Raw genomic sequence first — 56797 nt, 5'->3', positions numbered from 1 at the left:
TGTCGAGCATCGCCTGCGCATCCTGGTACAGCCCGCGCGCGCTCTCGCCGACCACCTCGTCGTCGAGGATCGCGGGGAAGTTGCCCGCCAGCTCCCAGGCGCGGAAGAACGGTGTCCAGTCGATATAGTGGCGCAGGTCCTCGAGGTTCCAGTCGTCGAACACATGGGTGCCCGGCTGCACCGGCGCCGGCGCCTTCAGCATCATGTCCGCGGCAAAGCCACGCTCGCGCGCGGTGGCGATCGGCAGCAGGTCGTTCTGCCCCTTGTTGGCGCGCGCCACCCGCACCGCCTCATAATCCGCGGCGATCCCCGCGACATAGCCGTCGCGCTGGGTGTCGCTGACCAGCGTCGTCGCTACCCCGACCGCGCGCGAGGCGTCGAGCACATGGACGATCGGGCCATCATAGGCGGGCGAGATGCGCAGCGCGGTGTGGACCTTGGAGGTGGTCGCGCCGCCGATCAGCAGCGGCATGGTCATGCCCGCGCGCTTCATCTCCTCGGCGACGGTCACCATCTCGTCGAGGCTCGGCGTGATCAGGCCCGACAGCCCGATCATGTCGGCGTCGCTGTCGTTCGCCGCCTCGATGATCCTGGTCCAGGGCACCATCACGCCGAGATCGACCACGTCGAAGCCGTTGCACTGCAGCACCACGCCGACGATGTTCTTGCCGATGTCGTGGACGTCGCCCTTGACGGTCGCCATCACGATCTTGCCCTTGCCCTTGGCACCGGGCTCCTTGGCGGCCTCGATGAACGGCAGCAGGTGCGCCACCGCCTTCTTCATCACCCGCGCGCTCTTCACCACCTGCGGCAGGAACATCTTGCCCGAGCCGAACAGGTCGCCGACCACGTTCATCCCGTCCATCAGCGGGCCTTCGATCACCTCGATCGGCCGCGCGAACTGCTGGCGGCATTCCTCGGTATCGTCGACGACATGCGCGTCAATGCCCTTCACCAGCGCATATTCGAGCCGCTTCGTCACCGGCAGCGAACGCCATTCCGCCGCCGCCTTCTCGGCCACCGCATCGGTGCCGCGAAACTTCTCGGCGAGCGCGACCAGCCGGTCGCCGGCCTCGGGATCACGGTTGAGGATGACGTCCTCCACCGCGACGCGCAGCTCGGGCTCGATCTGGTCGTAGACGTCGAGCTGGCCGGCGTTGACGATCGCCATGTCCATCCCGGCGGGGATCGCATGGTGGAGGAACACCGAGTGCATCGCCTTGCGCACCGGCTCGTTGCCGCGGAACGAGAAGCTGAGGTTGGACAGCCCGCCCGAGATGTGGACGTGCGGGCAGCGCGCCTTGATCTCGCGGCATGCCTCGATGAAGTCGACGCCGTAGTTGTTATGCTCCTCGATCCCCGTTGCCACCGCGAACACATTGGGATCGAAGATGATGTCCTCGGGCGGGAAACCGATGCCGACGAGCAGGTCATAGGCGCGCGAGCAGATCTCGACCTTGCGCGCCTTGGTATCGGCCTGGCCGACCTCATCGAACGCCATCACCACCACCGCGGCGCCATAGGCCATGCATTTGCGGGCATAGTGGAGAAACGATTCCTCGCCCTCCTTCATGCTGATCGAATTGACGATCGGCTTGCCGGAAACGCACTTCAGCCCCGCCTCGATCACGTCCCACTTCGAGCTGTCCACCATCACCGGGATTCGCGCGATGTCGGGCTCGGCCTGGATCAGCTTGAGAAAGGTGGTCATCGCCTCGTGCGCGTCGAGCAGGCCCTCGTCCATGTTGACGTCGAGCACCTGCGCACCGGCCTCTACCTGCTGCAGCGCCACCGCGACGGCGGCGGGGTAATCGCCCGCCATCACCAGCTTCTTGAACCGCGCCGAGCCGGTGACATTGGTGCGCTCGCCGATGTTGACGAAGCTGGTGGAAAGGTTGGTCATCATCTTCTTCTTTAGATCCTCCCCTGGAGGGGAGGGGAACCGCCGAAGGCGGTGGAGGGGTAGTCGCCGCAAATACCAAGGCTCGTGCTCGCGGAGACTACCCCTCCACCAGCTTCGCTGGTCCCCCTCCCCTCCGGGAAGGATCCGAAACTACGCCGCCATCGTAAACGGCTCCAGCCCGGCGAGCCGGGTCCGCACAGGCGCCTTGGGCACCGCGCGCGGCGCCACCCCGGCGACGCCATCGGCGATCGCCTTGATATGCGCCGGGGTCGAGCCGCAGCAGCCGCCGAGCACGTTGACCTGCCCGGCCTCGGCCCATTCGCCGACGAGCCCGGCGGTCGTCACCGGCAATTCGTCATAGGCGCCAAGCTCGTTCGGCAACCCGGCGTTGGGATAGACCATGATCAGCGTGTCGCAGATTTCCGACAGAGTCTTCACGTGCGGCCGCAATTGCTCGGCGCCGAACGAGCAGTTGAGCCCGATCGTCACCGGCCGCGCATGGCGCACCGCATGCCAGAATGCCTCGACGGTGTGGCCGGACAGATTGCGCCCGGACAGGTCGGTCAGCGTCATCGACATCATGATCGGCAGGTCGCGGCCCAGGTCATGCGCCGCGTCGAGCGCCGCCATGATCCCGGCCTTGGCGTTGAGCGTGTCGAACACCGTCTCGATCAGGATGAAATCGACGCCGCCCTCCACCAGCGCGTCGATCTGCTCGCGGTACACGCCCTTGAGGTAATCGAAGTCGATCTCGCGATAGCCCGGGTCGTTGACGTCGGGCGACAGCGACAAGGTCTTGTTGGTCGGCCCCAGCGCGCCCGCCACGAACCGCGGGCGGCCATCCTTGGCCTCGAACTCGTCGGCGATCCGCCGCGCGAGCCGGGCGCTCTCGACGTTGATCTCGCGCACCAGATGCTCGGCGCCGTAATCGGCCTGGCTGATCCGGTTCGCGGAGAAGGTGTTGGTTTCGGCGATGTCCGCCCCGGCCTCGAAATAGGCGCGGTGGATCGACTCCGGCACCGCCGGCTTGGTCAGCGCGAGGATGTCGTTGTTGCCCTTCTGGTCATGGCCGAGCCCGAGGCTGCCGGCATAATCCTCTTCCGAGAGCTTCCAGTTCTGGATCTCGGTCCCGAACGCGCCGTCGGTGATCAGGATGCGCTTGGCCGCCTCGGCCAGGAAGGTATCGCGAACGCTCATCAAACCCACTCCGTCATCCCCAAACCCATTCCGTCACCCCAGACCCACTCGGTCATCCCAGCGAAAGCTGGGATCTCGTGCCAAAGGGCCTGCTTCATTGCCGAAGATCCCAGCGTTCGCCGGAATGCCCCCCTGGCTCACGCCGCCGCCACGTTCGCCACCGGCTTGGATCGCACGCCGAGCAGGTGGCAGATCGCGAACGCCAGCTCGGCGCGGTTGAGCGTGTAGAAGTGCAGCGACTTCACCCCGCCCGCGTAGAGCTTGCGGCTGAGTTCGGCGGCGAGCGTCGCGGCGATCAGCTGGCGCGAGGCGGGATGGTCGTCCAGCCCCTCGAACAAGCGCGCCATCCACTCGGGCACCTTGGTCCCGCACATGTTGCTCATCCGCACCACGCTGGCGAAATTGGTCACCGGCATGATCCCGGGGACTATCTCGGCATCGATTCCCGCTGCGGCGAGCTTGTCGCGATAGCGGAAGAAGGTCTCGGGCTCGTGGAAGAACTGCGTGATCGCGCGGGTCGCGCCGGCATCGAGCTTCGCCTTGAGATTGTCGATGTCGGAACGGTCGTCGGGCGAATCCGGATGGCATTCGGGATAGGCCGCCACCGACACCTCGAACGGGTGCAGCCGCTTCAGCCCCGCCACCAGCGCCGCGGCATTGTCATAGCCGCCGGGATGGCTGACGAACTTCGCGCCCGCCGCGGGCGGATCGCCGCGCAGCGCAACGATGTGGCGGACGCCGGCGGCCCAATATTCCTCGGCGACCTGGTCGATCTCCTCGCGGGTCGCTTCCACGCAGGTAAGGTGCGCAGCGGCGGCAAGGCTGGTCTCGCGCTGGATCCGCGCCACCGTCTGGTGGGTCCGCTCGCGGGTCGAGCCGCCGGCGCCATAGGTCACCGAGACGAAGCTCGGCCCGAGCGGCTCCAGCGTGCGCACCGCGCCCCACAATTGCTCTTCCATCTTCTCGTTCTTGGGCGGGAAGAATTCGAAGCTGACGTCGAGGTCGCCCGCGACATCCGCATAGAGCGGCGCCTTGAGCGCGATCTGCGCCTCCTCGAGCTGGTTCACCGAGATCGTCGTCATGCCGCCTTCACCTCACGCAAGCGCGCACCGGGCTTGGCGCCCAGCCACAAAGTCACCGTCAATTCCCCACCCTTCAATGTCTCGGTCCGTGCCAGCTGCAGCCCGGCATTGGCAAACCAGGCCGCGATCTGCTCGTCGGCGAAGCCAAGCCGCGTGTGCGCATCCTTGGCGCGCAACTCCTCGCGATCATGCGGCGCAAAATCCGCGATCAGCAGCCGCCCGCCCGGCCCCAGCACTCGCGCCGCCTCGGCGATCGCCGCGCCCGGCTGCTGCGCGAAATGCAGCACATGGTGGAGGATCGCGACATCGGCGGCGCCATCGCCCATCGGCAGCGCATAGAGATCCGCCTGGCGCAGCTCGGTGTTGGCGCGATCGTGCAGCTTGGCACGCGCCAGCCGCAGCATCTCCGACGAGCGATCGATGCCGAGCGCGGTCTCCGCCTGGTCGCCGAACAGCTCGAGCATCCGCCCGGTGCCGGTGCCGATGTCGATCAGCTGGCCGATCGGCCCCTCTCCGAGCACCGCCGCCATCGCATGCTCCACCTGCTCCTCGGCGACATGGAGCGAGCGGATCGCGTCCCACTCGTCGGCATGGCCCTCGAACCAGCTCGCCGCGCTCGCCGCGCGATCGGCGCGCACCGCTGCCAGCCGCGCCGCGTCGGCCACCGCCCAATGGTCGGGCTGCGCCGCATGCCATTGATCGAGCGCCGCGGCGACCGGTGCGGTCGCCGCCTGCTTGCCCAGCGCCACGAACACCCAGCTGCCTTCCTTGCGCCGCTCGGCCAGCCCCGCGTCGCACAGGATCTTGACGTGGCGGCTCACCCGCGGCTGGCTCTGGCCGAGCACCTGCGCGAGCTCGCCCACCGACAGCTCCATCGAGCGCAGCAGCGAGAAGATACGCAATCTCGTGGCATCGGCCAGAGCGCGAAAGATATCCAAAGCAAGCGTCATCGTCGGGTCCAGCTTAGCGGGATAAACATATAAAGATATCTTTATATGAGGTCAACGCGGACCCGAGGGCCTTGCCTCGCGTTGCATATGCGCGAAGTTAGACAGATTAGGGAGTACCCACATGAAGCGTCTCATGATCCTCGCCGCGCCGGCGCTGCTGCTCGGCGCCTGCAGCCAGAACACCCAGGACCAGACCGCCAACGCCGCCGATGCGGTCGCCGGTGACGCCAATGCGACCCTCCAGAACGCGGTCGGCGATGTCGGTGCCGCCACCGACGACGCCTTCGGCTCTGCCGAGCGCTCGATGGACAATGCCGGCGCCCATGCCGATGCCGCCGGCGATCGCCTCAGCAACAGCGCCGACCGTGTCGGCGACCGGCTGAGCGACCACGCCGATCGCGCCGGCGACGACATCGCCAATGCCGCCGACCGCGCCGGCGATGCCACCGGCAACGCGCTCGTCCGCGCCGGCAACGCCATCCGCCACTGATGAGCGCCCCGGCTCGCCTCCCTCTCCTCGGCCCGGCTAGAGCCGGGACTTACCGGAGGCGAGCCCTCGCGCTCGTCGCGGCGACGCTGGCGCTCGCCGCCTGCTCGCGCCACCACGACGATCAGCCCGGCGCGGTCAGTGCCGAAGAAGCCGCGCAGCTCAACGACGCCGCCGCGATGCTCGACGCCAACAGCGTCGACCTCAACGCCGCCACCGCCAACGACCAGGATCAGCCATGACCATTGCCAAGCGCCGCCTCGGTGCCACCGACCTCCAGATCGCGCCGCTCGTGCTCGGCGGCAACGTGTTCGGCTGGACCGCCGATCGCGCCGCCAGCTTCGCCGTGCTCGACGCCTTCGTCGCTGGCGGCGGCACCATGATCGACACCGCCGACGTCTATTCGGCGTGGGTCGACGGCCATCAGGGCGGCGAGTCCGAGAGCATGATCGGGGCATGGCTCAAGGCGAGCGGCAAGCGCGATGACGTGCTGATCGCCACCAAGGTCGGCATGCTGCCCGGCGAGGGCGGCGAGAAGCTCGCGCCTGCCCGCATCGCTGCCGCCGCTGACGCGTCCCTCAAGCGGCTCGGCACCGATCGCATCGATCTCTACTACGCCCATCAGGACGATGAGGGCGTGCCCCAGGACGCGGTAGCGGAAGCCTTCGCCAAGCTGATCGAGGCCGGCAAGGTCCGCGTGATCGGCGCGTCCAACTTCCACGCCGCGCGGCTCAAGTCGGCAGTCGATGCCGCCAAGGCCGCCGGCCTGCCGCGCTACCACGTGCTCCAGCCCGAATATAACCTCGTCAGCCGCCACAAGTTCGAAGGCGAGCTGCAGGACTATTGTGTCACCGAGAACATCGGCGTGCTGCCTTATTACGGCCTCGCCTCGGGCTTCCTCACCGGCAAGTACCGCTCGGCCGACGATCTCAAGAAGAGCGTGCGCGGCGGCCGCATGACCGAGTTGCTCGACGGCAAGGGCAAGGCGGTGCTCGCGGCGATGGACGGCGTCGCCGAGGAGACCGGCGCCACCCTTGCGCAGATCGCGCTCGCCTGGCTGATCGCCCAGCCCGGCGTCACCGCGCCGATCGCCAGCGCCACCCGCGTCGAGCAGCTCGAGGATCTGCTCCCGGCGCTGACGCTCGAGCTGAGCCAGGACCAGCTCGAGCGGCTCACCACCGCGGGCGCCTGACAGATCAGGCGGCGAACTGGTTCATCGTGTTCGCCGCCCCACCCGCTTTCAGCGCCGCCTCGCCGGCGAAATAGCCCTTGTGGTCGTCGCCGATGTCGCTGCCGGACATGTTCTGGTGCTTCACGCAGGCGATGCCCCGGCGGATCTCCTCGCGCTGCACGCCGCGGACATAGCCGAGCATCGCCGCTTCGCCGAAATAGTCGCGGGCGAGCGTGTCCGTGCTCAGCGCCGCGGTGTGGTAGGTGGGCAGCGTGATCAGATGGTGGAACACGCCTGCGCGGGCCGCAGCGTCGCGCTGGAAGGTCCTGATCCGCTCGTCGGCCTCGCGCCCCAGCGCGCAATCGTCATAGTCGGCGCTCATCAGCCGTGCGCGGTCATAGGCCGAAACGTCGCGGCCTTCTGCAGCCCAGGCGTCGAACACCTGCTGGCGGAAGTTGAGCGTCCAGTTGAACGAGGGCGAGTTGTTGTAGACCAGCTTGGCGTCGGGCACGACCGCGCGGATCCGATCGACCATCCGCGCGATCTGCGCGATGTGCGGCTTCTCGGTCTCGATCCACAGCAGATCGGCGCCGTGCTGGAGCGAGGTGATGCCGTCGAGCACGCAGCGGTCTTCACCACTACCCTCGCGGAACTGGAACAGGTTGGAGCGCAGCCGCTTGGGCCGCACCAGCCTGCCATCGCGCTCGATCACGACGTCGCCACGCAGGGATGCCAGGTTGCTGACCGGCTCGGCATCGAGGAAGGCGTTATACTGGTCGGCGAGGTCGCCCGGCGCCTGGCTATAGGCGATCTGCTTGGTGAGACCGGCGCCGAGCGAGTCGGTGCGGGCGACGATGATGCCATCCTCGACGCCGAGTTCGAGGAAGGCGTAGCGGCAGGCGCGGATCTTGGCGAGGAAGTCCTCGTGCGGCACCGTCACCTTGCCGTCCTGATGGCCGCACTGCTTCTCGTCGGAGACCTGGTTCTCGATCTGGAGCGCGCAGGCGCCGGCCTCGATCATCTTGCGGGCGAGCAGATAGGTCGCCTCGGCATTGCCGAAGCCGGCATCGATGTCGGCGATGATCGGCACAACATGAGTCTGGTGGCCGTCGATGGCGTGGAGCAGCCGCTGTTCCTCGAGCTGGTTGCCGGCCTCGCGCGCGGCATCGAGGTCGCGGAACAGCAGGCCCAGCTCGCGCGCGTCGGCCTGGCGGAGGAAGGTGTAGATCTCGGCGATCAGCGCGGGCACGCTGGTCTTCTCGTGCATCGACTGATCGGGCAGCGGGCCGAATTCGCTACGCAGCGCCGCGACCATCCAGCCCGAGAGGTACAGATAGCGCCGCTCGGTGGTGCCGAAGTGCTTCTTGATGCTGATCATCTGCTGCTGGGCGATGAAGCCGTGCCAGCAGCCGAGCGACTGGGTGTAGGCGGTGGGATCGGCGTCATAGGCGGCCATGTCGCGGCGCATGATCGCCGCGGTGTAGCGGGCGATGTCGAGCCCGGTGGCGAACCGGTTCTGCCGGCGCATCCGCGCCACCGCTTGCGCATCGATCCCGGGCCAGCTGCGCTGTTGGTGATAGGTCATGATCCCTCCTCGCCTTGTTATCGGCGCGACTGTATCAATCTTGACCGGCTATTCTGTCTAACTTCGCGCATAAACGCGGTTCAGCTGTCATCATCGGCCAACAACAGCTGTGTTGATGTGAATTCGCGACTCAATCACCGACGAAGCTGAAGCCCGATACGCCGCGCTCGCGCTCGTCGATCGACAGCGTGCGGCCGGCGGGGGGCGCCGAGCGCTGGGGGCAGTCGACGCGCAGGCAGGCGCGGCAGCCGAGGCCGATTGGAGTGGCGTCGCCGCGCAGATCCACGCCGCGCGCGATCGCCAGCGTACCGCCGAGGTCGGCAGCCACCCCGAGCCCGACGGTGAACTCGGCCGGCACCCCGCCATAGCGGCGGCGCTGCGGCGTCACGGTGCGCGCGACGGTGAGCCAGCGGCCGCCATCCTCCAGCTCGACCAGCTGGATCGCGAGGCTGCCGGGGCGATCGAAGGCGTGGTGGAGCCGCCATAACGGGCACCGCCCCTCGGCCTCGGCAAGCGGCGACCCGCTCGCCCCCGAGAAAAGTTTGGACGACTGCCCGGCGCGATCGACCCGGACGAGAAAGAAGGGCAACCCGCGCGCGCCGACCCGCTGCAGCGTCGTCAGCCGATGCGCGACCTGCTCGAACCCGGCGCCGAAGCGACGCTGAAGCAACTCGAGATCGTAGCCGGTGCTCTCGCAGGCGCGCAGGAAGCGGGCATAGGGCATCATCACCGCGGCGGCGAAATAGCTGGCGAGATGGCGGCGGAACAGCTTCTCCGCCGAGCGATCGGCAAAGCCCGCCCCGGTGGCGAGACCGTCGATCTCGCCACGCGCCTCGATCTGCGCGAGCTGATAGGCGGCGGCAAAGGTACGCGACGCCGAATCGAGCGTTTCGCTGAGCTGCAACTGGCGCGCGTGGAGATCGAGCCGACGGAGCAGATCGGGCATGACGTCGACCGGCAGGATGCGGATGGTCAGCTGGTGCTTGACCCGCAGCCGCTCGGCGATCGCGCCATAAAGATCGCCGGCGCCGAGCCGCAGCTCGTCCGCCAGCGCCTCGGCCGCACCATCGAGATCGGCGAAATAGCCGCGCCAGCGCTCGATCTCGCGGCGCACCTCGGCGACCGGGTCGCTGCCGTTGTCGGCACCGCTGCCACCACCCGCGACCAGCCGGTCATAGACGCGCGCAAAGGCCTCGGCACCGCCGGGCGCGCCGGCGAGCCACTCCGCGATCTCGTTGCGATCAACCTCCAGATCCGCGAACAGCGGATCGGCCAGCCGCCGGCGGATCGCCGCCTCGCCACCGCCGGGCTCGCCCGCGCTCAACGCGCGCGGATCGAAATCGTACGATTCGGCGAGCCTGACCAGCAACGTCGCCGACAGCGGCCGCTGGTTGCGCTCGACCAGATTGAGGTAGCTCGGCGAGATCGCCAGCGCCTCGGCCATCGCTGCCTGGGTCAGCCCGGCCTGCCGCCGCAGCCGGCGCACCGCATGCCCGGCGAACAGTTTGCGTTCTGCCATGTCCGTCTCCTGGCTGCGTTGATCGATCAGTCGGGCCAACCTGTCAATTAGTTACAACAAGACTGACACTGAGTCGCTTACGTGCACAGCAACACCACGCTCCATCACCGCCGCCCCTGCCCCGCGCCCGGCAGTGCCGCTAGCGCGGGCCCACGGGTTTCCTGGGGAGGAAAGGTGCCCGCCGGTGGCCCCCACTGGCGGGCATTCCTCCGCCACCGCGTGTCAATCACGCGCCCTTCTTCCGCACCGCGCGTTTCCGGGCCATAGCCCGAGGCTATAGGGAGAAGGCATGACCCACGGTTTCACCGCGCGGATCCGCGAGAATCTAGTTCTCTACGGCGCGCTCGCCGCCAACCTTGGCATCGGCGTGGCCAAGTTCATCGCCGCGGCGATCACGGGTTCGTCGTCAATGCTCACCGAAGGCGTGCATTCGTGCGTCGACAGCGGCAACCAGCTGCTGCTGCTCTACGGCCAGCACAAGGCCAAGCGCCCCGCCGACACCGCCCACCCGTTCGGCTATGGTCGCGAACTGTATTTCTGGGCGTTCGTAGTCGCGATCCTGATCTTCGCGGTCGGCGCGGGCGTATCGATTTACGAGGGCTATCGCCACATCATCGAGCCCGAACCGCTCAGCAACCCGCTGATCAACTATATCGTGCTCGCCGTCTCGGCGCTGCTCGAGGGATCATCCTGGTTCCTGGCGATGCGCGAGTTCGCGGCCAAGAAAGGCGACACCGCCTGGTGGAGCGCGATCCGCCGCTCGAAGGATCCAGCCGGCTTTATCGTGTTGTTCGAGGATTCGGCGGCGCTCGCCGGCTTGGCGATCGCCGCGGCCGGCGTGTTCGCCAGCCATGCGCTGAACGACCCGCGGATCGACGGCGTCGCCTCAATCCTGATCGGCATCATCCTCGCCGCGGTGGCAGGGCTGCTGGCGCGCGAATCCAAGGGGCTGCTAATTGGCGAGCGCGCCGACCCGCGGGTGGTGGCAACCGTGCGCGCGATCATCGAGGCGCATCCGGCGATCTCCTCGGTCAACCACGTCCGCACCATCCACACCGCGCCCGATTCGATCTTCGCTGCGGTCAGCGCCGATTTCGTCGATTCGGTGACGATGGGTGAAGGCGAAACCATGATCGAGGAACTGGAGGACCGGCTACGCGAGGCGGTGCCGATGCTGAGCTCGATCTACATCCGCCCGGAAAAGCGCGAGAATGCGGCGGTGTTCAGCGGCGTCGCCCCCTGAAACAGGTGGTTGCCGATCGTCACGCGATGGATACACTCGCGAGCCATGCACCGCTCGCTTCTTCGGCCGCTGCTCGGCCTGCTGCTGACGCTCTCCGCGCTGCTCGGCGCGGTGCCGGCGTTCGCGGCGGTGACGATCACCTTCTGGAGCCATGAACTCGGCAACAGCTTTCCCCACGCCTTCTTCACCCTGCGCGGCGTACCCGATGCCGGCGGGCCACCGGTGGACGCCAATTACGGCTTCACCGCCAAGGCGATCACCCCCAAGCTGCTGATGGGCACGGTGGGCGGGCGGCTCGACATCGCCAAGCCGGGCTATATCAACGGCAGCGACGCGCAATTCTCGGTGATGCTGAGCGATGCGCAATACAGTCAGGTGCTGGCGCTGATCGCGGCCTGGGACGACAAGACCGGCGACGGCCATTACAATCTGACCAACCGCAATTGCATTCACTTCGTCAAGGAAGCGGCGCGGATCGCGGGGCTGACGGGGCTGGACCAACCCGGGCTGATGAAGAAGCCGCGCTCCTATCTGCAGGCGGTGGAGGCGGCCAATATCGGGGTGGTCACGCCGGTGCGGCGGCACGGCAAGGATTATCTCGCCTCGCTGCCGCCGCTGGCGGTGGTGGCGGCGCCCGCCGCGGTGGCGGTGGCTGCCCACTGAACCGTCGTCATGCCGTACCCGGTCCGGCATCCACTCCTCCCATGCGACGAACGTCCTGGTCGAGCCGCGGGCTGCGGAGCGAGTCCGGAGTGCGAAGAGCCGGGTGGCAGTGGTTTTCAGTCAGCCGGGATATGATGGCGTCGTTGTGATCCGTTCGTGCTGAGCTTGCCGAAGCACCTTGAGACTGAGGCCTCTCGACAAGCTCAGAGCGAACGGCGCGGGGACGGTCGCGGCGGACGTCCATGGGGCGGTCGCGGGGCGGACCTAGCGACGGCGATCAGCCCGCCGGCGCGATCTCGACCAGGTCGAGCATCGATTCGAACGCGGGATAGGGCACCACCAGCCGCCAGCGGCGCTCGCCGATGCGCTCCAGCACGCCGGCGACGTCGCGCTTGCTGTCGCCGCCATAGACCATCGCGCGCGGTTCGTCGCCGAGCACCAGCGTGCCGAGGAAGACCTCGCGGGCGTCGGTACGGTCGAACAGATGGCCCACCAGCCGCTGGGTGCCGCCGGTGCGCAGGGTGAGCACACCCTCTTCCGGTGCGATCGTGCACGGGTTCCACCGGCCCGGGACCAGCGGCCGCGTGGCATCGTGATGGCGGCCGAGCTTGACGGTGCGGCAATGGTAGGTGCCGGGCGGTAGCGCGACGCCTTCAACGCTGCGATCAGGATCGAACAACGGATCCGCGGCGAGAACCGCGGCGTGGCCGGCGGCGCGCTCGATCGCGAGCGCCGCCACCCAGGCGTTGCGCCAGTCGCGCAGCCGTGCGCGGTCCGCGCCAGTCGCCACCCGTTGCCAATCGACGTCCACCGGATCCTCGGCCGAGGCGAGGCTGCCGGCCGCGATCGATGCGACCAGCGCGGCCGCCGCGAGCCCCTGACGCCACCGTCTCGCGGCACCACCTGCCCGTCGGTGGCTCAGCCGTGTGCGTGTCATGGTCGTGCCGTCTCCCGCCGATGTCGTGCGCGCCAATCTCCTGGCATCAATCTCCTGCCCGGCGCACCGCCCGGTTGCAACCACCAGCCTCGCCAAGCATTTCGTGACGGAACAGCAACGGAGCCTGGCATGCGCCTCGACGATTTCGATCCCAACATCAACGTCGAGGACCAGGGCAACCGGGGCGGCGGCTTTGGTGGCCTGGGCGGCGGTGGTGGCGGCGGCGGCGGGCTGCTGTTCGGCTTGCTGCCATTGATCGGCAGCCGGTTCGGCTGCGGCGGTATCGTCGTGGTGCTGATCCTGCTCGCCGTGTTCGGCGGGCTCGGCAACATCGGCGGGATGCTGGGTGGTGGCGGCAGCCAGACCGGCACGCAGATCTCGCGCCCTGCCAGCGGCACCGCGGGCGACGGCACCAGCGCTACCAGCGTCTGCACGTCGGATCCCGCCAAGCATGCCGCGTGCAACGCGTTCAGCTCGGCGCAGAAGACCTGGGCGGCGATCTTCGCGCAACAAGGCCAGCAGTTCGAAGCGCCGGGCCTGCGCTTCTTCAGCAACAACGGCGAGTCCGGCTGCGGCGCGGCGCAATCGGCGATGGGTCCCTTCTACTGCCCGACCGACCACGACATCTATCTCGACACCGCCTTCTTCGACGAACTAGCCAACCGCTTCCAGGCTAAGGGCGATTTCGCGCAGGATTATGTGATCGCGCATGAGTTCGGCCATCACATCCAGAATCTGCTCGGCACCTCGGACAAGGTGCAGCAGATCCAGCGCGGTGGCAGCGAGACCCAGGGCAATGCCGCCTCGGTTCGCCTCGAACTGCAGGCCGATTGCTTCGCCGGCGTGTGGGCCGCGAAGAACCGCGACCGCATGGATCCGGGCGATCTCGAGGAAGGGCTGACCGCCGCGCATGCGATCGGCGACGATACGCTTCAGCAACAGTCGCAGGGCCGCGTGGTGCCCGACAGCTTCACTCATGGCACCTCGGCGGAGCGGATGAAGTGGCTGCGCCGCGGCATCGAGACGGGCGATCCTGCCCAGTGCGACACCTTCTCGGGAGCGATCTGATGGCACGCGCCTGGAGCCTGGTGTCCCGCCCAGAGGGGTTGCCGACCGCCGACAATTTCCGCTTGCTCGATCTCGGCCGCCCAGAGCTCGCCGACGGCGAGGTGCGGATCGCCAACGAGTGGCTGTCGGTCGACCCATATATGCGCGGGCGGATGAACGACGTGAAGAGCTACACGCCGCCGTTCGGGCTCGGCGAGCCGATGACAGGCGGCGCGATCGGGCGGGTGACCGAGAGCCGCTCCGACCAGTTCAAGCCGGGCGAGATCGTCCAGCATTTCGCCGGCTGGCGCGACGAGGCGGTGCTGCCCGCAGATCAGGTCAAGCCGCTGCCCCAGCTCGAAGTCGAGCCACAGGCGTATCTCGGCCAATTGGGCGTGCCGGGGATGACGGCCTATTTCGGGTTGCTCGATATCGCCGCGGCGCAGGAGGGCGAGACGGTGTTTGTGTCGGCCGCCGCGGGCGCAGTCGGCTCGACAGTGGTGCAGATCGCCAAGGCCAAAGGCATGCATGTCATCGCCTCGGCCGGAGGCCCGGAGAAATGCGCCTGGGTGCAGTCGCTCGGCGCCGATTCGGTGATCGACTACAAGGCCGGCACGCCGATCGTGCAGGCGCTCGGCGAGCAGGCGCGCAACGGCATCGACGTCTATTTCGACAATGTCGGCGGCGATCACCTCGATGCGGCGTTCGCCCACGCCAAGCTTCACGCGCGCTTCGCCGTCTGTGGCATGATCGACGGCTATAACGCCGCCGATCCGGTGCAGCTGCGCTACATCGCGCGGATGATCGGCATGCGGGTGCGGCTGCAAGGCTTCATCGTCACCGACTTCGCCGACCGCGCCGCCGAATTCTACCGCGACATGGGCGGCTGGCTGAAGGACGGCAAGCTCACCCGAGAGGAGACGGTGGTCGACGGGCTCGAGCGGATGCCCGAGGCGTTCCTCGGGCTGTTCTCCGGGCAGAACAAGGGCAAGATGCTGGTGCGGGTGTGATCCGCCAACCTCGTCCCGTCATCCCGGCTGACGCCGGCATGACGGGGCGGGATGATAGGCGTTAGCGCGCCACCTTCACCGGCTTACGGCTGGCGTACAGCCCGTAGGCGCCGATCACGGCGTAGCAGAGCGCCGGCAGCAGCAGCGAGAAGTGGAGCGAACCGCTCTTGTCGGCGAGATAGCCGGTGAGCGGCGGCACCACGGCGCCGCCGACGATCGCGGTGGCGATCACGCCCGAGCCTTCGGCCGCGCGGCGACCAAGACCGGCGCTGGCGAGGCTGAAGATCGTCGGGAACATGATCGAGTTCATCAGCCCGATCGCGAGCAGCGTCCAGCCCGAGACGTCGCCGACGGTGTTGGCCGAGATCAGGATCAGCGCGATCGAGCCGGTGGCGACGCAGGCGAGCACCTTGCCTGGCGACACCAGCCGCAGCACGCCCGAGCCGATGAAGCGGCCGACCAGCGCGCCGCCCCAATAATAGAACACATGGTTGCCGGCGATCTGGTCGCTGACGCCCCACACGTCGCTCTGGGTGAGATAGGAGACGATCAGCGAACCGATCGAGACTTCGGCGCCGACGTAGAGGAAGATGCACAGCGCGCCCATCGCGAAGCGCGGGCTGGACAGCAGGGTGAGCGGGTGGAAGATGCTGCCGCCCTTTTCCTGCTCCTCCTGGAGCCGGTTGCGGCGGGTCCAGACCACCGCGGCGATCACCAGCAGCGCGACGGCGAGGCCGAGATAGGTGTGGACGATCGCGCGCGACGATTCGACGCGGTAGGCCTCGAGCGCGGCGCCGGTGAGCGATGCTGCCGACAGCGAGGCGAGCCCGCCGAGGATCAGCGCCGAGCCGACCCGCGGGAAGATGGTGGTGCCGAGCGAGTTGAACGCCTGGGCGAAGGTCAGCCGGCTCGGCGCGGTCTCGGGCTTGCCGAGCAGCGAGATCAGCGGGTTGGAGACGACCTGGACCACCGTGATGCCGGCGCCGAGCACGAACAAGGCGAGCAGGAACATGCCGAAGGTGGCCGAGGAGGAGGCCGGAATGAACAGCAGGCAGCCCGCGGTCATCGTGACGAGGCCGATCGAGGCGGTGCGCATGTAGCCGAAGCGGCGCACGATTGCCGCGGCGGGCAGCGAGAACAGCGCATAAGCGAAGAAGAACGCTGAATTCACCAGCTGCGAGGTGAAGTGATCGAGCGTGAACAGCTCTTTCAGCTTGGGGATGATCACGTCGTTGAGGCTGGTGATCCCGCCGAAGATGAAGAACAGCGCGAACACGAAGACGCGCAGGTCCGGTGCGTCATAGCCGTGGGCGGCGTCGCCGGCGGCGGCCGGATCGCTGCTGCTGGTGGTATCGAAGTGCATTGCCATGGACGAACGCGGCCCCTCTCTAGGATCTTTGGCGAGGGCATAGGCCGCGCGCGCGGGCGCTGGCAAGCGGATCAGCCGAGGCGGAATCCCGAGACGACCCACCCCATCACCGTATCGCGATAGTCGCGCACCGCCCGGTCACCGCCGCCGGCGCCGACCGTGACCATCAGCGGCAGCAGATGCTCGGCCTCGGGATGAGCGAAGCGCGCGTGCGGCAATGATGCCCAGTCGGCGAGCCGCGCGGCGCGGCGGTCTGGATCGGGGTCGGTCACCGCGGCGGCCAGCGCATCGTCCCATTCGGCCGCCACCGGCGTCACCTGGGGCCCGCGGGCGCGCAGATTGTGGAAGCTCATCCCCGAGCCGACGATCAGCACGCCCTCGTCGCGCAGCGGCGCGAGCGCGGCGCCGATCGCGAGGTGCGCGGCAGGATCGAGATCGGCGCGCAGCGACAGCTGCACCAGCGGGATATCAGCCTCTGGCACCGCGACCATCATCGGGATGAACACGCCATGGTCCCAGCCCCGGTTCGCCTCTTCGCCGACCTCATGGCCCGCCGCCGCCAGCAGCGCCGCGGCCCGGCGGGCGACATCGGGCGCGCCCGGCGCATCCCAGCGCAGCTGATAGGTGTGCGGCGGGAAGCCGTGGTAGTCGAACAGCAACGGCTTGCCGTCGCCGACATGCACCGTCACCCCGGCCGTTTCCCAATGGCCCGAGACCATCAGAATAGCGCGCGGCCGCTCCGGCAGCGAGGCGATCAGCCCGGCGAGATAGGCTTGCATCGGCTGCCACATCGGGTCCGCCGGGCCGCCGTGCGGGTCCATGAAGAAGCACGGGCCGCCGCCGTGTGGGATGAACAGGGTAGGAAGCGTCATGCCGGCAAGATCGGCAGCCAGCGACGTCGCCGCAATCGCCTGGATCGAAACGCACTGTTCGTGCTTGGGGGGCGAGGCTAGGAGGCGGCATGACGCGCCTTACCGTCAACAACCAGCCGGTCGAATACCGGCTCGACCCCGCGACGCCGCTACTGTGGGCGCTGCGCGACGCGTCCAACCTCACCGGTACCAAATATGGCTGCGGCACCGGCGAGTGTGGCGCCTGCACCGTCGATGTCGACGGTCGCGCGGTGCGCGCCTGTCAGGCGCCGATCGGCACGGTGGAGGGCACCTACGTTACCACGATCGAAGGCCTCAGCCACGAGCGCAACCACCCGCTCCAGCTCGCTTTTATTGCCGCGAACGTGCCGCAATGCGGCTTCTGCATCCCGGGCATGATCATGGCCGCCGCCGTGCTGCTCAAGAAGGACGCCGATCCCGATGAGGCGGCGATCCGCGCAGGCATCGACAATCTGTGCCGTTGCGGCGTCTATCCGCGGCTGATCGAGGCAATCCAGCGCGCCGGGCGGGCGCTGCGCGGCGAGGAGACGATCACCGCCGGTGCCCGCCCGGGGATCGACGCCGCCGATGCCGCGCGGGTGGTGCCGGCGCTGGTGCCGCACCGCGACTGAGCCCCGCGAAGCTTTCGCAATGCTGACGAACCAGTTCAGCCTTCGATCAACGCGCCGGGCGTAATCGCCGATCATCGGAGCCGGCCCGGGTGCCGGCGGGAGTAAGGACGACCATGAATATCGTGATCAAGGCATTGCTGGCCGCCACCGCGCTGATGCCGATCGCCGCGCAGGCGCAGGAGGCCCAGCAGCCGGACCGCCAGGGCCGCGCCGAGCATCAGGGCGGCCGCGGCGAGCGCGGTGACCGCGGCAATCGCAACTACCAGCGGCCGCAGGGTGCGGTGCAGCCGGTCAACGGCCAGCGCGGCCAGCCGCAGCCGTTCCAGGCCGATCGCGGCCCGGATCGCCAGACCTTCGCCGCCGACCGTGCACCGGATCGCGGCGGGCGCGATCTTGCGGCCGGTCGCCAGGATTACGGCGGCGACCGCGGTGACGCGCGCCGCCAGGGTCAGGGTCGCCCGGTTCAGTTCCAGGATGGTCGCGGGAGCCAGGGTCGCCCGGTGCAGTTTCAGGGTGGCCAGGACGCGCGCGGCGATCGCGGCAACGTGATCCAGGCCGGCCAGCGCGGTCGCGACGACCGCGGCCGCGGTGGCGATCGCGGTAACTATGGCGGCGGTTATGGCGGCGGTGCGGGCCGCGGCTATGCGGACAATCGCGCCGGGGCGTGGAACCGCGGCTGGCGCGGCGACAATCGGTACAATTGGAACAGCTACCGCCAGGTGAACCGCGGCGCCTATCGCCTGCCGCATTATTATGCGCCCGGCGGCTGGGGCTATGGCTATCGCCGCTTCTCGATCGGGTCTGTGCTGTCGTCGGTGCTGTGGAGCGACAATTACTGGATCGACGATCCCTACGACTATCGCCTGCCGGAGGCATACGGCCCCTATCGCTGGGTGCGCTACTATGACGATGCGATGCTCGTCGACCTGCGATCGGGCCGGGTGGTGGACGTCGTCTACGACATCTTCTGGTAAGCGGCGGTCGATCCGACGCTTGATCTCTCAAGAGGGCTCGGCCGGTCGGCCGGGCCCTTGCCTTTGCCGGTCGCGGGCGGCACCGTCGGGCTCATGTTCTTCCGCAAATCCTTCTCCGCCAACAAGCCGAGCAAGACCCGCCAGCTGGTCGGCCGCCGCGTCGCCGAGCGGCTCGATGCCAATCCGCTGGTCACCAAGGCCGAGATCGAGGCCGCGCAGGTCTTCTACCATCTCGACTTCCTCGACGCCGCGCAATGCGACGCGCTGATCGCGCTGATCGATGGCAATCGCCGCCCCTCCACCTTGCTGTCGGACACCGTCAAGGACGACTTCCGCACCAGCGAGAGCTGCGACATGGATCGCTGGTCGCCAGCGGTGCAGCCGATCGATGAATCGATCGCGCAACTGCTCGGCATCGAGCCCGACCACGGCGAAACCATGCAGGGCCAGCGCTACGCCCCCGGCCAGCATTTCCGCGCCCACCATGACTTCTTCCACGAGGCCGAAAGCTATTGGCCGGCGATGAAGGCGTCGGGCGGCCAGCGCACCTGGACCGCGATGATCTACCTCAACGACGTCGCCGACGGCGGCGCCACGTGGTTTCCCCAGGCCGGGTTCAAGATCGCGCCGCGGCGCGGCCTGCTGTTGTGCTGGAACAACATGAACCCGGACGGCAGCCCCAATCTGCTGACGCTGCACGAGGGGACGGACGTGGTGGTGGGGACCAAGTACATCGTCACCAAATGGTTTCGCGAGGGAGCCTGGGTGAAGCGCTGAGCGGCGCGCGCTGGCGTTGATCGCTGGTGATCCGGGGACGGCTTTGGGGCCGCGTAGGTTATCAATGACGTATCATTGGTGGTACGGTGGACGCCGAAACAAGCTCGGAGTGACGCAGGATAGAGAGGAGCCCGCTCGCTCCGCCGCCTCATACCGTCACCCCAGCGCAAGCTGGGGTCTCCCGCGGCTCCGTTCCCGCGCTATCGCAAAAGACCCCAGCTTGCGCTGGGGTGAAGATTTGAATCGGCGGTGACGACTTGAGTTAGCGGCGACTAGACATGGCAAAGCACCGTTAGCCTCGGCGTTACCCACATCCGCCCGTGCGATCCGCACGCGGCGGTGGTAACGGCGACTATGGTCTCCACTTTTCAGTCGCTGTCACACCGCGCATGACCCCTGTCCTCGGCGTCACCACCTCGATCCTCGGCCAGCCGTGGCGCTGGCGCGCGCTGTCCGCCGATACCCGTGACGGCGTCGACGGCTTCGGCGGCGACGATCTCGTCACCCAGTTGCTGCTCGCCCGCGGCTGCCCGCGCGAGGCGCTCGACGAGCATCGCGCGCCCTCGATCCGCGCGTTCATGCCCGATCCCTCGATCTTCCGCGACATGGACCGCGCCGCCGCCCGCCTCGCCGATGCGGTGGCAGCCGGCGAGCAGATCGCGGTGTTCGGCGATTATGACGTCGATGGCGCAACCTCGGCGGCGGTGATGATCCTGGTGCTGCGCGATCTCGGGCTGGAGGCGCGCGCCTACATCCCCGATCGGCTGACCGAGGGCTATGGCCCGTCCGGCACCGCGATGGTGCGGCTCAAGAACGAAGGCGCGTCGCTGATCGTCACCGTCGATTGCGGCGCGCAGGCATTCGAGGCGCTGGCGATCGCGCGCGACGCCGGGGTCGACGTGCTGGTGGTCGACCATCACAAATGCGCCGCCACCCTCCCCCACGCCCATGCGGTGGTGAACCCCAACCGGCTCGACGAGGATGAGGGCGCCGCGCACGGCCATCTCGCCGCGGTCGGCGTCTGCTTCCTGCTCGCCGCGGCGCTGATCCGCACCCTGCGCGCGCGCGGCTTCTTCGCCGACCGGGCCGAGCCCAAGCTGATCGACCTGCTCGATCTGGTCGCGCTCGGCACCGTCGCCGATGTCGCCCAGCTCAGGGGGCTCAACCGCGCCTTCGTCGCGCAGGGGCTCAAGGTGATGGCGCAGCGCCGCAACATCGGCGTCGCCGCGCTGATCGAGGCCTCGCGGCTCACCCGCGCGCCGACCTGCAGCGACCTCGGCTTCGCACTCGGGCCGCGGATCAACGCCGGCGGCCGGGTCGGCCGGGCCGATCTCGGCGTCCGCCTGCTCACCACCCGCGATCCCGAGGAGGCACGGGCCATCGCAGAGGAGCTCGACCGGCTCAACGACGAGCGCCGCACCATCGAGGCCGGCGTCCAGGAAGCCGCCGAGCTGCTCGCCGCCGAGGATCGCCGCGTCGCGGTGGTCGCCGGGCTCGGCTGGCACCCCGGGGTGATCGGCATCGTCGCCGGGCGGCTCAAGGAGAAGCTCGGCCGCCCGGTAATCGTGATCGCGCTCGACGAGCATGGCCTCGGCAAGGGATCGGGGCGCTCGATCCCCGGGGTCGATCTCGGCGCCGCGGTGCTCGCCGCCAAGGAGCATGGCCTGCTCGTCGCCGGCGGTGGCCATGCGATGGCGGCCGGGCTGACGATCGCCGCCGGCGAGCTCGTCGCCTTTGCCGATTTTCTCGAGCAGCGGCTGGCGGGCGCGGTCGACCGTGCCCGCGAGGATCGTTCGCTATTGCTCGATGCGGTGCTCGCCGCCGGCGGGGTCAATCCCGCGCTGGTCGAGGCGCTGGAAGTGGGCGGCCCCTATGGCATGGGCTGGCCGGCGCCGCGGGTGGCGATGGGGCCGGTGCGGATCATCAAGGCCGATGTGGTCGGCAACGGCCATGTCCGCGCGGTGGTGGCGGGCGACGACGGCCGCAGCCTCAAGGCGATGGCGTTCCGCGCCGCCGACAATGCGCTCGGCCAGGCGCTGCTCTCCGCCGCGCCGCACCGCCGGCTATGGCTCGCCGGCCGCGCCAAGATTGACGACTGGGGGAGCCGCCCTGCCGCCGAGCTCCACCTCGAAGATGCCGCCTGGGCCGATTGAGCGGCTTGACCCCGCCGCCCGCGCCGCCTAGGGGGCATCGGCGCTGGCCCCTTCGTCTAGCGGTTAGGACGCGGCCCTTTCACGGCTGAAGCACGGGTTCGATTCCCGTAGGGGTCACCATTTCCGCCTAAGTGCGTGAAACGGCGGAATTAAGCCATTCTTTGCCTCTCACTGGTACAGCGTACTGGTACAGCGAGCATCTGAATGGCCCTCATGGCAGCACCCTGGAAGCATCCGAATACCGGCTACTTTTACCTGCGCCGGCAAATCCCCGCCCCGCCCCGCTCCGCCCAGCCTTTGGTGGCAAGTCGCTCTACAAGGTCACGCTCGACACCAAGATCGCCAGCGAAGCCAATATCCTGTTCCTCAAGGCTAATGCCGAGCTTGAGACACGATTCGAGGAGGCGCGTGCGCGGCTGAAGGCGACGGGATACGCGGCACCTACAGCGAGGGACCGAGCTGACGAGCTCGTCGCGGCTTACTTCCTCGGGCCGCAGAGAACCGATGGCGGCCTTGATGGCACAGAGCGCCTTCTTCTTACCCGACTCGAGATTGACCGCGGATTATGGAACCAGACGAATCGAGGCCTTAGCCTGGTGCCCCCAGCTAGCGCCGAGCGCTGGTGGGATCTTTCCAACAACACCGCTTTGTTTCGCGACTATCCCGGACGTAAGCCGGTCCTTGATCACCCGCCGGGCTCCATCTGGCGATGGGCCGACGACAGCTTTGGCGCCAATGCCAAGCTGGAGCAGATCGCAAGGCTAGTCGAGCAGATCGCCAGGCACCATGCGATCGAGTTGACCGACCTTCCCGACGGGATCGAAGCATCAGCCATTACCTTTCTCGGGCAAGTTCCGCGACGAATATGCATCGCTGGCGCCAACCGGGCACAGCCGAATGGGCTCCAACCCACACGCCAATGGCGGCAAGCTGATGCGCCCGCTCGTACTGCCTGATTTCCGATCCCATGCCGTGGTGTTGCCCACGCCGGGCAGCGTCAGAGCGGCTGCCACGGCCACGCTCGGCAGCTATCTCAAGGAAGCGATGGCGCTCAACATCGGCGCCTCGAACATGCGGCTGTTCGGCCCGGACGAGACCGCGTCGAACCGCCTTCAGGCGGTGTACGACGTAACTGGCAAGACCTGGATGGCGGAAACAAAGCCGAACGATACCGACCTCAGCCAGGACGGCCGCGTTATGGAGGTGCTCAGCGAGCATCTCTGCCAGGGGTGGCTGGAAGGTTACCTGCTAACTGGTCGCCATGGCCTGTTCTCGTGCTACGAGGCGTTCGTCCACATCGTCGATTCGATGGTCAATCAGCACGCGAAGTGGCTGAAGACCACGCGCGCGATCCCGTGGCGCAAGCCGATCGCGTCGCTCAATTACCTGCTCACCTCGCATGTCTGGCGGCAGGACCATAACGGGTCCTCGCACCAGGATCCCGGGTTCCTCGACCATGTCGCTAACAAGACGGCCGAGGTCGCTCGCATCTATCTGCCGCCCGATGCGAACTGCTTGCTCTCGGTCGCCGATCACTGCCTCCGCAGTCGCGATTATTTGAACGTCATCGTCGCGGGCAAGCAGCCCGAATGGCAGTGGCTGACGATCGACGAGGCGGTGCGCCACTGCACGATCGGCGCCGGTATCTGGGAATGGGCAAGCGACAAGGACGAGCCCGACGTGGTGCTCGCCTGCGCCGGCGACGTGCCGACGCTGGAGACGCTTGCCGCGGCGATGCTGCTACGGGAGTATGTGCCCGATATCCGCATTCGGCTGGTCAACGTCGTCGACCTGATGGTGTTGCAGCCGCAATCCGAACACCCGCACGGGCTCGACGACCGTGCGTTCGACGCGATGTTCACCACCAATCGGCCGGTGATCTTTGCCTTCCACGGCTTTCCATCGCTGGTGCACCGGCTGGCTTATGCCCGCCAGGGCCATCACAACTTCCACGTCCGCGGGTACAAGGGCGAGGGTACCACAACGACACCGTTCGACATGGTCGTGATGAACGATCTCGATCGCTATCGCCTTGCGCTCGACGCGATCGAGCGAGTGCCGCGGTTGAAGGACCGCGTACCCGAGGAAACCACGCGCTACTGGGCGATGATCGAGCGGCACAAGCTCTACGTCGCCGAAGAGGGCGACGACCTGCCCGAAGTGCGCGACTGGCGATGGATACGTTGATCCTGGCGATCAACGGCGGGTCGTCGTCCCTGAAATACGGCGTCTTCACCGTCGGGGAGGACCGGGTGGAAGCGGTGGGATCCGGCACGGTCGAGGCCGGGCGCGATCCCACCGCCAGCTTCGACGAGATCGTGGCGAAGCTGGGCCAGCAGCCTGACGCGATCGGCCACCGCATCGTTCATGGCGGACCAACACTGTTCCGGCCGACGCTGATCGATAAAGACACCACTGCCGCGCTCGAGGTAGCCTGTGCGTTCGCCCCCCTGCATGGGCCTGCCGCGCTGGCGCTGATTGCAGCAGCGCAGCGCCGCTTCCCGGACACGCCGCAGATTGCCTGCATCGATACGGGCTTTCATGAGCATCTGCCGGCAATCGCCGCCGTGCTGCCCGTGCCAAAGGCGCTCCGGGCTTCTGGGGTCAGACGCTACGGTTTTCACGGCCTGTCCTGCCAATCAATCGTGCGCCAGCTTGGCCCCGATCTGCCCGAGCGGCTGGTGATCGCGCATCTGGGCAGCGGGGCGAGCGTCACGGCGGTTCGGCGCGGGATGTCGATCGACACCTCGATGGGGCTGACGCCCTCTGGTGGCGTGGTAATGGCCACGCGCAGCGGCGACCTCGACCCGGGGCTGCTGCTGTTCCTGCTGCGTGAGCACGAGATGACAGCCCCCAAGCTGGAGGATTTGCTTGATCGCGGATCGGGACTGCTCGGCATCTCGGAACGTAGCGGCGATTTGAGGACGCTCCGGGAGCTGGCGCCGTCCAGCCCCCACGCGCGGCTCGCCGTCGATATCTTCTGCCGATCGGTCGCCAAGCAGATCGCGGCGATGATTGCCAGCCTTGGCGGCATCGACATGCTCGTCTTCAGCGGCGGTATTGGCGAGCATGACGTTGCTACACGCAACGCGATCTGCGCCGATCTAGCTTGGGCTGGGGTGGCGCAGAGCCTACAGGGCAGCGACGCAGGCAACGTCAGGATCTTCTCGCCTCACGAGGAGGAGCAGATCGCGCGCGATGCGTCGGCACTGCTGCGGGCAGTCGGCGTCGGGCAAGAGGTGCCGGCGTGATCCCCTCGCTTGGTCGCAGCCCACTTGATCGGCGCGCCTTCGCCGCGGCCCTGATCGCAGTGACAGGATTGTTTGGCTGGGCGCTGTTCGCTGGAGCCGTCCTGTGGAGCGCGGTCGCAGCGATCATGTTCATGCCGCTCAACAGACGGATCGGCGAACGACTGTCTGGCGAGCCTACCGTCGCAGCGGCCCTTACCGGCTTGCGTTCACTCCGGCGATCGTGATCCCGGCCATTTTGCTGGCGAGCTTCCTGCTTGACCGTGTTGCGGACATTGGCGCGCTGTATGACATTATTGGCGCCTGACGATGAGCCCCGCGATCAAGCTACCGGGCTCACCACTTGCGGAAAGCACCAAGCCCAGCTCGTTTGCCGACGAGCCATAGAATGCGCCGGATATTTCCCCAAAGCTGACCATCCCGCCCGCGCCGATGACCCTGATCGACCTCGTCTTGATGACACCATTCACAACGTCGGCGACGACATCAATCTCGACCGGAACGCCCGTGTTGTTCTGGCCTGTGTATTCATTGACGTTGATGATGCCATAAATTTGAGAGTCACTGTCGCCGCCATCGACGTAAATGGTAGCTTGGCCGATGAATTGAAGCTGCTGCTGGTCCGCGGTAAACACGGTCCCATAGGCTTCCCCGCTATACTGCACGCCGTTCTGTCCAGATAGTCCTCCAGCCGGCGTTGGCGTCCCGATCAGTTGCAAGGCACGGCGATCCGCAGCAACTGTCTCAACCAGGCGAGCGTGAAGGGGTAGATTGGCGGGCGAGAGCACTGGCGTTGGTCTATCGGTAGCTTGCGCCTGAATGACGTTGAGTTCTGGTGGCGAGCCTGCTGTCGCGCTCGTATGCCACTTCAGCACGGTCACCGATCGCGGCGCAACATCATCGGAACCGTAGAAATTGACGGTCGTGGCGCCTGTTGAGGCGACGCTGGGGAACTCCGCACTGTATGGAGAGGTGCCATCGGCGCGAGCAACCGAAAACGCTTCATTGCCGCTCAAGGCCAGATCCTCGAAGGACGCAGCCAAGGGAGCGTCAGGATCGGTAACCGATAACGTGTTGGCTGCCGAACTACTCACAGCGGCGAGAACCTGAGCCGCACCACTTGCGTCGATCAGTGCTGTCACGGATGGCGTGTTGAAGGTGATTGCCCTGGCTGTCGGCGTCGGGGTTGGTGTCGGCGCCGGTGTTGGGGTTGCGTTCGGCGTTGGCGTGGGTGTCGGCACCACTGGAACACTATCAGAGGATGATCCGCCACCACACGCCGAAAGAACTAAAGTGAACGCAAATAATAACAGATACGGTTTCATATCGTTATCCGGACTTGCGAGTAGACCTAGATTAACCTGATACCCCCTGACAATTAACAATCTGCATCACTTACCCACCCGAAGAAAAGTTGCATTGATTGTTGACGCTAAGCGTAGCTGCCCAACTAGCGGGGGCCAGCATGAGACCGTCCGACTTGATCGACTGAATGCGATCAATGTTTGTCTCAGCCCAAGCGACTAGGTAGCTTATGCCGGCAACGCCGACATGATCCAGCAACTGGCACGCAGCTGCAACGACACCCCTCAGGTTCGGGACCTCCCTTCGACACCCAATTTGCCGTAGGTCACCAGGCTGACGTTCACCCCATAACGCCAGGAGCCGTGATCAAACTGCAGCACGAATGCTGTGCTCTGGCGTCTTGCGCATCACCGTTCGTAGGCGTGCACATTACCCTTCGGCCCTGCCATGCTGACGCTGCTACCAAAGACGATTGAGCTACCTCTCTCCAGCCACTAATCAGAAGCATAACCTACGTTAGGGCTTGCATGTCTGCTCTTTACCCCACTCATCGCCTCATCGAATTCGGCGACCTTTCACCAGCCGAACTGGACGTGATCAACGCGCTTGGAAAGGAGGCGAAGGTTTACCCCCGCGGTGCGGTCATCAGCCGAGAGGGCGCTCCTTCAGAGAGCTACTACAGGCTTGTGGAAGGCTGGGCAGGCTCTGCCATCGGCCATGCCAACGGTAGTCGGCAGATCCTGAAGGTTCACCTGCCGGGGGATGCAATGGGGACCCCGAGCATGAGCCTAACTCATACCGCAGACACGCTCTTCGCGATCACGCCGGTGGTAGCGTCCGAGATACCCTATGAGCGTTTTGGCGACATAATCAGCCAGCACCCCCGCCTTGCGGCGCACTTTCTGCTGAGCGTGCAGCGTGAGCGTGTTGCTCTGATGGATCGACTGGCCTCTCTTGGTAGGACATCGGCCCAGTCACGTCTTGCAGCCTTTATCCTCGACCTGAGCGAGCGTCTCGACCTGATTGGGAAAGTCCATGACGGAACGTTTGAGATGATGCTAACCCAAGAGCAGATTGCCGATGTGGTCGGACTGACATCCATCCATGTAAACCGTATGTTGCGGGAGCTCCAAGACCGAAAGCTCGTCTTCCGTGACCGTCAGCATTACACGATCTTAACGCGGGCTGGATTGCGAGAGCTGGCTGATCAGCCAATGCGCGCGCTGAACCGAAACGCCAAATGGCTTCCGCAGCGATCAGCGGGGATGGATAACTAAGGCGGCAGCGAGTTCATGATCGATGTGCTGCCTTCCGTCCAAGTCGAATTGCGAAATGAGCTTTTTGATCACGCGTTCGGAGACACAGCCCAAGCACGTGAGAACGCTCCAGCAAGAGAGTCGAAGGTGAATGGTTTGGGCAGGATCGCGATCGCATGATCGCACGGCTCGCATTCGTCCGGCAGGGCGGTGATGAAGATGGTTGGCACCTTACCATGCACGTTGCGGATCTCTTGAACGGCATCTGGACCTCGTCCGTCTGCTAACCGCACATCTGAAGTGATGACTACCGGCGGCCGAGCCGCTGCCATGCTGACGGCCGCCGCATGGCCTGTGGCTACGTCGAACGAGCTTGCTCCCTCCATCTCTAGGTAAGTCCAGATGATCTCCGCGATTAGAGGTTCATCTTCGATAATAAGGACGTGACACATACCACCGGCACCCTGATCCAAAGCAGAGCACCTTAACCTCTATCAACCCGCGATGGTTCAATCTTAAAATCTGCGAGGCGCTCGGCTATGACGCCAGCACGCTTTGAGGGTCGTTCCTTGCCTCAGAGTTATGACCAATAATCAGCCGTTCCGGGGGGGATCTTGCGGCTCGCCAAAATAGGTTATTCGTCCATCGGACGAATGGCGCCTTTGCCGCTCAGGGCCCGGGTAATACGCATCTCCACTGGTGGCCAAGCGCGTGCGGCGTCATCATTTGTTGTGATCTCGTCCACTGGTTCAAAGGCGGTTCGGGACCGCGCGGCTCTTTCAGGCTGGGCTGGATCAGCAAAAGACAACGCCGCTACGAAGAGATATTGCACGCGCAGTCTGTCTGCAGAGACAGCGTAAGCTGCGCGGCAGATGGATGCGTGACACAGCGCCAGTAATCAGAAACAAGACCGGCAGCCACGGGCTCACCATTGCAGGATCTCTCGCGGAATGCCGATGATCGCCAACGCTCTGATATTCGCCGCGGGGGCCGCACTGGCCAGCACGCCCGACCCCGCGCCCACGCCGCCTAGGATCGGGAGCGGTGCCCCTGTTGTGACACTCGCTCAGGCTTCTTCAAGTTTGACTGGAAAGCGGCAATGCGTCGCCTTCACGTGGCTGCCGAACGACAAGGGATCGCCACGCGGCGGCATCAGCGTGCCGGTTCGCATTAATGACCAGACCGTTCCGCTGCAACTCGACACTGGCGCCAACGTCACCAGCGTGTACGGTAGCTTCCCGATCAAAGCAGGCTGGGCGGCGAAAGGCAGCGAGACGTTCCGCGCCAAGTCATTCGAGCTTGCCAGCGCGGCGCTCGATCGGCCTCAGCTCTACCTGAACCCCAACATGGAGGAGGATGCCAGCTTACGTGGAACGCTGGGGCTGCCGGCGCTTCTGGGCCGCATTGCCGTGATCGACTACCCCAAACAGCGTTTCTGCCTGTTCGACGAAGCCGATCTTCCCGCTCCGATCCAGCAGGCAACGTTCGTCCGCGCGATGCTCCGCAACGCCAAGTTCCATGTGCCGATCAGAACCGGAACGTTCGCGAGCGACACGATCGTCTTCGATACTGGGTCGAGCGAAATGCCGCTTCACGTCGACTTGGCCCTCTGGAAGCGAATTGCAGGTCGCGACGCCGTTGCTGGCGCCCCAGCCACGATCCAGGGAACAGCTTGGGGCAAGCCCTTTACCCTTGTCGGCGCGCCTGCTGCTGCAGCGGTGATGCTCGGCAACATACCGCTCGGCAAGGCCACGGTATTCACCAACCCCGAGGCTCCGGAAAGCTTCGCAGACTGGCCGGTTCCAACCGATGGCGTTCTTGGCAACGCCCCCCTGTGGGACGGGATCGTGGTTCTCGACCTTACCGCAAAGATCAGGTTTGGTGTTATCCGCTAAGGTGACCGGTAGCGTTGCCTGATTGGTTGGCGGCTCCAGTTGGATCTTGATCCAAACGCTAACGCTTCCCTATCGGAGACGAGGAGATCGACGCCTTGATCGCGACTGTCGAGACCCACATCCGGCCGTTCAGCGCCTTATATCGCCAGCCGAATCCTGCCGTCTGTTCATCTTATCGGGACGCGCATCGCCATGAAGGTAGTGTGATGTGCGAGTACAGCGGGAGGCCTTTGCAGCCCCCCGTCGGGTGCTCAGATGTCGTCGCCGAGCGCGCCCTTGACGCTGCCCTTTACGTCCTGCGCTCTGCCCTTGACCTGCTGCGCCTTGCCCTCGGCAGCGAGCTTGTCGTTCCCAGTCGCCTTGCCGGCGGCCTCCTTGACGTTGCCGGCGATCTTGTTGCCGGCGGCATCCAGCTTGTCAGTGAACTCACCCATGGTGTTCTCCTCTTCGTGTTGAACTTCGGGACTGGGGAGCCGTTTGGCTCCCCAGTCGCTGCCCTCAATAACGCTCGACCGCCGGCGTACGGGCGTAAGTGGCCCGTTCGCGATCGACTTCATCGCTTGTGTAGGCTGGCGCTTCGGCATCGAAGCTGGTCCAGCCGGACTGACGATACGCGGCACCGCGCGTGGTCGCGTCAACCGAGCCGTTGCGGTCGAGCACCGCCTGCGCGTCGGCGAGCTGGCCGTCCGGCACTTTGGCGCTGACCAGCGTTCCTCCGCGACGAACACCCTCGGAGTAGACGTTCGCGTCCTCCTCGGTATGGCCGCTGTTCTTCAGCGCGCCGACGAGGCTGCCGGTCGCCGCCCCACCGGCGGCGCCGATCCCGGCTCCTGCTACCGTCGCGGCGAGCCAGCCGGCAGCGACGATCGGGCCGAGCCCCGGGATAGCGAGCAGGCCGAGGCCCGCGAGCAGCCCGCCAGCGCCGCCTAGCAGCGCTCCGGTGGAGGTGCCGCGGCCGACGTCTCCGTAATCGTTGACGCCCTCATGATCGACGGCGGCATGATGGCCATGAGCGTTGTTGGCAACGATGCTGATGTCGCCGTGGCTGATGCCCAGCGCCTCGAGTTCGCTCACCGCGGTGGTGGCGTCGGTGTAGTCGTCGAACAGGCGGGTGATGGTCTGTGACATGGTCGTTCTCCGAAATATTGGGATCAATGGTTGGTGACGTTGCCCTTGTAGTCGAGTGCGACGTTCACCTTCGCGCCGCCCTTCATCGCGGTGCCCTGCCAGACGCCGTTCTGATTCTTCATGAGCTTGCTCACATTGGTGTAGCCGTCCCTGGCAATCCGGCCGCGCGCCTGGTTCTCCGTGAACGAGTTGTGCCCCTTCGCCGTCATCGCGGTGGTCTGCACCGCCGGGTTCTTCAACGCGGGGTTGTGCGATCCCGTGTTCGCCTGCGCGAGCGCGCCCGTGGTCGCGGTCGCCGCCAGGGCGGCGGCGATGATCTGCTTGTGCATCGTTCTCTCCTTGGTGTTGTGTCGTGAGGTGGCACGGATCGCGTCCAGTCGGAGGCAACTATGCGCCCGCGCCACCAACGCGCCGGTCTGATTAATGAGCTTCAGCGAACGGCGCCTCGGCGAACGAGGTTGACGATCGCGAGCAAGATGATCGCGCCTACCAGCGAGACGATGATCGACTGGATGCTGATGACGCCACTGGTGATTGGCACTCCGCCGATCAAAGGCGTCACCACAAAGCCGGCGAGGATCGCGCCGACGATGCCGACGACCACGTTGAGGAGGATGCCGTTGTTGTCGCGCATGATGAGACCAGCAAGCCAGCCCACGATGCCGCCGACGATGAGAAGAATGATAAGACCCATGTTGCCCTCCGAGTTCGCGATCCCAGCGGGATGCCGGCACGATCGCAGTTCGGGAGCGTCAACACAATTTGCGAGCGCCCGTTCATATACCGGCAGCAGGCGGCATCCGGCGGTTGGTGCCGGTGTCACTGTCGAGTTGGTAGTTTGGTCCTGCACTCACGGGAACCGTATGCACTTGGCGGCGCTTCCCAAAGCATGGCAGATGAATTTAGCAACCGACCCCCCTCTCCGACGCTCCGCCACCTCGAGCAGCTCATGGCGGACCTCAGCGCGGGAATCATCCTCGTTGATCCGTCCGGCGTCATCATCAACGCCAACGCAGCGGCGCTGCGCATGCACGGGATCAAGAAGCTGGACGAGCTAGGTGCTACCGCCGACGACTACTGCCAGCGCTTTTGCCTGCGCTACCGCAACCACCAGCGGCTTTCGAAGCGCGAATATCCGATCATGCGGATGCTTGCCGGCGAGAGCTTCCCCGACCTTGTTGTCGAGGTAGCTCCGATCGGCATCAACGAGCCGCGCTGGACGCATTCGGTGCACGACGTGGTGATGGACGAGGATGGCGGCGATGCTGACTGCTTCGCGCTCGTGATCCAAGACGAATCCGAGCGTTACGACGCCGAGGCGCGGTTCGAGGCGATGTTCCAGGCCAATCCCGCGCCTGCGCTGATCCTGCGACTGTCTGACCAGCGCTTCATCCGCGTCAACGCCGGATTCGCCGAGCTTTGCGGCTGCTCGCGCGACGCGATCGAGGGCAAGCACCTTCGTGACATGGACATCCTCGCCCATGCCGAGCGCCAAGCTCACGTCGCCGAGCGGCTCGCTGGCGGCAAAACCATTCCGCAGGTCGAGGCCGAGCTGCCGCTGCCCGACGGATCAACACGGTTCGTCATCCTCGCTGGCCAGCCGATCGAGGTGGCCGAGCAGCCGTGTATGCTGTTCACGTTTGCCGATCTCGACCCGCGGCGGAAGGCGGAGTCGGCGCTGCGGGCAAGCGAGCACCGATCGACCACGATATTTCAAATGGCGCCGGTCGCAATGGCGGTCACATCAACGCCGGAAAACCGGTTTGTGGAGGTCAACGAAGCGTTCTCGCGGCTGACCGGTCGCGCCGCGCACGAGCTGGTCGGCCGTGTCGCCGACGACATCCAGCTGTGGAACGACGCCGGCTTGCGCTGCTCAATCGAGGAGGAGATCGAGAAGCGCGGAGGCGTTCGGACCTGTGACGTTCGCGTCCTTCCGAAGCAGGACGAACCGATTGACTGCCTCGTCTCCGCCGAGGCGGTCGACGTGCGGGGCGAACGCTGCGTTCTTTGGCTTTACCAGGACGTGACCGCGCGCCGCCACAGCGAGTTGGAACTCGTCGAGGCGATCGAGGCGGTGATGAAGGACGCGAGTTGGTTCAGCCGTTCGATCATGGACAAGCTGGCGACGCTGCGCGGCACTGGACCGGCCGCGATCCCGGCGACCGGCGAGCTCAGTAGGCGCGAGCGCGAGGTGCTTGAACTGCTTTGTGAAGGGCTGGACGACAAGGCGATTGCCGCTCAACTAGAGCTTTCGGGCAATACCATCCGCAATCACGTCTCGCGCCTTTACGCGAAGATCGGCGTAAATCGTCGCAGCGCCGCGGTGATCTGGGCACGCGAGCGAGGCATCGGCGGCAAGGCTCGTGCATGAATGGAAGTGGTCGGGAAGACCCACTTCCGGCCGCTCAGGGACTACCAAACGCCACCCGAAACCGGCCGCTTGTTCAACATCACCGACGGCCGACAAACCACATTTACGAACCGCAGGTTTACCGCGCCTGCGTACGCTCGATCGGCCGATCCGGCCCGATGGAGACTATCGATGGGTCACTCGCCGATGGAGCCCGCCTTTCACGAACTTCGACCTTGGAACGAAGGCCGGCTTATCGGTGCGAAACGGGCGCTGAAACAGCAACAGGTCTGGGCCATTCGCTTCTGGCTCGACCAGCATAGACGACTGCGCGATCGAGCGCTGTTCGATCTTGCCATCGACAGCAAGCTGCGCGGCTGTGATGTGGTCAGGATGCGGATCGGCGATGTAGTTTCCGGCGGGCGCGTACGTGACCGCGCCGTCGTGGTTCAGCAGAAGACCAAACGACCGGTCCAGTTCGAGCTGATGGACACCGCACGTAAGACGATGCGGGCATGGTTGGAAAGACGCGGCGGGACACTGAACGACTTCATCTTCCCGAGCCGAAACGACTATATGGCTCACATGAGTAAATATGCCCGCCTCGTGCACGAGTGGGTGGTCGGCATCGGACTTCCGGCTCAGGATTACGGGACGCACTCGCTTCGGCGCACAAAAGCATCGATCATTTACAAGGCTACTGGCAACCTCCGCGCCGTTCAGATCCTTCTCGGCCATGCCAAGATCGACAGTACGGTGCGCTACTTAGGTGTAGACGTGGAGGACGCTCTGGAACTGGCCGAACGCACAGAGGTCTGAGCGGACCAGTTGCGGGCGCTTCGGCGTCGCCGATCGCTGCTCAAACCGGAAGTTTGTTAACATAGACGAATGGGTACGAGCCCGTTCCGTGCTCAGAGACGTTGAGTTGGTCCAGTCGCTTTTCCGATCCTGGCGGAGCTCCTGCCCCGACGGAGAAAACACATGCGCGCACTATGCTGGCACGGTAAGGGCGACGTCCGCGTCGACACCGTCGCGGACCCCGAGATCAAGCACCCGCGCGATGCGATCATCAAGGTCAATGCGTGTGCGATCTGCGGGTCGGACCTCCACCTGCTCGATGGCTACCAGCCCACCATGGAGGCCGGTGACATCCTCGGTCACGAAAACATGGGCGAGGTCGTGGCGCTCGGCTCCGAGGTCACCAACCTGAAGATCGGCGACCGCGTGGTGGTGCCGTTCACGATCAGCTGCGGTGACTGCTGGTTCTGCCGCAAGGGCCTGTTCGCCGCCTGCGATCGCACCAACCCGAACGCCGAGATGGCGGCCAAAGCGATGGGCCACTCGCCCGCCGGCCTGTTCGGGTTCAGCCACATGCTTGGCGGCTATTGCGGTGGGCAGGCGGAATACCTCCGCGTACCGATGGCCGACATCGGGCCGATCAAAATCCCCGACAGCGTGACCGACGACCAAGCGCTGTTCCTGTCCGACATCTTCCCGACCGGCTACATGGCCGCCGAGAACGCACAGATCGAGCCCGGCGACACCGTCGCGATCTGGGGCTGCGGCCCGGTCGGCCAGTTCGCCATCCGCTCCGCGCTGATGATGGGTGCAGGCCGGGTGATCGCGATCGACGAGGTGCCCGAGCGTCTCGCCATGGCGGAAGCCGGCGGTGCCGAGACGATCAACTTCGCCGAGACGGACGTGTTCGACGAGCTGCAGGCGCGGACCAAGGGGCGCGGGCCCGACAGCTGCATCGATGCGGTGGGTTGCGAGGCGGCCGGACATGGCGCGGCGGACGCCGTCATGGACAAGGTCAAGGCAAGCATGATGCTCGCTACCGACCGGGTTCACGTGCTGCGGCAGGCGATCATGAGCTGCCGCAAGGGCGGCACTGTCTCGGTACCCGGCGTCTACGTCGGCATGGGCGACAAGCTGCCGATCGGCGCGGCGATGAACAAGGGGCTGACCATCAAGCTCGGCCAGACCCACGTTCAGCGCTACACCAAACCGCTGCTGCAGAAGATCGTGGCCGGGGAGATCGACCCCAGCTTCGTCATCACCCATCCTGCCAGCCTCGAGGACGCTCCCGAAATGTACGCCAGGTTCCGCGACAAGGAGGACGGCGTCATCAAGGTGGTCATGCGCCCGCACGGCTGAGCTGCGCGTCCCTCATCGTCGTGGCGACGTGCGATCCCTCTTTGAGGATCGAACGCCGCGACGACCGGCGGCTCGCGTATCAACTGGTGCCGTGCACGGACGGTGCTCGTTGAGCCGTTCCAACTAACCGAAATGGAATGAGATGCACCAAATCAACCGCGGCTCTGGCCGCAAACTGCTGCTTGTCCACGGGCTGGGCGGAAGCTCGCGATCATGGAGCCCCATTCTAGACTCGCTTGGCGTCAGTCGGACGGTGATCGCGATCGACCTGCCCGGACATGGCGCGACCCCGGCAGAGCACGATAGTGGGACGTTCGACGGCCTAGTCGGCAGCGTGCAGCGCTACCTCGTGGAGAACGAGCTGACCGGGATCGACGTCGTCGGCAGCTCGATGGGTGCGCGGATAGTGCTCGAACTTGCCAGGCGTGGCGTCGTCGGCAACGTCGTCGCACTTGACCCGGGCGGGTTCTGGCGCGGTTGGGAACGCACCTTCTTCAAGACTACGATCGGCGTGTCGGCCCGCTTGTTGCGGGCGATCCGACCTGCCCTGCCGACGCTGAGCCGTAACGCGGCCTCCCGCACTGCCCTGCTCGCCCAATTGTCCGCGCATCCTTGGGCGCTTGATCCGCAGATGGTGGCGACTGAGCTCACCGATCTCAGTACGACACAGACGTTTGACGCGCTGGTCCATGACCTCGCGACCGGACCCGAGCAGACCGGCCCTGCCGCCAAAAGCACCGGCCGGATCGTGATCGGATGGGGCAGGCACGACAGGCTCTGCCTGCCGCGGCAGGCGGCGCGCGCAAAAGCTGCATTCCCGTCCGCAGAGCTGCACTGGTTCGAATCCAGCGGTCACTTTCCAATGTGGGACATGCCGGAGGAGACGGTCGAGGTCATCCTCAAAGCCACGCAGTGAAAGTAGCGGGCTGTAACGCCGACCCAGTTCCGGTCATCCAGAGGCGCTTCACGGGCTCCCTAAAACCGGACGTTCATTCATATCGCCGGATGACGGCTCGTCATCCGGCAAAGCTCGCATTTCATGCCAAACAGAAGAATCGTTTGATTGACGGGGCTGATGGTCAGATCGCCTTTTCGTGCTTCCATCCGTCGTTCGTTAAAACAACGGCCGCCTTGGCATCGAGGCTCTCTGCCGTGTTGCGTGCCAGATCCGGAAAAGCGGCCTTCACCTTCGGGTTCTTCGTCCAAGCAGGCAGGTCCGCTAGGTGATACTTATAGCTTACCTGCGAGAGCGTCATGCCCATCATGTCGGCCGGCTGTGTGAAGTTCGTAACCTCATCGACGTGCGGCTTGCCGTAGCATAGGCCGGACCGCTTACCGCCCATTGCCGAGGGCCCAGCGTCACCGCTGAAAGCCGCCTTGCCTTCATTGGTGAAATCATAGGCGATAACGGCTACCTTGCGTTCGGCACCACCGAACATGTTCTGCTGCTCGATTTCGGTCGGCGTCTTTTTCATAAGGCCTGCATCGACAAGCGCATCGAGCGGCGCCAGCCGCCTCTGTCGGGACTCTTCGGCGAACGGCTGCGTTTTCGGCGCAGCCTCGACATAGGCTGGCAGCGCATCATACTTCTGCCCTGGTGCGGTGACAGTTCCGTTAGGGACGTCGAGGCACGGAGGTCCCTTCTCGATCCATTCGTTAATCGCATGCTCGAAATTGCTCTTGTTCGCTTCCTTCGGATTGGAGCAGCCCGCAAGGGCGATGATCGACAAGGCGATTACGGGTACAACCTTCATCCGGCGAGCTCCTGATGTTGAGCGCCTAGCTTAATCAATGTCGCTGAAGTTGCCACCGATCAATTGACACAATGGCCCGAATGCAAAAGCGAGGCTGAAATCAAAAGCAGCGTGCTCGATCCTGTTTAGACCGATCTCCGCCGGCACGGCGAGTGAATGATCTTGGTGCGCCGGGCGTGCGCATCCTCGTCGGGAGCTCCAAGGGCCCCAGTTGATCTATTCTACCGTTAGCGAGAGCCTGGCGGGGCTGCAAACCCTTGCCGATACCCGCAGAGACCGAGAACCCAATGCTCATCAAACGTCGCCCGCCCGGTGAAACATGCAAGGTCGGTGATGGGCAAGACGAGCCCTACGACCACCGGCTCCCGCGGCAGGGCGCCGTCGGATCGACCGAGATTCTGGAACGCCGCCCCGGCCTCAGCCCTTCCCTCGGCGCACGGAAATTCCCAGGCAGTACCGCGCCTTACAGGCGATCGAGCAGGCCTGCACCTAGCGCTTGGGCGAAGGAGTCAGCCGCCGGCAGCGACCAGGCGGTGCTGGCGTGCGGCAACCCTTGCTTGGCCTTGGCCGTCAGCTCCCCGTTTTTGATCTCCACCGGCGCGAGGACATGACTGCCGAATGCGCGCGCCCGAACCCGGCCATGACGGTCGAGCAGCAGATTGCAGGGCAACGTGAACCCCTTGTCGCCCGGCGGTGTCGCGAGCTTCTCCGCAATGCTGGCGCCACGCGGCTCAATCCAGCTCGGAAGCGCCTTTGCGTTCAGCCCGTCAAGCTTTGCCCGCGCGCCATGAACGTCGAGGGCACTGCCCTGAAGCAGCGCGATGACTTCGAACCCGGCGCGATGGTGGCGTTCGCGCAACGTAGAGAGGTCGTGCATCTCGGACAGGCATGGAACGCACCAGTCCGCCCAGATCGAAACCAAGGTCGCGTTGTTGTTCAAACCGGTCAGTCGATGGGCGCCACCGAGCGATAGCAGGGTCGTCGCCGGAGTCGCCAAACCGGCCGGAACGGCCTTGAAGCTGGCGGCGAGCTGATTGGACGCCAGCGGGGTCCCGGCGAACGCCGATCGCTCAGCCGCGAGAACTCGCGCCGACCTCGCCGCCAAAGCGAGCGCCGCCACAGCACCGCCGACCAGCATATCACGTCGTGCCAGAGTGACTGAAGCCATCAAACCACCTTTCCTTGATGCTGCGACTTCTCACTACATCTGTAACGCATGTCAACGGGGTGTCGCCCGATGGCCATCTTGAGGCGCGGCAAGGGCCGGTGTAGTGGGGCCATGGAGGACAGATGCAGCCGAACGCCACCGAACTCGAGATCCTGAAGATCTTCTGGGAGCATGAACGGCTCAGCGCGCGCGAGCTCCACGACCGGCTCGATGAGGCGAATTGTTGGTCAATCTCGACCACCCGTACGATGCTGGAGCGGATGCGGGCCAAAAACCTGCTCTCTCGCGAGGCGGTGCACGGCATCGCCGTCTATGCAGCGGTAGATGGGAAAGTTCAGGTGCTCGGCAGCGTCATCCGCCGACTCGCTCGCGGCGTGCTTGAAGTCCGCGGTGAACTGCCGGTCAATGCCTTCTCCGGCAGCGCGCTGCTGAGCGCGGCCGAGCTGGCGGAGATCGCCGAATTGGTGAACCGGCCGGACGATCCGCAGTGACCGGGCTCGCTATCCTGGCGGCGTCGGCGAGCGCCTCGCTTGCGAGTGCGGCGGCGTGTGGTTGCGCCTCGCTCGGGGAACGTTCCGCCTCGCCCGGCCGACGTTACGCATTGTGGGTGTCGGCCTTTTGGACCGGCCCGGTCGCGGCCGTGCTGACCGCCTTCCTGATCGCCACTACGCAAGACCGGGGCGACATCGCCGAGCCGCAAATCCTGACCAGGCTGGCGCGTGTCGCCGAGCCGGAGCATTGGGCGTTGGCCGTCGCGGCGATGCTGCTGGTGCTCACCGCGGGCATCTTGCTGCGGCTGATCCGGCTCGTGCGTGGCACCGCGCATGTCGTCGCGATGATCCGGGCCGCCGGGGCAACGCTGAGCGAGGACCTGACCACGGCAGCGAACCCGCAGCGCGTGCCCATCCGCGTCAGCACTGCGGCCGCTACGCCGATGCTGGCAGGCTGGCTGCGACCAGTTATCCTGATGCCCGAGCGACTGATCGACCGGCTCAGCACAGTACAGCTGCGGCTGATCTGCGAGCATGAGTTCACCCATGCGCGGCGGCGCGACAACATACAGGCTTGGCTGGAAGCGGCTGCGGCTGCGCTGTTCTGGTGGTGTCCCGCCAGTCGTCTGGCGCGCCGCCGCATCGGCCATGCGAGGGAAACGAGCTGCGATGCGGCGGTGCTGCAGCATGCGGATTCGGCGACCCGACGCACCTATGCCATGACGCTGCTCCACGTCTTGGGTCACCCGTTGCCGCTCGCAATCGGCTACGCCCATCGCGATGTCGCCGAGCGCGTCCGCTCCGTGCTCGCCCCGCGGGCGACGTTCCGTCGTCCTGGCGGGCTGTTGCCCCAGACGGTCATGATGCTGACGATCACGGTTCCGCCCGTCGCGACGAGCGCCATCGCAACCCGCGCCGGAACGATCGTGGCGATGGCCCGGCCGTTCGACGTGCGCGTCGCGCCGATCGGCAGGCGCGATCAACGGACCGGACGCCCCTTGTACCAAGTGACCTATCGCCGCCCCCGTGACACGACCGACGTGCTGCTCGGCCGGTTGCCCGACGCGCAGCTCTCGCCGGCCCGGCTCCGTCGTCAACGCGACGGCAGTTGGCAAGTGACGCTCGACTGAGGCTAAACGCGCTATCCGGGAATCGACGGCAGGTGCCGGAGTTTCCGGATTGGCCACTGCATTCGTGCGTGTCCCCCGTTAGGAGCAAACCTGTTCGCAAAGAAGGGTAACCACAATCAACTTGGTACCCAGCGACCCAGAAGGCGACACTGACAGGCGCTTCGCCGCGTGTCGGCCTCTGCCGTCCGTTCATCTTGATGCAGCTGTTCCTCGCAGGACGATCTCGATCCTGAACCGCTTGGTGTCCTCCATCTGAACGGCGAACACTTTGCACCGGTCCTAGGGGGAGGCATGGCGCACGAGCGTGGGTGACGAGGGTCCCGGCCGGCGCGTCGTTGAAGATGGCGGTCACGTCAGAGCACGGCATGGCGGAGTTCATCGCTGCGGTCTCGCCACACAAGCCGTCGGTGACGAACGCTTCTAGGCGACCTGTCCTTGTCGCGCGTCGGCCGAGAACAACGCAGCGCAGGCTGGAGCGGAAAGCGGCTCGCTGAACAGCGGCCCTTGGCCCGTGTCGCAACCGCGCTCCAACAGCGCTCTTTCTTGGTCGCCCGCCACAACGCCCTCAGCGATGACGTTCATGCCGAGGCCACGTCCCAGCCCGACCAGGGCGGTGACGATGCTGGCACTCTCGCTGTCAGTACTCATCGCCTCGACAAAACGCCGGTCAATTTTGACCGCGTCCAGTTTGAAGGCGCGCAGGTGGTAGAGGCTCGAATAGCCGGTGCCGAAATTGTCGAGCACCACGCGCAGCCCCGCCGCGCGCATGGTTGCCAGCAGGGTGCCGGCACCTTCGGGATCGGCCACAAGCGCGCTTTCCGTCACCTCCAGCTGTAGACGTGCGGGCGTGAGCTGCGCCTCGTGCAGCACCCGCACGATCCGGGCCGTGAGCAGCTGGTCCTTGATCTGGCTCGGAAACACGTCGACGGAGAGCGTCACCTGCGGTGGCCAGGCCGCCGCCGCTCGGCACCCTTGACGGAGCAGATCCTCCGCCAGCGCATGGATCAGGCCCGTCTCCTCCGCGACGGGGATGAAGCGCTCGGCTGGCACGTCGGCACCATCGGCGCGTTGCCAGTGCGGCTTCAGCTCGAAGCCGGTGATCGCGCCGGTGGCGAGATGGACGACGGGCAGAAAGGTGGCCCGGATCGCGCCAGCATTGATCGCGGCCCGCAGCTCGCCCTCGAAAGCGGATCGCTCGCGGACCTGAGCGTCCATCGCTGGTTCGAAGAAGCGTAGCGCAGAGCGCCGCTCCGCCTTGGCGCGGTAGAGCGCGACGTCGGCCATGCGCAGCGCTTCCTCAACGCTATCCGCGTCCTGCGGGATCAGCGCGATGCCGATACCAGTGCCGACCCGGTGGATCGCGCCAGCGGCGGTGATTGGCGTCTCCAAGGCATCTATGACGCGCATCGCAACGTTGGCCGCGGCCTCGCCGCCGACCAGATGCTTGGCGAGGATGGCAAACTCGTCGCCGCCGAACCGCGCCACCATGTCACCGTCGCGCATCGCCGCAAGCAGGCGCTGACCGACGATCGTCAGCACCTCGTCGCCCGCGCTATGACCGTGAACGTCGTTGATCTGCTTGAAGCCGTTGAGGTCGAGCAGGAATAGGCCGTGCCCCGCCCCCGCACGCGTCGGCGAGGCGATCGCCTCACGTAGCGCCTCGTCGAACTGGCGCCGATTGGGCAAGCCGGTGAGGCCGTCCTGATAGGCCAGCTCGCGCGCGTATTGCTCCGCGGCAATCCGCCGCGCCGTCTCCTGCCGCTGCCGAACATACTGACGCCAGGCAAAGACCAGCAGGCCAAGCGCGAGCAGCGCGCCGACCAGCAGCGCTTCGTCCAGCTCGATCGTGCCCTCCTTCTTCGCCAAGCCCGGCGCGTTTTCGAACACGTCGACGGCGTAAACCCAGTAAAGGGAGACCAGGGTGGCGGCGCCCACGACTGACAGATCGCGGATGGCGAAACGGTGCCGCATGACGAAGCTCCGGAAGCGAGCGCGGCGACTGGCGGGGTCTTGGCTCATCGTTACAGGCTACAGCAAGAAGGTTAAGGACCGGTGATCGCCCTGACCGATCCGGTGGCTATGATCGTCCATGTGACGTGGCTCGACGGTCAGACCCACATGCGGCCGTTCGCACCAACTGAAGGCTTCCCAGAAGGAGCCGTTCGTTTATGCTGAATGTTGATCGAGCTAGACACCCTGTTACGCCCGCTAGATGGCGTTTTGCGGGCGTGAGCTCGTGCGATGCGATCAGTTCAGCACGAGTATTGCCATTAGTTGAGCGGACCTCCACGCTAAAGGCTAGCTAGGAGAAGACGCCGATGGACTATCGTGGATTAACGGTGCTGATCACCGGTGCCTCGGCCGGGCTGGGAGCGGAGTTCGCGCGGCAGCTGACGCGACAGGGCGCGGATCTCATCCTCGTCGCGCGATCGGCGGACCGGCTCGAAGCGCTCGCCGCGACGCTACGCCCGGCAGTGCAGGTGACGGTACTGCCCGCCGATCTGAGCGCGCCCGGTGCGGTAGAGGACCTGATCGCCGAGGTACGAAGGCGCGAGCTGCGGGTTGATGTCCTCATCAACAACGCCGGTTATGGTGTGTTCGAGGATGTGCTCGCGAGTAACCCGAGCCGGCAGATCGGCCAGGTCGATGTCAACGTGCGCGCACTTGTCGCGCTGACACAGGCGTTCACTCCCGCAATGGTAGATCGCCGGAGCGGCGGGGTGATTAACGTCGCCTCGACCGCCGCGTTTCAGCCGCTCGCCGGCGCGACGATCTATGCAGCGACCAAGGCTTTCGTGCTGTTTTTCAGTGAGGGGCTGTCACTCGAGCTCGATGGGTTGGGCGTGACGGTGACGGCCGCCTGCCCTGGCCCGATCGCGACCGAGTTCTTCGCCGACATGAACCCCCGGATGCCTGCGCGGCAGATGGCGCAGCCTGACCGTGTCGTCTCCGACACCTTGCGCGGGTTCGAACGTGGGCGGCGCATCGTCTATCCCGGCAGTGCGGCGGTTCGCCTCGCCACGCTCGGCGCTCGGCTGCTGCCCCGCGCCACGCTGCTGCGCGCCGCGGCCACTGTGACGCGCTCACTCAATCAGCGCCACACCGATACGCCTCAATGACCGGCCAATCCCGGCCCCTGCCTCGCTTCCTAAGCTCGAACCTTCGGAGCGAACAATGTATAATAAGCGAGCTATTGGCGGCGCATCGGTTTCATCGCGATTGCTCCGCCCGAGCGCAAGTCACGACGGGCGTCAGCTTACCAAGCCCGTTCGCATCAACTCGCGCACGTCAGCCGCTATCTGATTGTTGGCACCGAGGCGCTCGATGAGCTGGGCCTGCCGGCTTCCACGCAGCCCGGCCGTCGTCAGCCGCTTGTCACGGACGTAGGTGTAGATGCCACTGACGGCGAATGCCGAGACATGCGCGATATGCGCCTGCTGCCCAGCCTGCGTCGCCGTGAAGGTATCGGAGTCCAAGAATGCACGACGCGTCAGCGGACTTTCGAAGGCAAGTTCGATCACCGCGATCAACGCGCGTTCCGCGGGTACCAGATGATCGACGTTGGGCGCAGGCGGTGCGGGATCGGCGTTGTCATACCGGTCAGGCAGATGCAGCCGCAGCCTGAGCACCGCTGGGTCAGCCGCAAACGTCTCGGCAAACTCGGTCATGAAGGTGCCGAACGTCTTTGCGTCGTTGCCCGCCGCGCCGAAATGGACATGGATGCGGTCGAAGCCGTCGTCGCCGTTGGGGATCGGGTCGGCTATGCGATCGACCAGCGTGCGCGAACCATTGGGCAGCGCATAGGCAACGGTGGCAGCGAACATGTTCTGCTCGTCGGCGAAGAGGATGTGGCTCGCTGCGTTAAAGACATCTTGGTCGGCCTTCGACGCGAAGCCGATCTCGACACCGCCGTCGAGTTCATAGTCGGGGAAAGGCGCAATGCCCTCGATCGCTGGCCAGAGATGCGCGTCCTGCTCGCGGTCCAGATGGTTCTGGACGTACCAGGCGAGCCCCGGAATGCGCGAACACAGCGGACCGTGGACGTCGCGCCAATAGGTGGCGAACACGTCGTGCGGCACACGCGGTCGGCGCAGCACCGTCGTATAGCTGTTGATAGCGATGCTGTCGTCGCGGGTCGCGTAATCGGTCGAGGTCGAAACTTTGGGCATGAGACTGATCCTGTCGGTTAAGTGGCTCAACGCGCGTCCGTTGGGAACTGCGGCAAGACATAGGTTGCTAGCTCGTCGGCAACGTCCGCGAACGGGCGACGGGACGGTTTGAGGTTGAGCGTGACGTGCGCGACACCTTCGTCGCGCTGACGTTTCCAAAGTTCGATCAGCGCGTTGCGGCCGCTGCGAATACCTCCGTTGGCATACGTCAGAGGCGCATTTGTTTCCGCGAGCAGATCGAACATGGCGCCATAGCCATAGGGCTTGTACGGACCGCCAGCAGTCGCTGCCCGCCACTGTGCGAGAACATCAGGTAAGCGCTGCGGGTTGCTGAGATGCCAGATCCAGCCATCGGTGTTCTCACCGAGCCATTCCAGCGTCTGCCCGGCGCGGCCGATCGCCAGCATTGGCAGCCGAGGTCCGACCGGCTTGGGTACCAGGTCGATCGTACCATCGAGCGTTCCGTAAAAGCCCGAGGCATGCCGCGCAAACGACTGCTCGGTTGCCGCGCGAATGACGCCGATCGCATCCCGATAGCGGTCGGACCGATCGTCAAGATCGCTATCGAATGCTGCGAACTCCGACGACCGGTCGCCGGTTGATAGCCCGAGTAGAAACCGCCCGCCCAGCAACTGGTCGACGCTCGCCGCCTGCTTGGCTACGATCAGCGGTTCGCGCAGCGGCAGGACTATGCCCGCCGTACCGATGGCGATCCGCTTGGTCTGTGCGGCGAGCCAACCGCATAGACCAGCGGATCAATGATCTGCCCGACATCGCCGAAGCTCGGATCGTAGAAGGGCACATCGCGAAGCCAGATCGCCGCGAAGCCGAGATCATCCACCTTCCTTGCCAGCGCCGCATGATCTGCAAGGGTCGGCCAAGGCGCACTTGGATAGGCTTCGAGCGGCGCGATGAAGCCCAGCGTCAACTGGCCGGGCTGGAACACTCGCGCATAGGCAGCGTGTCCGGCCAGGTCAGGAGCCAATGCGTCTGGAAGCACGTGCATCAACTGGCACTCCGGGCCTTTAACCGGTTCACCACCGGCGTAACGAGCACGGCGAGGATGGCGATCGCGGCAGCGACATAGCCGACGGCGCCAAGGCCCATGTGCTGGATCACTGACCCGCCGATGATCGCGCCAAGGCCAATCCCGGCGTTGGCCATCGACACGTTCAGCGTTCCGGCCAGCGCCTGTGCATGGCTGGCGGACTGCATCACGCGCACTTGGCAGATCGGATAGAGCGCCGTATTGGCGATACCCCAGACCGCTAGTGCGATCACGAGCCAGACGGGCGAGCCTGCGACCAGCGTCGTCGCGGCCATTCCCACCGCAAGCACCAGCGACGTGATGGCCGTTACCAGCAGCGGCCCGCGCCCGACGAACTGCCCACCCAGCCAGTTACCGGCAAGCCCGACGATCCCGAAGCCCATCAGCCACCAGCCAACCTGCCCTGCGGGAATATGCGCGATCTGCTCCAGCGTGTCGGCAAGATAGGTATAGGCGGTGAACATAGCGGTGAAGACGATCACGGACAGCACGACGTTGCCGAGGAAGTACGGGTCCTTCAGGATCCGCGCCTGTTCGGCCAGCTTGACGCGTGCCGGTCTCGCCAGTGTCGGCATCACCACGAGTAGCAACACCGCCATCAACAGCGACAGGCCTGACAATCCCCAGAAGGTCCCACGCCAGCCGAACGCGGTCGATGCGAGCGTGCCGAGCGGAATGCCGAGCACCATCGCGCCGGAGATGCCGAGATAGACGTTTGCAACGGCCTTGCCCGCTTTCTCCGGTCCGGCAAGCTCGCCCGCGGTCTCGCTCGCCGTGCCCCAAAATACTGGGAGCGCGAGGGCCGGCAGGAACCGCGCGAGTCCCAGCACCCAGATATCAGGTGCAGCCGCGGCGAGTGCGTTGGCTGCGGCAAAGATCACGAGGATCACCACGAACAACCGCTTGCGCTCGAAATGCGACAGCATCGCGGTCAGGAACGGTCCGGCGAGCATCACCGTGAACGCGAACAGCGTCACGAGCTGCCCTGCAACCGTGATCGAGATGCCGAGGTCTCGTGCGAGGCTTGGCAGCAACCCGACGATGATGAACTCTGTGGTGACGATTACGAACGCGGAGATCGCCAGCAGCAGCACGGCGAGGCCATGCCCCGCAGACTTAGTGCGGGATGGTGCGGCGTGGATGGGGTGTTCGAGGGACGGCATTTGGCAAGGCTCCTGGATAGGGCCCGCTCTACGCGCGACGAAAACCCACGTCGCGGGGCATTAATTCGTTCATAGCAGGACAGGAATTCCATAATAGGCCTTCATCGATGATCCCGTCTGAGCGCCTCAAGGGCATCGAAGCTTTCGTCTGCACAGCTGACTCCGGCAGCTTCACGGGTGCCGGGGTCCGGCTCAATCTGACCAACTCCGCGGTCAGCAAGAGCGTCGCCCGGCTCGAGGCGCGGCTCGGCAGCCGGCTTTTCGAACGCACCACTCGCCGCCTGATGCTGACGGACGTCGGTGCCGCCTTCTACGAGACGTGTGTCCGTGTGCTCGGGGATCTCGCCGACGCCGAAGCGGTGCTGGCGGCGCATAGATCGGAAGTAGTAGGGAGGCTGAAGGTCGACGTCCCAGTCGCGTTCGGGCGGATGCAAGCAATGCCCCTATTGCTTGCCTTTGCCGAGCGGCATCCGAACCTGCGTCCGAGCATCACCTTTACTGACCGCAGAATCGACATCGTCGAGGAGGGCATCGATGTTGCGATCCGGATTGGCGCGTCGGAGCCTTGGCCCGAAAACCTCGGCCATCGCTATCTCGGCAGTGAACGAGTCACCATTTGCGCCGCCCCTGCCTATCTCGACCGCAGCGGCATGCCCGTCGGCGCCGAGGCGCTCGGGGCGTTTGACTGCATCCTTTACGGTCGAGGCGATGGCAGCACCATTAACTGGCGATTTGGCCGGGCGGACGGGCAAGTCGAGGAACGCCCGGTGGAAGGCCGAATCATCCTCGGCAGCGCCGAAGCTCAGGTAGGAGCAGTGAAGGCAGGGTTCGGTATAGCTCAACTCGCGACGTGGTTGATCAAGGACGAACTGAACAGCGGCGAACTCGTTGAAATCCTGCCAGAAGTCGCAACGGTCGGACTGCCGTTGCATTTGGCCTGGCCCCGAAGACGGCAGCTCACCCCCCAAGGTCAACGCAGTAATAGAGATGCTGGCCGACGGATTGCGTATCGATTGAAACGCCGAGGGCCGGACGTCCAAGGGACTTTGACCCAAAAACCGACAGTTAGGTCCTCTTACGCGCTGCTTACAAGCGGACGCCCGTTCATCTCGCCCTAACGGCGAGCAGTCGAGGGCGCGGGCGCGTCTCCCCGCGGCGGCGGCACTGTGCAGCGCGGGCGAGGTGACGATGGTGCGACCGGCGAGCAAAGGACAAGGCCTGGCGATCGTTGGTAGACGAAGGCTGAGCCGAGCGCGCTCGTCAGGACGGGAACCCCGATCTGCCCGAACCCGTTCGCTAGCGATGCAACCCGTCACCCCACCACCGGTCAAGAATCCGCTCGACCTCATCCTTGCCAAGCTCCACATCGCCGCCAACGATTTCTTCCTGCAACTACCCAATATCATCGGCGGGCTGATCTTCGTCGCGCTGGCCTGGTTCGTCGGCAAGCTCGTCGCCAAGGGCGTGCGCCGTGGCTTGCACGACAGGAACCTAGTGGATCTGGGCGGTGTGCTGTCCTCGCTGGTGTTCGGGCTGATCGTCGCCGCGTCGGTGATGGTTGCCGCGGTGATCATCTTCCCCAGCGTCAAGCCGGCGACAATCATCTCGAGCCTGGGTATCGGCTCGGTCGCGATCGGCTTCGCCTTCAAGGACATCCTGCAGAATCTGCTGGCGGGCATCCTGCTCCTGGTCAATCGCCCCTATCGCCGTGGCGACCAGATCGTGGTCAAGGATTTCGAAGGCACGGTGGAACACATCCAGAGCCGCGCGACGCTGATCAAGACCTATGACGGGCGCCGCGTGATCATCCCCAATTCCGACGTCTATACCTCGCCGGTGATCGTCAACACCGCTTTTCCCGAGCGGCGCAGCCAGTTCGACGTCGGGATCGGCTATGGCGACGATCCGGAGCATGCCGCGCAGGTCTTCGCCGCCGCCATCACCGGCGTGGAGGGCGTTGTCGCCGATCCCGCGCCCGAGGTGCTGCCCTGGGCGCTCGACGACAGCTATGTCACCCTGCGCGCACGCTGGTGGACCGATTCCAAGCGCACCAACGTCGCGCATACCCACGCCCGGGTCGTGCTGGCGCTGTTCAAGGCCGCCCAGCAGGCCGCGATCGACCTGCCGTTCCCGACCAGGGTGATGCTGTTCCACGATCAAACCGAGACGATCGACGGCGATCGCAGCGCGCAGCGCGAGGGCTGGCCCGCGGGCGCCTATCCGCCCCGCCCGCGCCGGGCCGCCAGCCAGGCGCCGCAGGACGCACAATCGTGACCGACGCCGCCGCTCCGGAATCGCAGGTGAACGAACGCCTCGCGCGCCTCGCGCTCTATCGCTGGTGGCGCCGCGCGATCGTCGCGCCGATCGATCACGAGGCCGTGGTGGCGCGGATCGTCGGCGAGAGCGGCTGGTCGCCGCGCTTTGCGTTCATGACGATGATGTCGGCGGGCATCGCCGTGCTCGGGCTGCTGCTCTCGTCGCCGGCGGTGGTGATCGGGGCGATGCTGATCTCCCCGCTGATGAATCCGATCCTCGGCTTCGGCTTCAGCCTGGCGCTGTTCGACATGGTCGAATTGCGCCGCTCGCTCAAGGCGCTGGCGATCGGCGCGGTGGCGGCGGTGGCGTTCACCGCGCTGATCGTCACCGTATCGCCGCTCCAGGCACCCACCTCCGAGATCGTCGCCCGGACCCGGCCCAACCTGTTCGATCTCGCGGTCGCGCTGTTCGCCGCGCTCGCAGGCAGCTTCGCGATCATCCGCGGTCGCGGCGATACCATCGTCGGCGTCGCCATCGCCACTGCGCTGATGCCGCCGCTCGCCGTGGTCGGCTTCGGCCTCGCCACCCGCAACATGCCGGTCGCCGGCGGCGCGCTGGCGCTGTTCGTCACCAACTTCATCACCATTGCGCTGTCCGCGACGATCATGGCGCGCTTCTACGGCTTCGGCCATCATCTCTCGAGCCGCCAGAGCTGGGCACAGACCATCGCGCTCGCCCTCGTCTTCGTCGCGATGGCGGTGCCGCTCGGCATCTCGCTCAACAAGATAGGGCGCGAGGCGGTGGCGGTGTCGCAGGCGCGCTCGGTGCTGACCGAACGGTTCGGCGACGACGCGCGCGTCACCCAACTCGACCTCGACTTCGCCGCCGACCCGCTGGTGGTGCGCGCGGTGGTGATCACCCCGCGCGAGCGGGTGCAGCGCAGCCCCGTGGTCCAGAAGGCGATGGCCGAGGCGCTCGGGCGCCGGGTGCGGCTCGATCTCGACCAGATCCTGCTCCAGGCAGGCGCCGGCGCGCTCGAGGCACAACAGGCCGAACTGCGCCAGGCCGCCGAGACGCCGAGCCCCGAAGGCCAGCAGGGCACCGCCGTGGCCAACACGGTCGCGCTGATCACCGGGGTCGCTCCCGACGCGGTGACCATCGATCGCGATCATCACCGCGCCACCGCCGCGGCCGCGCCGCTGCCCGGCGCCACCGCCTCCACCTATCGCATCCTCGAAGCGCGCGCCGCGGCGCAGAGCGATGGCTGGTCGGTGATCATCATCCCGCCGCACGGCGTGTTGCCCGTGATCGCCTTCGCCGACGATATCGACAAGCTGGACGATGCCGCGCGGGAGGCGGTGCTCACCTCGGCCTGGGCAGCGCGGCGCTGGAACGTCACGACGCTGGGCGTGCCCGGGCTGGCGACGGGTGAGCCGCCGAGCCGGCCGACGCTCGCCCAGCGGCGGGCCGCGGCGGTCGCCGAGCTGCTCCGCCAGCAGGGGATGACGCCGGTGCCGATGCCCGCGGCGGGGCAGCGCTTTTCGCTGGCGAGCGATCCCGCGCCCGTGGCAGGCGACGATCGATAGGGAGCGATGCGCTTGGCTGAGTTCGGGTTGACGGAATTGGGCACGCTGCTGGTGGTCGCGTCGCTGGTGGCGATGCTGTCGCGGCGGATCGGGCTGCCTTACACGGCGGGGCTGGTGCTGGCGGGAATCGCACTCGCCTTTTTGTCGCTCGGCGCCGATCTGCCGCTGTCGCGCGAGCTGATCTTCAACGTCTTCCTGCCGCCGCTGATCTTCGAGGCGGCGCTGCAGCTGCGCTGGCAGCGGTTCCGCGAACAGGCGCCGCTCACCCTGGTGCTCGCCTTTGTCGGCGTTGCCATCTCGGCGGCGCTGGTGACCTGGGGCATGCACGCGCTGCTCGGCTGGAGCTGGCTCGGCGCCGCCTTCTTCGGCGTGCTGATCGCCGCCACCGATCCGGTGTCGGTGATCGCCGCGTTCAAGGAGATGAAGGCCGAGCCGCGGCTGAGCATGGTGGTCGAATCGGAGAGCCTGCTCAACGACGGCGTCGCCGCGGTCGGCTTCGCCATCCTGATCGGCATCGCCAACGGCGCGGCGCTGACGCCGCTCGGCGTCGCCGGCGCGCTGGCCTGGACGGTGGTCGGCGGGGTGGCGATCGGGGCGGTGGTCGCCGTAATGGTGCTGACCGTGGCGGGGCGTACCGAGGATCATCTCGTCGAGGTGACGCTGACCACGGTGATCGCCTGGGGCAGCTTCCTGCTCGCCGAGCATGTCGGCGCCTCGGGCGTGTTCGCCGCGCTCGCTGCCGGGATCATCGTCGGCGGCGTCGGCTGGCGCGGCTCGATCTCCACCACGGGGCGCCAGCACGTCGTTGATTTCTGGGAGTATGCCGCCTTCCTCGCCAACTCATGCCTCTTTCTGCTGATCGGCAGCCATGAAGCGCACCAGCCGATCGCATTGGTTTCGGGCGCGCTGCTGGTGGGGATCGGGCTGACGCTGATCGGGCGTGCCGCGGCGGTCTATCCGTTGGCGGCGATGTTCCGCGGCTCGGCGCTGCGGCTGCCGACGACCTACCAACACGTCCTCGTCTGGGGCGGGTTGCGCGGCGCCGTCGGCCTCGCGCTGGCGCTGGCTGTGCCCGATACGGTCGCCGAGCAGGGCCCGATCGTGGTCGTCACCTTCGGCGTCGTCGCTTTCTCAATTTTCGCGCAGGGTCTGACGATGCCGCCGCTGCTGCGGCGCTGGCGGCTGACCGACGCGAACCTTGATAACGAGGAGCGCCAAGCCTGATCGCGCGAAGCAGAAGATCTGCGAAATCGTATTTGACCCACTTGCGGCCGTTCAGCCTGCCCCGCCCATTTCCCAATCTTGGTCATTCATTAAGCCGAACAGCGAGACAGCTCACTCGCGATGTCGAGCCGGTCGCTGAGGGCGAACTTTTTCCACTGCGCCTGAGGACAATCCAAACGAGTTTGCGGGCCGAAGGCGACTTTGCGCCACCTCAATAGCTCAAAAAGGCGTTAGCTCGGCTCATTTCTGATCCGGTTCATGAGTTCTGAAATTAGCTATGGGCGGAGCAGGAGGCGGCGCACTCGGGCCGGTTAAGCCGTTGTTACCCTTTGTAAGGCAAAGCAAAAGACCAAGTGTAGCTCATGAGCGCCTGATAGAACCGTGATCGCGTCCGCATCAATGTCCGAGCTACGGCGCTATGCGCGTGACCTCGTCAGGATTGCGCCATCTTATCGCAATCCCGAGTACGTCTTCGCACAGCAGATCGATGCGACGACTCGGATGGTGCGTTGGGTAGCAAAGCTATCCGCATTGACCACGATCGCCCTCGCGGCGGTATTTTGGTCCACCAGCTTCAAGCCCGTCCTTTTTGCGGGCGGAGCATGGATTACGGCAAGTTGCACCTGGGCGCACATTGCGTGGCCGTACCAAGCCACGGCGGGCGCCACGTCGGACGTTGCTCGCAAGCACTTCTTTTATGCCCTGATCCATGGATTAGGGTGGATGATGCTCACGTCCGCGATGATGGCCCAAGCGAATGTCGAGACCGCCATGTTCGTCACATGCTTGCAGATCGGGCTCGTGGCCGTGGGCTTCGTGCTTTATCTCAACCTTCCAGTTGCGTTCCTAGCATTCTCTATACCTGTCGCATCGAGCTTCGCGGTGATCTTCTCGAGTATGCAGGGCCGAACGCTGGTTGCAGTCCCGTTGATCATGATCCTCTTCGTCATGCTGATGCGAACGGCGGTGGATCAGTCTCGAATGTTCGCCATGTCCGTGCGTGATCGCGAAGCGATCCATCAACATGAGATTGAACACCGAAGAGCCGAGGATGAGGCTAGCCGGAAGGTAGCCGAGCAGCGGCTGAGGGATGCCGACCTGCGCACAGATGCCGTGACTTTGGCAGAAGAGAGGCGCCGTCAGGAGATGTTGGAGCTTGCCGAACGTTTCCGACGGGACGTGGTGTCTGTCGTTGACGATCAGGTAGTTGCTGTGGCCAATCTCAATGGCTCGGCTACACATCTCAGCCGCATGGTTCAAAAAACGTCGACAGCGGCCAGCGATGTCGCACACCGGACTGGCCTCGCGGCCGAGTCGATCAACAGCCTCGCGGTGACCACTGGCGAAATCGCAAGCAGCATTGCGGCGATCAATGAGCAGTTGGAGCATCATTCGAGGCTTAACGCGGATGTAGTGCAGCTGGTGGACGACAGCGAGCGTCGCATGAGCGTAGCATCAATCGAAGCGCAGCATGTTCACGAAATCACCGCGGCCATTTCCAAATTGGCTAAGCAGACGAAGCTGCTCGCGTTAAACGCCAATATCGAGGCTGCGAGAGCAGGTGAAGCCGGACGAGGGTTTACCGTCGTTGCCAATGAAGTCAGATCACTTGCTGAACAGGCAGGAGCTGAGACGCGCCGCGCTGGCGAGCAACTCACCGTGATCGTGGGCAGCATCGGCTCTGCAGGGGTCGGCATCGAGCGGACGGTCTCGGGCGTAAACAGCGTGAGCGCCATAGGCGCGGTCATCGCAGATGCTGTCTCCCGGCAGAGTGGGGCAGCTCAGCACATTCGCCAGGAGACAAAGGCAATCGCTCAGCACATCGACGATGTGCGACATAGAATGCTCATTGTCGCGGGCGACACTGTGGAGACCGACGACGTGATGCGGTCGGTCGGGAAGACAACGCAAGAACTCGCCAGTCAGGCTCTCATGCTGCGCGCAGCAGCCACATCATTTCTCAACGGTCTAAGCGCCGTATGACGCGAATGACCAGGATGTAATCGGTAGCTACGTGCCAGCAAGGCCGTGCCACGCTAGCTTAGTTCAGTTCGACCCGCAACCAGTCACCTACAGCGCCCTCACCGCTTCCTAACTCGGCCGTTCGTTCATGCCGATGTTTGAGGGTCTCCCGCGACCAGAACGGTTGCCGTAACTGCTAAACGGGGTGTTGAAGTGAGAAACCGGCGTTAGTCGAGACACCCTGAAAAGCTGCCGGTCGCGCACTTCGACTGCCAGCATTCACCCGCCTCCACTGATGATAGCGGCTTGGCAAAATAATAGCCTTGGATTGCGCGGCAACCGATCTGCATCAAAGTATCTGTCTGGGCTTGCGTCTCCACGCCTTCAGCGATGATGTTGAGGTCCAAGGCAGCACCGAGGCGGACAATCAGCTCGACAATAGCCCGCGTTTGAGGATTCGTGCCGACGCCGTCGATGAACGACTTGTCGATCTTGATCGTGTCGATCGGGTAGCGGTTGATGTAGCTCAACGACGAATAGCCCGTACCGAAATCGTCAAGCGCGATGCGCACGCCAAGCTGGCGTACGGCTGCGATAGTCTCGGCGATCTCGGGCGAAGGGTGAAGAAAGATGCCCTCGGTGATCTCGAGTTCAAGCGACTGCGGCTTAATGCCAAAACCTATCAATACATCCGTCAGAGATGCAACAAAGTCGGCTTCCGCGAAGCTCGCTGCCGACGTGTTGACGCTGAGACGCAGCTCGGGATCGGCGAAGCGTCGCTGCCAATCGGCCAATTGGGAGCAGGCCTCGCGCATCACCCAGCGATCGATCTGGCGAATTAGCCCAATCTCCTCCGCGACAGGGACAAACTCCGCGGGGCCGATGGCGCCGCGCACCGGATGATCCCAGCGCAGTAGTGCCTCGAAGCTTCTGATCGCGCCGGTCGCGGGATCCACGATCGGCTGATAAGCGAGGTAAAATTCGCCTCGCTCAGCCGCTTGGCGAAGGTCCGTCTGTAGCATCAGCCGGCCGACCGCATCCTCGTGCATTGACGAATCGAAGATCGCATAATCGCCACATCCAGCACGCTTGGCCTCATACATTGCGATATCGGCGTCGCGCATCACATCGTCGGGCGCTGCGTCTGATACGAGGACCTGAACGATGCCGATGCTGCATGAGGGAAACACACTCTGGCGTCCGAGCTGCACTGGCGCACGCAGTGCTTCGAGGATCGTTTCTGCCGTAGCCACCGGTATGGTGAGATCAGCCGCTTCATCGACCAGCACTGCAAATTCATCACCTCCGATGCGGGCAAGCGTGTCCTGTGGGCGGACGCACTGCCTTAGCCGCTGCGCAACCTCTTTCAGAAGGGCGTCGCCGGCGAGATGGCCGAGGCTGTCGTTAACAATCTTGAACTGGTCGAGATCAAGGAACAGCACTGCGCAAGCGCCGCCATCTCGGTCGAGCGTCTTGGTAAGGCGTTCCATAAAGAATGCGCGGTTGCGCAAGCGTGTCAGGCTGTCGTGGTATGCGGCATAAAGCAGCTCGGCCTCGACACGTTTGCGTTCGAGGATCTCCGTCGCCAGCGCCTCATTCTCGATTTCGGCGACGCGGACGCGCGCTTCTAGTTCCTGTGCATCCTTACGCTCGGTAATGTCGCGCTGCACCGAAACCCAGTGCGTGTACCAGCCTTTTTCATTTGCGACGGGTACAATGCTAAGCTCAACCCAGAACTCGGTGCCGTCCTTTCGATAGTTGATCATCTCGATCTCAATCGGCTTCCACGCCGCAAGCGCGCGCCGCAACCGTGCACGCGAGGCAGGGTCTGTTCTTGGCCCCTGCAGGAGGCGCGGAGTAAGGCCGATTACTTCCTCTGCGGAGTAGCCCGTCGCCTGGGTGAATGCGGCGTTGCAGTAGATGATGCGTGGGCCGGGCAAGTCGATCGGCTCTGCTTGGGTGATGACGATTGAGTCGCGCGCGTGAACGGCGACCGATTCCAGCAAGCGTAGTCGCTCGAGGTCTGCTCGTGTTGCATGACTGTCGACGCCATCGATGCGCGCCTGCAGCGTCGCAAGGTCGAATACCGTTGCCAAATGCGCAGCATTCGAGCGCAGCACATAGGTCTGTGCCGCGCTTAGCCGTTGCCTCGGCAAGGTATCGAGAACGATCAGATAGGCGCCGTCAGCACCGGGGATCGGTGTGGCTATGGCGAAGCGCACTTCGCCAGCGCACTCGCCTCGAAAACCAATAGCGACGGGGGATCCGTCAAGTACCTGCAGCGCTGCCTCGGGCGCTGCGTCGTCTAACCGGTAGGGCAGAAGCTTGCACAACGGTCCCTCGCCGCTTGCAGCAAGCAGTTCCAGGCCCTCATCGACCTCAATGCAGAGCATTGCCGCAGCACAGCACGTTGCGTCCTTGGCTTGTGCGAGGATCGCGTCGAATGCCTCCAAACACCCATGGGCGCTTGAGCTCGGACACGAGCCGGGCTCACCCCCATTCCGAAGGGCGGGAAAGTCCATCAGCATTCAGTCAATTCCAGCAAAGGCCACGCATTGGCCGGGCGACGCGATTGGATCGTCCAAGTATCTAAGATCCGATATTTTTTAGTTAAAATGCGGCATAATTTGAAACTTGTCACACTCGCTCGCGTCGCCGCTACAGCCGGCTTAAAGGCTTACGTGATTTTATGCCGTTCGGCCGCGGACCAACGTGCCTTTGAATCGCCTGAGTCGGCCGCTGAGACTTCTTCTGACCTGCCCCGCAGCCGGTCATGACACGCTGGGCTGACTTCCTAATTTTCTGCCGTTCTTTCATTGCGATCTTTGAAGGCCACGTATGATCGGCGTTGACTACCTGATAGGCACTGACCCCAGCAGAAGTCGCCGATCAGCGGCGGACGTATGCTGGCGCAGCGTATGGGCCGGATTGGGCGGCATGAGCGGTCGCAGGCCCACCGGCCATCAGGTCGGTAGAGTGCTGTGCAGCAAGCAGTTTTCGCTGTAGCTAATTTGGCAGCTCGTTGATGAAGATCGGCGGCTCGACATGAGGATAAGTTATGACTGACACCGCCCTGAACGCCGGCAACGGCGGCGAGACGCATCAAACGGCAGATGCCGATCATCCCGTCCTCACCACCAATCACGGTATGCCGGTTAGCGACAACCAGAACCAGCTCAAGGCAGGCGCTCGCGGCGCCGTGCTACTGGAAGACGAGGTCTACCGTGAAAAGATCAACCACTTCGATCACGAGCGTATCCCCGAGCGGATCGTTCATGCCCGCGGCTCGGCCGCGCATGGCTATTTCGAGTGCACCGAAAGCCTAGCCGATATTACGGTTGCCGATCTGTTTCAGAAGAAGGGACAGCGGACCGAGGTGTTTACCCGGTTTTCGACCGTGGCGGGTGGTGCCGGGTCGATCGACACGCCGCGCGATGTGCGCGGCTTTGCGGTCAAGTTTTACACGCGAGAAGGCAATTGGGATCTTGTCGGCAACAATATCCCTGTCTTCTTCATCCAGGACGCGATCAAATTCCCGGACCTGATTCACGCCGCCAAGATGGAAGCCGATCGCGGCTACCCGCAGGCCGCAACGGCGCACGACACCTTCTGGGACTTCATCTCGCTGATGCCTGAATCCACCCACATGATCATGTGGGCGATGTCGGATCGTACGCTGCCGCGGACGTTCGCCAACATGGAAGGCTTCGGCGTCCACACCTTCCGCTTCATCAATGCCGAGGGAAAATCAACGTTCGTCAAGTTCCACTGGAAGCCCAAGGCCGGCCTTGCCTCGACGATCTGGGACGAAACAGTGAAGCTTGCCGGCGCCGATCCCGACTTCCAGCGCCGCGACCTGTTTGAGCGCATTGCACGCGGTGACTACCCGGAGTGGGAATTGGGTCTGCAGCTGTTCGACGAGGAATTCGCAAACAG

General features: G+C 65.2%; 54 protein-coding genes and 1 tRNA gene (1 of these 55 cut by a window edge). 31 read left to right on the top strand and 24 right to left on the bottom strand.

Features of this window, described 5'->3' with window-relative positions:
• The 4 genes from metH to OXR60_RS16540 form a co-directional block, all read right to left on the bottom strand.
• On the bottom strand, window positions 1–1903 hold the 5' portion of the coding sequence (gene metH, locus OXR60_RS16555) for a methionine synthase (protein ID WP_267397052.1). The gene continues 683 nt to the left of window position 1, outside the view; 1903 of the gene's 2586 nt are visible here — the first part of the coding sequence; its start codon is at window positions 1901–1903; its stop codon lies off the left edge, out of view.
• Window positions 1904–2053: 150 nt separating this feature from the next.
• A complete protein-coding gene (locus tag OXR60_RS16550; RefSeq protein ID WP_267397051.1) occupies window positions 2054–3100 on the bottom strand; it encodes a homocysteine S-methyltransferase family protein in 1047 nt (348 codons plus the stop codon).
• Window positions 3101–3237: 137 nt separating this feature from the next.
• Window positions 3238–4182 (bottom strand): methylenetetrahydrofolate reductase [NAD(P)H], encoded by a 945-nt coding sequence (metF, locus tag OXR60_RS16545; protein WP_267397050.1) that lies wholly within the window; start codon window positions 4180–4182, stop codon window positions 3238–3240.
• Complete coding sequence (locus OXR60_RS16540) at window positions 4179–5132, bottom strand: metalloregulator ArsR/SmtB family transcription factor (RefSeq protein ID WP_267397049.1); 954 nt, start codon at window positions 5130–5132, stop codon at window positions 4179–4181. Before OXR60_RS16540 ends, metF begins: the two co-directional genes overlap by 4 nt.
• 121 nt (window positions 5133–5253) lie before the next feature.
• Between OXR60_RS16540 and OXR60_RS16535 the strand changes: the two genes are divergently transcribed.
• Genes OXR60_RS16535 through OXR60_RS16525 form a run of 3 tightly spaced genes read left to right on the top strand, consistent with a single transcriptional unit; the run spans window position 5254 to window position 6811 of the window.
• A complete protein-coding gene (locus OXR60_RS16535) occupies window positions 5254–5622 on the top strand; it encodes a hypothetical protein (protein WP_267397048.1) in 369 nt (122 codons plus the stop codon).
• Window positions 5622–5861: a hypothetical protein gene (locus OXR60_RS16530; protein ID WP_267397046.1), complete on the top strand. Its 240-nt coding sequence runs from the start codon at window positions 5622–5624 to the stop codon at window positions 5859–5861. The genes OXR60_RS16535 and OXR60_RS16530 overlap by 1 nt, the downstream gene beginning before the upstream one ends.
• Window positions 5858–6811: an aldo/keto reductase gene (locus OXR60_RS16525; RefSeq protein ID WP_267397045.1), complete on the top strand. Its 954-nt coding sequence runs from the start codon at window positions 5858–5860 to the stop codon at window positions 6809–6811. Before OXR60_RS16530 ends, OXR60_RS16525 begins: the two co-directional genes overlap by 4 nt.
• 4 nt (window positions 6812–6815) lie before the next feature.
• Here the strand turns inward: OXR60_RS16525 and OXR60_RS16520 are convergent, their stop codons facing one another.
• Complete coding sequence (locus tag OXR60_RS16520) at window positions 6816–8375, bottom strand: isocitrate lyase (RefSeq protein ID WP_267397044.1); 1560 nt, start codon at window positions 8373–8375, stop codon at window positions 6816–6818.
• Between the two features lie 130 nt (window positions 8376–8505).
• Window positions 8506–9894, bottom strand: coding sequence for a helix-turn-helix transcriptional regulator (locus tag OXR60_RS16515; RefSeq protein ID WP_267397043.1), 1389 nt, complete (start codon window positions 9892–9894; stop codon window positions 8506–8508).
• Between the two features lie 289 nt (window positions 9895–10183).
• Here OXR60_RS16515 and OXR60_RS16510 point away from each other — a divergent pair, with 289 nt between their 5' ends.
• Both OXR60_RS16510 and OXR60_RS16505 read left to right on the top strand, forming a co-directional pair.
• Complete coding sequence (locus OXR60_RS16510; protein WP_267397042.1) at window positions 10184–11137, top strand: cation diffusion facilitator family transporter; 954 nt, start codon at window positions 10184–10186, stop codon at window positions 11135–11137.
• A 45-nt stretch (window positions 11138–11182) separates the two neighbouring features.
• Complete coding sequence (locus OXR60_RS16505) at window positions 11183–11800, top strand: hypothetical protein (protein WP_267397041.1); 618 nt, start codon at window positions 11183–11185, stop codon at window positions 11798–11800.
• A 277-nt stretch (window positions 11801–12077) separates the two neighbouring features.
• Here OXR60_RS16505 and OXR60_RS16500 read toward each other — a convergent pair whose 3' ends face one another.
• Window positions 12078–12737 carry a DUF4893 domain-containing protein gene (locus OXR60_RS16500; RefSeq protein WP_267397040.1) on the bottom strand — a complete coding sequence of 220 codons (660 nt, stop codon included), beginning with the start codon at window positions 12735–12737 and terminating at the stop codon, window positions 12078–12080.
• Between the two features lie 129 nt (window positions 12738–12866).
• On the opposite strand from OXR60_RS16500, the gene OXR60_RS16495 reads away from it, so the two are divergent.
• Complete coding sequence (locus OXR60_RS16495; protein WP_267397039.1) at window positions 12867–13805, top strand: neutral zinc metallopeptidase; 939 nt, start codon at window positions 12867–12869, stop codon at window positions 13803–13805.
• The gene (locus OXR60_RS16490) at window positions 13805–14794 is read left to right on the top strand and encodes an NADP-dependent oxidoreductase (protein ID WP_267397038.1); all 990 of its coding nucleotides are present in this window, start codon (window positions 13805–13807) and stop codon (window positions 14792–14794) included. The genes OXR60_RS16495 and OXR60_RS16490 overlap by 1 nt, the downstream gene beginning before the upstream one ends.
• A gap of 61 nt (window positions 14795–14855) precedes the next feature.
• Here the strand turns inward: OXR60_RS16490 and OXR60_RS16485 are convergent, their stop codons facing one another.
• Both OXR60_RS16485 and OXR60_RS16480 read right to left on the bottom strand, forming a co-directional pair.
• Window positions 14856–16163 (bottom strand): sugar MFS transporter, encoded by a 1308-nt coding sequence (locus tag OXR60_RS16485; RefSeq protein ID WP_267397037.1) that lies wholly within the window; start codon window positions 16161–16163, stop codon window positions 14856–14858.
• Window positions 16164–16234: 71 nt separating this feature from the next.
• The gene (locus tag OXR60_RS16480; protein WP_267397036.1) at window positions 16235–17035 is read right to left on the bottom strand and encodes a class III extradiol ring-cleavage dioxygenase; all 801 of its coding nucleotides are present in this window, start codon (window positions 17033–17035) and stop codon (window positions 16235–16237) included.
• Window positions 17036–17124: 89 nt separating this feature from the next.
• Here OXR60_RS16480 and OXR60_RS16475 point away from each other — a divergent pair, with 89 nt between their 5' ends.
• The 9 genes from OXR60_RS16475 (at window position 17125) to OXR60_RS16435 (ending at window position 25046) form a co-directional block, all read left to right on the top strand.
• Window positions 17125–17667: a (2Fe-2S)-binding protein gene (locus OXR60_RS16475; RefSeq protein WP_267397035.1), complete on the top strand. Its 543-nt coding sequence runs from the start codon at window positions 17125–17127 to the stop codon at window positions 17665–17667.
• A gap of 113 nt (window positions 17668–17780) precedes the next feature.
• Window positions 17781–18641, top strand: coding sequence for an RcnB family protein (locus tag OXR60_RS16470; RefSeq protein WP_267397034.1), 861 nt, complete (start codon window positions 17781–17783; stop codon window positions 18639–18641).
• 93 nt (window positions 18642–18734) lie between these two features.
• The gene (locus OXR60_RS16465) at window positions 18735–19418 is read left to right on the top strand and encodes a 2OG-Fe(II) oxygenase (protein WP_267397059.1); all 684 of its coding nucleotides are present in this window, start codon (window positions 18735–18737) and stop codon (window positions 19416–19418) included.
• A 389-nt stretch (window positions 19419–19807) separates the two neighbouring features.
• Window positions 19808–21571, top strand: a complete 1764-nt coding sequence (gene recJ / locus OXR60_RS16460; RefSeq protein ID WP_267397033.1) for a single-stranded-DNA-specific exonuclease RecJ — start codon at window positions 19808–19810, stop codon at window positions 21569–21571.
• Between the two features lie 45 nt (window positions 21572–21616).
• Window positions 21617–21691 (top strand) — tRNA-Glu (locus OXR60_RS16455).
• Between the two features lie 11 nt (window positions 21692–21702).
• Window positions 21703–22527, top strand: coding sequence for a hypothetical protein (locus OXR60_RS16450; protein WP_267397032.1), 825 nt, complete (start codon window positions 21703–21705; stop codon window positions 22525–22527).
• Complete coding sequence (locus tag OXR60_RS16445) at window positions 22505–23758, top strand: phosphoketolase family protein (RefSeq protein WP_267397031.1); 1254 nt, start codon at window positions 22505–22507, stop codon at window positions 23756–23758. The genes OXR60_RS16450 and OXR60_RS16445 overlap by 23 nt, the downstream gene beginning before the upstream one ends.
• Window positions 23746–24822 carry an acetate kinase gene (locus tag OXR60_RS16440; RefSeq protein WP_267397030.1) on the top strand — a complete coding sequence of 359 codons (1077 nt, stop codon included), beginning with the start codon at window positions 23746–23748 and terminating at the stop codon, window positions 24820–24822. The genes OXR60_RS16445 and OXR60_RS16440 overlap by 13 nt, the downstream gene beginning before the upstream one ends.
• Window positions 24819–25046 (top strand): hypothetical protein, encoded by a 228-nt coding sequence (locus OXR60_RS16435; RefSeq protein ID WP_267397029.1) that lies wholly within the window; start codon window positions 24819–24821, stop codon window positions 25044–25046. The genes OXR60_RS16440 and OXR60_RS16435 overlap by 4 nt, the downstream gene beginning before the upstream one ends.
• A gap of 66 nt (window positions 25047–25112) precedes the next feature.
• Here the strand turns inward: OXR60_RS16435 and OXR60_RS16430 are convergent, their stop codons facing one another.
• Window positions 25113–26144 carry a hypothetical protein gene (locus OXR60_RS16430; RefSeq protein WP_267397028.1) on the bottom strand — a complete coding sequence of 344 codons (1032 nt, stop codon included), beginning with the start codon at window positions 26142–26144 and terminating at the stop codon, window positions 25113–25115.
• 507 nt (window positions 26145–26651) lie between these two features.
• On the opposite strand from OXR60_RS16430, the gene OXR60_RS16425 reads away from it, so the two are divergent.
• Window positions 26652–27401, top strand: a complete 750-nt coding sequence (locus tag OXR60_RS16425; RefSeq protein ID WP_267397027.1) for a Crp/Fnr family transcriptional regulator — start codon at window positions 26652–26654, stop codon at window positions 27399–27401.
• A 68-nt stretch (window positions 27402–27469) separates the two neighbouring features.
• Here OXR60_RS16425 and OXR60_RS16420 read toward each other — a convergent pair whose 3' ends face one another.
• Both OXR60_RS16420 and OXR60_RS16415 read right to left on the bottom strand, forming a co-directional pair.
• Window positions 27470–27853: a response regulator gene (locus OXR60_RS16420; protein WP_267397026.1), complete on the bottom strand. Its 384-nt coding sequence runs from the start codon at window positions 27851–27853 to the stop codon at window positions 27470–27472.
• A 161-nt stretch (window positions 27854–28014) separates the two neighbouring features.
• On the bottom strand, window positions 28015–28212 hold the full coding sequence (locus OXR60_RS16415; protein ID WP_267397025.1) for a hypothetical protein: 198 nt from the start codon (window positions 28210–28212) through the stop codon (window positions 28015–28017).
• A gap of 118 nt (window positions 28213–28330) precedes the next feature.
• Here OXR60_RS16415 and OXR60_RS16410 point away from each other — a divergent pair, with 118 nt between their 5' ends.
• The gene (locus tag OXR60_RS16410; protein ID WP_267397024.1) at window positions 28331–29275 is read left to right on the top strand and encodes a hypothetical protein; all 945 of its coding nucleotides are present in this window, start codon (window positions 28331–28333) and stop codon (window positions 29273–29275) included.
• Between the two features lie 251 nt (window positions 29276–29526).
• On the opposite strand, the gene OXR60_RS16405 is transcribed toward OXR60_RS16410, so the two are convergent.
• From OXR60_RS16405 to OXR60_RS16390, 4 genes are all read right to left on the bottom strand, one after another.
• Entirely contained in the window at window positions 29527–29709 is a 183-nt protein-coding gene (locus tag OXR60_RS16405; RefSeq protein ID WP_267397023.1) for a CsbD family protein, read from the bottom strand.
• A gap of 64 nt (window positions 29710–29773) precedes the next feature.
• Entirely contained in the window at window positions 29774–30403 is a 630-nt protein-coding gene (locus OXR60_RS16400) for a hypothetical protein (RefSeq protein ID WP_267397022.1), read from the bottom strand.
• Between the two features lie 23 nt (window positions 30404–30426).
• Entirely contained in the window at window positions 30427–30732 is a 306-nt protein-coding gene (locus OXR60_RS16395; protein ID WP_267397021.1) for a hypothetical protein, read from the bottom strand.
• A gap of 101 nt (window positions 30733–30833) precedes the next feature.
• A complete protein-coding gene (locus OXR60_RS16390) occupies window positions 30834–31097 on the bottom strand; it encodes a GlsB/YeaQ/YmgE family stress response membrane protein (protein WP_267397058.1) in 264 nt (87 codons plus the stop codon).
• Between the two features lie 144 nt (window positions 31098–31241).
• Between OXR60_RS16390 and OXR60_RS16385 the strand changes: the two genes are divergently transcribed.
• The 4 genes from OXR60_RS16385 (at window position 31242) to OXR60_RS16370 (ending at window position 35826) form a co-directional block, all read left to right on the top strand.
• Window positions 31242–32774, top strand: a complete 1533-nt coding sequence (locus tag OXR60_RS16385) for a PAS domain S-box protein (RefSeq protein WP_267397019.1) — start codon at window positions 31242–31244, stop codon at window positions 32772–32774.
• 186 nt (window positions 32775–32960) lie between these two features.
• Window positions 32961–33572: a tyrosine-type recombinase/integrase gene (locus tag OXR60_RS16380; RefSeq protein ID WP_267397057.1), complete on the top strand. Its 612-nt coding sequence runs from the start codon at window positions 32961–32963 to the stop codon at window positions 33570–33572.
• A gap of 162 nt (window positions 33573–33734) precedes the next feature.
• Window positions 33735–34910 carry a zinc-dependent alcohol dehydrogenase gene (locus tag OXR60_RS16375; protein WP_267397017.1) on the top strand — a complete coding sequence of 392 codons (1176 nt, stop codon included), beginning with the start codon at window positions 33735–33737 and terminating at the stop codon, window positions 34908–34910.
• Between the two features lie 142 nt (window positions 34911–35052).
• A complete protein-coding gene (locus OXR60_RS16370; protein ID WP_267397016.1) occupies window positions 35053–35826 on the top strand; it encodes an alpha/beta fold hydrolase in 774 nt (257 codons plus the stop codon).
• Between the two features lie 163 nt (window positions 35827–35989).
• Here OXR60_RS16370 and OXR60_RS16365 read toward each other — a convergent pair whose 3' ends face one another.
• Both OXR60_RS16365 and OXR60_RS16360 read right to left on the bottom strand, forming a co-directional pair.
• Window positions 35990–36664: a hypothetical protein gene (locus OXR60_RS16365; protein ID WP_267397015.1), complete on the bottom strand. Its 675-nt coding sequence runs from the start codon at window positions 36662–36664 to the stop codon at window positions 35990–35992.
• Window positions 36665–37127: 463 nt separating this feature from the next.
• A complete protein-coding gene (locus OXR60_RS16360; protein WP_267397014.1) occupies window positions 37128–37832 on the bottom strand; it encodes a TlpA disulfide reductase family protein in 705 nt (234 codons plus the stop codon).
• 122 nt (window positions 37833–37954) lie between these two features.
• Between OXR60_RS16360 and OXR60_RS16355 the strand changes: the two genes are divergently transcribed.
• Complete coding sequence (locus tag OXR60_RS16355) at window positions 37955–38323, top strand: BlaI/MecI/CopY family transcriptional regulator (protein WP_267397013.1); 369 nt, start codon at window positions 37955–37957, stop codon at window positions 38321–38323.
• A gap of 149 nt (window positions 38324–38472) precedes the next feature.
• Window positions 38473–39453 carry a M56 family metallopeptidase gene (locus OXR60_RS16350; RefSeq protein ID WP_267397012.1) on the top strand — a complete coding sequence of 327 codons (981 nt, stop codon included), beginning with the start codon at window positions 38473–38475 and terminating at the stop codon, window positions 39451–39453.
• Between the two features lie 420 nt (window positions 39454–39873).
• Here the strand turns inward: OXR60_RS16350 and OXR60_RS16345 are convergent, their stop codons facing one another.
• Window positions 39874–41424, bottom strand: coding sequence for an EAL domain-containing protein (locus tag OXR60_RS16345; RefSeq protein WP_267397011.1), 1551 nt, complete (start codon window positions 41422–41424; stop codon window positions 39874–39876).
• Between the two features lie 347 nt (window positions 41425–41771).
• On the opposite strand from OXR60_RS16345, the gene OXR60_RS16340 reads away from it, so the two are divergent.
• Window positions 41772–42572 (top strand): SDR family oxidoreductase, encoded by an 801-nt coding sequence (locus OXR60_RS16340; protein ID WP_267397010.1) that lies wholly within the window; start codon window positions 41772–41774, stop codon window positions 42570–42572.
• A gap of 132 nt (window positions 42573–42704) precedes the next feature.
• Here OXR60_RS16340 and OXR60_RS16335 read toward each other — a convergent pair whose 3' ends face one another.
• The 4 genes from OXR60_RS16335 to OXR60_RS16320 are packed head-to-tail and all read right to left on the bottom strand — an operon-like array spanning window position 42705 to window position 45764.
• Entirely contained in the window at window positions 42705–43622 is a 918-nt protein-coding gene (locus OXR60_RS16335) for a hypothetical protein (protein WP_267397009.1), read from the bottom strand.
• A gap of 26 nt (window positions 43623–43648) precedes the next feature.
• A complete protein-coding gene (locus tag OXR60_RS16330) occupies window positions 43649–44302 on the bottom strand; it encodes an LLM class flavin-dependent oxidoreductase (RefSeq protein WP_267397056.1) in 654 nt (217 codons plus the stop codon).
• Window positions 44303–44310: 8 nt separating this feature from the next.
• Window positions 44311–44628 carry a hypothetical protein gene (locus OXR60_RS16325; RefSeq protein WP_267397008.1) on the bottom strand — a complete coding sequence of 106 codons (318 nt, stop codon included), beginning with the start codon at window positions 44626–44628 and terminating at the stop codon, window positions 44311–44313.
• Entirely contained in the window at window positions 44628–45764 is a 1137-nt protein-coding gene (locus OXR60_RS16320) for an MFS transporter (RefSeq protein WP_267397007.1), read from the bottom strand. Before OXR60_RS16320 ends, OXR60_RS16325 begins: the two co-directional genes overlap by 1 nt.
• A 176-nt stretch (window positions 45765–45940) precedes the next feature.
• On the opposite strand from OXR60_RS16320, the gene OXR60_RS16315 reads away from it, so the two are divergent.
• The 5 genes from OXR60_RS16315 (at window position 45941) to OXR60_RS16295 (ending at window position 52882) form a co-directional block, all read left to right on the top strand.
• On the top strand, window positions 45941–46951 hold the full coding sequence (locus OXR60_RS16315) for a LysR family transcriptional regulator (protein WP_267397006.1): 1011 nt from the start codon (window positions 45941–45943) through the stop codon (window positions 46949–46951).
• Window positions 46952–47135: 184 nt separating this feature from the next.
• Window positions 47136–48107, top strand: a complete 972-nt coding sequence (locus OXR60_RS16310; RefSeq protein ID WP_267397005.1) for a mechanosensitive ion channel family protein — start codon at window positions 47136–47138, stop codon at window positions 48105–48107.
• Window positions 48104–49675, top strand: a complete 1572-nt coding sequence (locus tag OXR60_RS16305) for a DUF389 domain-containing protein (RefSeq protein ID WP_267397004.1) — start codon at window positions 48104–48106, stop codon at window positions 49673–49675. Before OXR60_RS16310 ends, OXR60_RS16305 begins: the two co-directional genes overlap by 4 nt.
• A 12-nt stretch (window positions 49676–49687) precedes the next feature.
• Entirely contained in the window at window positions 49688–50899 is a 1212-nt protein-coding gene (locus OXR60_RS16300) for a cation:proton antiporter (RefSeq protein ID WP_267397003.1), read from the top strand.
• Between the two features lie 399 nt (window positions 50900–51298).
• The gene (locus OXR60_RS16295) at window positions 51299–52882 is read left to right on the top strand and encodes a methyl-accepting chemotaxis protein (RefSeq protein ID WP_267397002.1); all 1584 of its coding nucleotides are present in this window, start codon (window positions 51299–51301) and stop codon (window positions 52880–52882) included.
• A gap of 206 nt (window positions 52883–53088) precedes the next feature.
• Here OXR60_RS16295 and OXR60_RS16290 read toward each other — a convergent pair whose 3' ends face one another.
• Window positions 53089–55314, bottom strand: a complete 2226-nt coding sequence (locus OXR60_RS16290; RefSeq protein WP_267397001.1) for an EAL domain-containing protein — start codon at window positions 55312–55314, stop codon at window positions 53089–53091.
• Window positions 55315–55919: 605 nt separating this feature from the next.
• Between OXR60_RS16290 and OXR60_RS16285 the strand changes: the two genes are divergently transcribed.
• A partial coding sequence (locus OXR60_RS16285; RefSeq protein ID WP_267397000.1) for a catalase occupies window positions 55920–56797 on the top strand: 878 nt, incomplete at its 3' end.

The organism is Sphingomonas sp. GC_Shp_5 (genome assembly GCF_026540855.1).
Taxonomy (GTDB): Bacteria; Pseudomonadota; Alphaproteobacteria; order Sphingomonadales; family Sphingomonadaceae; genus Sphingomonas.
This window is presented reverse-complemented; position numbering and strand designations above follow the sequence as displayed.

Coding starts and splice junctions, on each gene's coding strand:
- OXR60_RS16395 (WP_267397021.1), bottom strand. CDS start 30,732: ATGCACAAGCAGATCATCGCCGCCGCCCTGGCGGCGACCGCGACCACG.
- OXR60_RS16530 (WP_267397046.1), top strand. CDS start 5,622: ATGAGCGCCCCGGCTCGCCTCCCTCTCCTCGGCCCGGCTAGAGCCGGG.
- OXR60_RS16510 (WP_267397042.1), top strand. CDS start 10,184: ATGACCCACGGTTTCACCGCGCGGATCCGCGAGAATCTAGTTCTCTAC.
- OXR60_RS16365 (WP_267397015.1), bottom strand. CDS start 36,664: ATGAAGGTTGTACCCGTAATCGCCTTGTCGATCATCGCCCTTGCGGGC.
- OXR60_RS16475 (WP_267397035.1), top strand. CDS start 17,125: ATGACGCGCCTTACCGTCAACAACCAGCCGGTCGAATACCGGCTCGAC.
- OXR60_RS16485 (WP_267397037.1), bottom strand. CDS start 16,163: ATGGCAATGCACTTCGATACCACCAGCAGCAGCGATCCGGCCGCCGCC.
- OXR60_RS16405 (WP_267397023.1), bottom strand. CDS start 29,709: ATGGGTGAGTTCACTGACAAGCTGGATGCCGCCGGCAACAAGATCGCC.
- OXR60_RS16380 (WP_267397057.1), top strand. CDS start 32,961: ATGGAGCCCGCCTTTCACGAACTTCGACCTTGGAACGAAGGCCGGCTT.
- OXR60_RS16315 (WP_267397006.1), top strand. CDS start 45,941: ATGATCCCGTCTGAGCGCCTCAAGGGCATCGAAGCTTTCGTCTGCACA.
- OXR60_RS16325 (WP_267397008.1), bottom strand. CDS start 44,628: ATGCACGTGCTTCCAGACGCATTGGCTCCTGACCTGGCCGGACACGCT.
- OXR60_RS16345 (WP_267397011.1), bottom strand. CDS start 41,424: ATGCGGCACCGTTTCGCCATCCGCGATCTGTCAGTCGTGGGCGCCGCC.
- OXR60_RS16445 (WP_267397031.1), top strand. CDS start 22,505: ATGCGCCCGCTCGTACTGCCTGATTTCCGATCCCATGCCGTGGTGTTG.
- OXR60_RS16520 (WP_267397044.1), bottom strand. CDS start 8,375: ATGACCTATCACCAACAGCGCAGCTGGCCCGGGATCGATGCGCAAGCG.
- OXR60_RS16370 (WP_267397016.1), top strand. CDS start 35,053: ATGCACCAAATCAACCGCGGCTCTGGCCGCAAACTGCTGCTTGTCCAC.
- OXR60_RS16400 (WP_267397022.1), bottom strand. CDS start 30,403: ATGTCACAGACCATCACCCGCCTGTTCGACGACTACACCGACGCCACC.
- OXR60_RS16375 (WP_267397017.1), top strand. CDS start 33,735: ATGCGCGCACTATGCTGGCACGGTAAGGGCGACGTCCGCGTCGACACC.
- OXR60_RS16465 (WP_267397059.1), top strand. CDS start 18,735: ATGTTCTTCCGCAAATCCTTCTCCGCCAACAAGCCGAGCAAGACCCGC.
- OXR60_RS16470 (WP_267397034.1), top strand. CDS start 17,781: ATGAATATCGTGATCAAGGCATTGCTGGCCGCCACCGCGCTGATGCCG.
- OXR60_RS16490 (WP_267397038.1), top strand. CDS start 13,805: ATGGCACGCGCCTGGAGCCTGGTGTCCCGCCCAGAGGGGTTGCCGACC.
- OXR60_RS16360 (WP_267397014.1), bottom strand. CDS start 37,832: ATGGCTTCAGTCACTCTGGCACGACGTGATATGCTGGTCGGCGGTGCT.
- OXR60_RS16535 (WP_267397048.1), top strand. CDS start 5,254: ATGAAGCGTCTCATGATCCTCGCCGCGCCGGCGCTGCTGCTCGGCGCC.
- OXR60_RS16430 (WP_267397028.1), bottom strand. CDS start 26,144: ATGAAACCGTATCTGTTATTATTTGCGTTCACTTTAGTTCTTTCGGCG.
- OXR60_RS16295 (WP_267397002.1), top strand. CDS start 51,299: ATGTCCGAGCTACGGCGCTATGCGCGTGACCTCGTCAGGATTGCGCCA.
- OXR60_RS16480 (WP_267397036.1), bottom strand. CDS start 17,035: ATGACGCTTCCTACCCTGTTCATCCCACACGGCGGCGGCCCGTGCTTC.
- metF (WP_267397050.1), bottom strand. CDS start 4,182: ATGACGACGATCTCGGTGAACCAGCTCGAGGAGGCGCAGATCGCGCTC.
- OXR60_RS16550 (WP_267397051.1), bottom strand. CDS start 3,100: ATGAGCGTTCGCGATACCTTCCTGGCCGAGGCGGCCAAGCGCATCCTG.
- OXR60_RS16440 (WP_267397030.1), top strand. CDS start 23,746: ATGGATACGTTGATCCTGGCGATCAACGGCGGGTCGTCGTCCCTGAAA.
- OXR60_RS16515 (WP_267397043.1), bottom strand. CDS start 9,894: ATGGCAGAACGCAAACTGTTCGCCGGGCATGCGGTGCGCCGGCTGCGG.
- OXR60_RS16390 (WP_267397058.1), bottom strand. CDS start 31,097: ATGGGTCTTATCATTCTTCTCATCGTCGGCGGCATCGTGGGCTGGCTT.
- OXR60_RS16495 (WP_267397039.1), top strand. CDS start 12,867: ATGCGCCTCGACGATTTCGATCCCAACATCAACGTCGAGGACCAGGGC.
- OXR60_RS16505 (WP_267397041.1), top strand. CDS start 11,183: ATGCACCGCTCGCTTCTTCGGCCGCTGCTCGGCCTGCTGCTGACGCTC.
- OXR60_RS16410 (WP_267397024.1), top strand. CDS start 28,331: ATGCCGATGATCGCCAACGCTCTGATATTCGCCGCGGGGGCCGCACTG.
- OXR60_RS16425 (WP_267397027.1), top strand. CDS start 26,652: ATGTCTGCTCTTTACCCCACTCATCGCCTCATCGAATTCGGCGACCTT.
- OXR60_RS16525 (WP_267397045.1), top strand. CDS start 5,858: ATGACCATTGCCAAGCGCCGCCTCGGTGCCACCGACCTCCAGATCGCG.
- OXR60_RS16540 (WP_267397049.1), bottom strand. CDS start 5,132: ATGACGCTTGCTTTGGATATCTTTCGCGCTCTGGCCGATGCCACGAGA.
- OXR60_RS16340 (WP_267397010.1), top strand. CDS start 41,772: ATGGACTATCGTGGATTAACGGTGCTGATCACCGGTGCCTCGGCCGGG.
- recJ (WP_267397033.1), top strand. CDS start 19,808: ATGACCCCTGTCCTCGGCGTCACCACCTCGATCCTCGGCCAGCCGTGG.
- OXR60_RS16355 (WP_267397013.1), top strand. CDS start 37,955: ATGCAGCCGAACGCCACCGAACTCGAGATCCTGAAGATCTTCTGGGAG.
- OXR60_RS16310 (WP_267397005.1), top strand. CDS start 47,136: ATGCAACCCGTCACCCCACCACCGGTCAAGAATCCGCTCGACCTCATC.
- OXR60_RS16500 (WP_267397040.1), bottom strand. CDS start 12,737: ATGACACGCACACGGCTGAGCCACCGACGGGCAGGTGGTGCCGCGAGA.
- OXR60_RS16335 (WP_267397009.1), bottom strand. CDS start 43,622: ATGCCCAAAGTTTCGACCTCGACCGATTACGCGACCCGCGACGACAGC.